The sequence below is a fragment of the Sphingobacterium olei genome (assembly GCF_005048855.1).
Taxonomy (GTDB): Bacteria; Bacteroidota; Bacteroidia; order Sphingobacteriales; family Sphingobacteriaceae; genus Sphingobacterium; species Sphingobacterium olei.
This window is the reverse complement of the sequence record NZ_SUME01000005.1, coordinates 288,358-346,028: the sequence shown is the minus strand read 5'-3', so window position 1 is coordinate 346,028 and position 57,671 is coordinate 288,358. Positions and strand designations below refer to the sequence as shown.

General features: G+C 42.1%; 44 protein-coding genes (2 of these 44 only partly in view). 6 read left to right on the top strand and 38 right to left on the bottom strand.

Going from position 1 to position 57,671, the window contains the following annotated elements; all coding sequences use genetic code 11:
• From FAZ15_RS13885 to FAZ15_RS13835, 11 genes are all read right to left on the bottom strand, one after another.
• A protein-coding gene (locus FAZ15_RS13885; RefSeq protein ID WP_136901917.1) for a sialate O-acetylesterase crosses the window boundary here: on the bottom strand, nt 1-696 show its beginning. The gene continues 1,266 nt to the left of window position 1, outside the view; the window shows 696 of its 1,962 coding nt (coding positions 1-696); its start codon is at nt 694-696; its stop codon lies off the left edge, out of view.
• 246 nt (nt 697-942) lie between these two features.
• Nucleotides 943-3,144 carry an alpha-galactosidase gene (locus tag FAZ15_RS13880; protein WP_136901916.1) on the bottom strand — a complete coding sequence of 734 codons (2,202 nt, stop codon included), beginning with the start codon at nt 3,142-3,144 and terminating at the stop codon, nt 943-945.
• 28 nt (nt 3,145-3,172) lie between these two features.
• Nucleotides 3,173-5,194 (bottom strand): alpha-amylase family protein, encoded by a 2,022-nt coding sequence (locus FAZ15_RS13875; protein ID WP_136901915.1) that lies wholly within the window; start codon nt 5,192-5,194, stop codon nt 3,173-3,175.
• On the bottom strand, nt 5,191-7,527 hold the full coding sequence (locus FAZ15_RS13870; protein ID WP_136901914.1) for a glycoside hydrolase family 95 protein: 2,337 nt from the start codon (nt 7,525-7,527) through the stop codon (nt 5,191-5,193). Before FAZ15_RS13870 ends, FAZ15_RS13875 begins: the two co-directional genes overlap by 4 nt.
• 30 nt (nt 7,528-7,557) lie before the next feature.
• A complete protein-coding gene (locus FAZ15_RS13865) occupies nt 7,558-9,720 on the bottom strand; it encodes a glycoside hydrolase family 95 protein (RefSeq protein ID WP_136901913.1) in 2,163 nt (720 codons plus the stop codon).
• Between the two features lie 29 nt (nt 9,721-9,749).
• The gene (locus tag FAZ15_RS13860) at nt 9,750-10,958 is read right to left on the bottom strand and encodes a DUF4998 domain-containing protein (RefSeq protein WP_136901912.1); all 1,209 of its coding nucleotides are present in this window, start codon (nt 10,956-10,958) and stop codon (nt 9,750-9,752) included.
• A 10-nt stretch (nt 10,959-10,968) separates the two neighbouring features.
• Nucleotides 10,969-12,165: a DUF5000 domain-containing lipoprotein gene (locus FAZ15_RS13855; protein ID WP_162304942.1), complete on the bottom strand. Its 1,197-nt coding sequence runs from the start codon at nt 12,163-12,165 to the stop codon at nt 10,969-10,971.
• Nucleotides 12,166-12,182: 17 nt separating this feature from the next.
• On the bottom strand, nt 12,183-14,096 hold the full coding sequence (locus FAZ15_RS13850) for a RagB/SusD family nutrient uptake outer membrane protein (protein WP_136901910.1): 1,914 nt from the start codon (nt 14,094-14,096) through the stop codon (nt 12,183-12,185).
• A 12-nt stretch (nt 14,097-14,108) separates the two neighbouring features.
• Nucleotides 14,109-17,297 (bottom strand): SusC/RagA family TonB-linked outer membrane protein, encoded by a 3,189-nt coding sequence (locus FAZ15_RS13845; protein WP_136901909.1) that lies wholly within the window; start codon nt 17,295-17,297, stop codon nt 14,109-14,111.
• A gap of 181 nt (nt 17,298-17,478) precedes the next feature.
• Complete coding sequence (locus tag FAZ15_RS13840; protein WP_136901908.1) at nt 17,479-19,077, bottom strand: solute:sodium symporter family transporter; 1,599 nt, start codon at nt 19,075-19,077, stop codon at nt 17,479-17,481.
• Nucleotides 19,078-19,083: 6 nt separating this feature from the next.
• Nucleotides 19,084-20,109 carry a GntR family transcriptional regulator gene (locus tag FAZ15_RS13835; protein ID WP_136901907.1) on the bottom strand — a complete coding sequence of 342 codons (1,026 nt, stop codon included), beginning with the start codon at nt 20,107-20,109 and terminating at the stop codon, nt 19,084-19,086.
• Between the two features lie 494 nt (nt 20,110-20,603).
• Between FAZ15_RS13835 and FAZ15_RS13830 the strand changes: the two genes are divergently transcribed.
• The 5 genes from FAZ15_RS13830 (at nt 20,604) to FAZ15_RS13810 (ending at nt 24,595) form a co-directional block, all read left to right on the top strand.
• Nucleotides 20,604-21,152 (top strand): hypothetical protein, encoded by a 549-nt coding sequence (locus tag FAZ15_RS13830; protein WP_136901906.1) that lies wholly within the window; start codon nt 20,604-20,606, stop codon nt 21,150-21,152.
• A gap of 252 nt (nt 21,153-21,404) precedes the next feature.
• Complete coding sequence (locus tag FAZ15_RS13825) at nt 21,405-21,725, top strand: hypothetical protein (RefSeq protein WP_136901905.1); 321 nt, start codon at nt 21,405-21,407, stop codon at nt 21,723-21,725.
• A gap of 4 nt (nt 21,726-21,729) precedes the next feature.
• On the top strand, nt 21,730-22,569 hold the full coding sequence (locus tag FAZ15_RS13820; RefSeq protein ID WP_136901904.1) for a hypothetical protein: 840 nt from the start codon (nt 21,730-21,732) through the stop codon (nt 22,567-22,569).
• A gap of 20 nt (nt 22,570-22,589) precedes the next feature.
• On the top strand, nt 22,590-23,270 hold the full coding sequence (locus FAZ15_RS13815; protein WP_136901903.1) for a response regulator transcription factor: 681 nt from the start codon (nt 22,590-22,592) through the stop codon (nt 23,268-23,270).
• Nucleotides 23,267-24,595: a sensor histidine kinase gene (locus FAZ15_RS13810; protein ID WP_136901902.1), complete on the top strand. Its 1,329-nt coding sequence runs from the start codon at nt 23,267-23,269 to the stop codon at nt 24,593-24,595. Before FAZ15_RS13815 ends, FAZ15_RS13810 begins: the two co-directional genes overlap by 4 nt.
• 28 nt (nt 24,596-24,623) lie before the next feature.
• On the opposite strand, the gene FAZ15_RS13805 is transcribed toward FAZ15_RS13810, so the two are convergent.
• The 15 genes from FAZ15_RS13805 to FAZ15_RS13735 form a co-directional block, all read right to left on the bottom strand.
• The gene (locus tag FAZ15_RS13805; protein ID WP_136901901.1) at nt 24,624-26,042 is read right to left on the bottom strand and encodes a Gfo/Idh/MocA family oxidoreductase; all 1,419 of its coding nucleotides are present in this window, start codon (nt 26,040-26,042) and stop codon (nt 24,624-24,626) included.
• 31 nt (nt 26,043-26,073) lie between these two features.
• Entirely contained in the window at nt 26,074-27,483 is a 1,410-nt protein-coding gene (locus FAZ15_RS13800; protein ID WP_136901900.1) for a 3-keto-disaccharide hydrolase, read from the bottom strand.
• 378 nt (nt 27,484-27,861) lie between these two features.
• Nucleotides 27,862-28,440 carry a DUF4202 domain-containing protein gene (locus FAZ15_RS13795; protein ID WP_136901899.1) on the bottom strand — a complete coding sequence of 193 codons (579 nt, stop codon included), beginning with the start codon at nt 28,438-28,440 and terminating at the stop codon, nt 27,862-27,864.
• 75 nt (nt 28,441-28,515) lie between these two features.
• The gene (locus FAZ15_RS13790; RefSeq protein WP_238387256.1) at nt 28,516-29,460 is read right to left on the bottom strand and encodes an endonuclease/exonuclease/phosphatase family protein; all 945 of its coding nucleotides are present in this window, start codon (nt 29,458-29,460) and stop codon (nt 28,516-28,518) included.
• Entirely contained in the window at nt 29,460-31,793 is a 2,334-nt protein-coding gene (locus tag FAZ15_RS13785) for a GH92 family glycosyl hydrolase (RefSeq protein ID WP_136901898.1), read from the bottom strand. The genes FAZ15_RS13790 and FAZ15_RS13785 overlap by 1 nt, the downstream gene beginning before the upstream one ends.
• Before the next feature lie 93 nt (nt 31,794-31,886).
• Nucleotides 31,887-33,590: a trypsin-like peptidase domain-containing protein gene (locus tag FAZ15_RS13780; protein WP_136901897.1), complete on the bottom strand. Its 1,704-nt coding sequence runs from the start codon at nt 33,588-33,590 to the stop codon at nt 31,887-31,889.
• A gap of 332 nt (nt 33,591-33,922) precedes the next feature.
• Nucleotides 33,923-34,864, bottom strand: coding sequence for a dihydrodipicolinate synthase family protein (locus FAZ15_RS13775; RefSeq protein WP_136901896.1), 942 nt, complete (start codon nt 34,862-34,864; stop codon nt 33,923-33,925).
• Nucleotides 34,865-34,886: 22 nt separating this feature from the next.
• Nucleotides 34,887-36,437, bottom strand: coding sequence for a sodium:solute symporter (locus tag FAZ15_RS13770; protein WP_136901895.1), 1,551 nt, complete (start codon nt 36,435-36,437; stop codon nt 34,887-34,889).
• A 385-nt stretch (nt 36,438-36,822) separates the two neighbouring features.
• On the bottom strand, nt 36,823-37,833 hold the full coding sequence (locus FAZ15_RS13765) for a GntR family transcriptional regulator (protein ID WP_136901894.1): 1,011 nt from the start codon (nt 37,831-37,833) through the stop codon (nt 36,823-36,825).
• 84 nt (nt 37,834-37,917) lie between these two features.
• A complete protein-coding gene (locus tag FAZ15_RS13760; RefSeq protein WP_202912399.1) occupies nt 37,918-38,955 on the bottom strand; it encodes a glycoside hydrolase family 43 protein in 1,038 nt (345 codons plus the stop codon).
• Between the two features lie 301 nt (nt 38,956-39,256).
• Nucleotides 39,257-40,255: a class 1 fructose-bisphosphatase gene (gene fbp, locus FAZ15_RS13755; RefSeq protein WP_136901892.1), complete on the bottom strand. Its 999-nt coding sequence runs from the start codon at nt 40,253-40,255 to the stop codon at nt 39,257-39,259.
• A gap of 145 nt (nt 40,256-40,400) precedes the next feature.
• On the bottom strand, nt 40,401-41,267 hold the full coding sequence (locus FAZ15_RS13750; RefSeq protein WP_136901891.1) for an aldose 1-epimerase family protein: 867 nt from the start codon (nt 41,265-41,267) through the stop codon (nt 40,401-40,403).
• A 49-nt stretch (nt 41,268-41,316) separates the two neighbouring features.
• Nucleotides 41,317-41,739: an adenylyltransferase/cytidyltransferase family protein gene (locus FAZ15_RS13745; RefSeq protein WP_136901890.1), complete on the bottom strand. Its 423-nt coding sequence runs from the start codon at nt 41,737-41,739 to the stop codon at nt 41,317-41,319.
• A 454-nt stretch (nt 41,740-42,193) separates the two neighbouring features.
• A complete protein-coding gene (locus tag FAZ15_RS13740; RefSeq protein ID WP_136901889.1) occupies nt 42,194-42,799 on the bottom strand; it encodes a Crp/Fnr family transcriptional regulator in 606 nt (201 codons plus the stop codon).
• Nucleotides 42,800-43,074: 275 nt separating this feature from the next.
• Entirely contained in the window at nt 43,075-43,746 is a 672-nt protein-coding gene (locus FAZ15_RS13735; RefSeq protein WP_238387268.1) for a family 43 glycosylhydrolase, read from the bottom strand.
• 19 nt (nt 43,747-43,765) lie between these two features.
• Between FAZ15_RS13735 and FAZ15_RS13730 the strand changes: the two genes are divergently transcribed.
• Nucleotides 43,766-44,182 carry an outer membrane beta-barrel protein gene (locus FAZ15_RS13730; protein WP_136901887.1) on the top strand — a complete coding sequence of 139 codons (417 nt, stop codon included), beginning with the start codon at nt 43,766-43,768 and terminating at the stop codon, nt 44,180-44,182.
• A gap of 257 nt (nt 44,183-44,439) precedes the next feature.
• On the opposite strand, the gene rfbA is transcribed toward FAZ15_RS13730, so the two are convergent.
• From rfbA to FAZ15_RS13675, 12 genes are all read right to left on the bottom strand, one after another.
• Nucleotides 44,440-45,300, bottom strand: a complete 861-nt coding sequence (gene rfbA, locus FAZ15_RS13725; protein ID WP_136901886.1) for a glucose-1-phosphate thymidylyltransferase RfbA — start codon at nt 45,298-45,300, stop codon at nt 44,440-44,442.
• A 108-nt stretch (nt 45,301-45,408) separates the two neighbouring features.
• Nucleotides 45,409-46,263, bottom strand: coding sequence for a dTDP-4-dehydrorhamnose reductase (rfbD, locus tag FAZ15_RS13720; RefSeq protein WP_136901885.1), 855 nt, complete (start codon nt 46,261-46,263; stop codon nt 45,409-45,411).
• Nucleotides 46,264-46,280: 17 nt separating this feature from the next.
• Nucleotides 46,281-46,838, bottom strand: coding sequence for a dTDP-4-dehydrorhamnose 3,5-epimerase (gene rfbC, locus FAZ15_RS13715; protein WP_136901884.1), 558 nt, complete (start codon nt 46,836-46,838; stop codon nt 46,281-46,283).
• A gap of 6 nt (nt 46,839-46,844) precedes the next feature.
• Complete coding sequence (gene rfbB, locus FAZ15_RS13710) at nt 46,845-47,894, bottom strand: dTDP-glucose 4,6-dehydratase (protein WP_136901883.1); 1,050 nt, start codon at nt 47,892-47,894, stop codon at nt 46,845-46,847.
• An 83-nt stretch (nt 47,895-47,977) separates the two neighbouring features.
• Nucleotides 47,978-48,112 carry a hypothetical protein gene (locus FAZ15_RS22990; protein ID WP_262709303.1) on the bottom strand — a complete coding sequence of 45 codons (135 nt, stop codon included), beginning with the start codon at nt 48,110-48,112 and terminating at the stop codon, nt 47,978-47,980.
• Nucleotides 48,102-48,395, bottom strand: a complete 294-nt coding sequence (locus FAZ15_RS13705; RefSeq protein WP_202912398.1) for a DUF202 domain-containing protein — start codon at nt 48,393-48,395, stop codon at nt 48,102-48,104. Before FAZ15_RS13705 ends, FAZ15_RS22990 begins: the two co-directional genes overlap by 11 nt.
• A 565-nt stretch (nt 48,396-48,960) precedes the next feature.
• Nucleotides 48,961-51,870: an FAD-binding and (Fe-S)-binding domain-containing protein gene (locus FAZ15_RS13700; protein WP_136901881.1), complete on the bottom strand. Its 2,910-nt coding sequence runs from the start codon at nt 51,868-51,870 to the stop codon at nt 48,961-48,963.
• Between the two features lie 20 nt (nt 51,871-51,890).
• Nucleotides 51,891-52,901, bottom strand: a complete 1,011-nt coding sequence (locus FAZ15_RS13695; RefSeq protein WP_136901880.1) for a GntR family transcriptional regulator — start codon at nt 52,899-52,901, stop codon at nt 51,891-51,893.
• Between the two features lie 20 nt (nt 52,902-52,921).
• Nucleotides 52,922-54,637 carry a GMC oxidoreductase gene (locus FAZ15_RS13690; protein WP_136901879.1) on the bottom strand — a complete coding sequence of 572 codons (1,716 nt, stop codon included), beginning with the start codon at nt 54,635-54,637 and terminating at the stop codon, nt 52,922-52,924.
• A 31-nt stretch (nt 54,638-54,668) separates the two neighbouring features.
• Complete coding sequence (locus FAZ15_RS13685) at nt 54,669-55,184, bottom strand: gluconate 2-dehydrogenase subunit 3 family protein (protein WP_136901878.1); 516 nt, start codon at nt 55,182-55,184, stop codon at nt 54,669-54,671.
• A gap of 23 nt (nt 55,185-55,207) precedes the next feature.
• Complete coding sequence (locus FAZ15_RS13680) at nt 55,208-56,629, bottom strand: apiosidase-like domain-containing protein (RefSeq protein WP_136901877.1); 1,422 nt, start codon at nt 56,627-56,629, stop codon at nt 55,208-55,210.
• A 28-nt stretch (nt 56,630-56,657) separates the two neighbouring features.
• A protein-coding gene (locus tag FAZ15_RS13675; RefSeq protein ID WP_136901876.1) for a glycoside hydrolase family 3 C-terminal domain-containing protein crosses the window boundary here: on the bottom strand, nt 56,658-57,671 show its 3' end. Its footprint extends 1,326 nt past the window's final position; 1,014 of the gene's 2,340 nt are visible here — the last part of the coding sequence; its start codon lies off the right edge, out of view — the gene reads right to left on this strand; the stop codon is at nt 56,658-56,660.

Here is a 57,671-nt window from a genome sequence, read left to right as displayed (position 1 = left end):
TGCACTAGCACTCGTTACCCGATCTAGCGCCGAGGTAAAATCAGGAATTGTTTTGAGGGTCTCTGCACTCGTCCACGCCTCTGCGACTGTACCTCCCCAGGAGGTATGTATCAATCCGATGGGAATACCTGTTTTTGTATACAGCTCCCGTGCAAAAAAATATGCTGTTGCCGAAAACCCGGCTATCGTTTCTGGAGATATGGATACCCATCCGCCATGCTGAACAGCTGCATCCTGTATGGGATGGTTACTGGTTTTTTGCTGCACCTGCAGGAAACGAATACTCGGAAAATCTGCGGCTGCAATCTCTTCCTTAAAGTTGTCTATATGCCCCCAACCTGCCAAAGGCATTTCCATATTCGATTGGCCCGAACACAGCCATACCTCGCCAATCAAAATGTTCTTCAACGTTAGCTGCTGTCCGTCATCAATCCGTATGTCATATGGGCCACCGAAGGATGGGGTAGCCACATATACAAACCAATTTCCATCGCTCTGCACCGGTGTAACATGTTTCTTTTTATCCCATGAAGTAATTATGGTGACTCCCCCCCGGTGAGAAGAAGTACCCCAAATCCTGACCTTACTTTTTTGCTGTAGGATCATATTATTGCTAAAAATAGAAGGCAAAACCACTTCAGCATGCATTGTGCTGTACACTAAAAGTGATACAATAAACGATATCCAATTTTTCATCTCGTTATTTCTCTGATTATGATGTTTTAATTTCTAATTGGTGTATACAAGTATACTAATTTTAGCACCAACCGCAATAAAGTGTAAGTACAACCTCCCCGTCATCGCGAACGGAAGGCACGAAGGTGTAGCGATCTTAATACTTAAAAAGACTACCGCGTCGCATTCCTCGTTCTGACGAAATAAGAACGTGCTCGCTACCACAAACTGTGCTGCCAATCTAAAAACTAGTCTTAATACTCAATACTAATCCACCGCCTCTATCTTCAACACAACACTGTTACGGCCTGTTTTAAGATCGGGATTGAAACCTACCTCCATTAAGAACTCTCCAGAGTAAACTTTTTCGGCATCAATAGAAGAAGACGTTTCTGGATACACATTCACTTCTCTAATTTTATAGCTACGCTTCGCATCCAACCCCTTCAAAAGTACCGGAAAGTGACTCCCCTGATCGTACCTGTTGTTTACCAAATAGTTGAAAATAACACCAGAAGACCGGCCCGCATCCATATACTGAATAGCGGCAAAGTTCCCCTCTCTGGGATCTGCCAAACGATATTGATCACCGTGCCAAATTATATCCTTCACTTGATTATAGGTGACAACCGCATCCTGACAGAATTTAAGGTCTTTTTCATCCAGATGGCTTACCACGATATCGAAACCCAATTTACCCATCATCGCCACATCTGTTCGGAACTTGATAGGTTGCTTGCCCCAGTCGGTCACGTGATTCGATGTGCTGATGGAAGGAAAGAAGTACGAATATTCGTACTGCATAAAGATGCGTTCCATCGGATCCGTATTGTCTGATGGCCAAAACTCGGTAAAATACTGTAAGGCAGCATAGTCAACACGACCTCCACCTCCGGAGCAAAGCATCATCGGTACTTTAGGATATTTAGCTCGGATCCGTTCCAATACCGTGTACAACCCCTTCATGTAGTCTATATAGAAGTGCTCCTGATTCTCCAAATGGGAAGAATAGGCATTGTAAATAACGGCGTTGCAATCCCATTTGATATAGGCGAGTTCCGGATTTTTGGTAAAGAGGTCATCGAGGACATCAAATACGAAGTTCTGAACTGCAGGATTGGAAAGATCCAATACCAATTGATTTCTAAAATAGTGCTCCTCCCGTTTAGGTTGTTTGATCACCCAATCTGGATGTTTTTCATAAAGTTCCGATTTTGGACTTACCATTTCGGGTTCCACCCAGATACCGAACTTCACGCCATTATTAGAGGCCTCTTTTACCAGCGAAGCAATCCCATTAGGCAATTTGGTTTTGTTCACCTGCCAATCACCAAGCCCGGTATGGTCATCATTACGCGCATATTTATTGGCAAACCAACCGTCATCCAACAAGAACAGGTCCACCCCCAGTTTCTTGGTATCTTTAAGCAGTTCCTTTAACTTCTGCTCATTAAAATCAAAATAAGTTGCTTCCCAGTTGTTGAGTAGTGTCAACCGCTCGCCCTGCCCATCCAATAATTTATATTTTCTAGCCCAGTTGTGCATACTGCGCGAAGCCTTCCCTTTACCGGTAGTGGAAAGGGTATAGATAAATTTGGGTGTAGTAAATTTCTCGTTAGCCTGTAAGCTATAATTTGACGCATAGTTGTTGATACCGGCTATGATACGCAGGTTATTCAGGTAGTCCAGCTCCAGATCAATTTTAAAATTACCGCTATATTCCAATGTACCAAACAATACCGTTCCATCGTCTTCTAAGGCGGGTTTATCCAGTGAAACCATAAAAGAAGAGGGTTGAAACAGGTTCGCACGTGTTCCCAGCTTACTGTCAATGGTCTTGATACCGTGTGTGATTTTGGAATCTTCTGGCTGCATTTCTTTGGCCCAATCCCCATGGTATTGCCGTAACCAATAGTTACTCGATTTCAGGCTTAGGTTTGCGGAAGCAAATTTCTGAAGGAGTACAGTTCCTTTTTCATGGTGTTCGATTGTAGACCACTGCTCGATCACATCTTCCTTAAAAAAGGATTTGTAGAATAACTTGACGGTAAGATCATACACCGGATCTTTCAACTCTACTTCCAGTACTGAAACATTATTGTCTACCTGATCGAACTTATGCCTAACATACCGGAGATCTAATGATTTATTTCCGTCTGCATGGACAACACTAATGGCAGGTTCCAAGATATTCTTCGACCCGGAGGGTGTATATACTGAATTGGATAATCCTGTATAATCTTCAGTTTGTTTATAAGAAGAGGGCACCAAGAGATATTCATTCTTATTGGATAATTTCTTACCGAAATAAGTAACGGTAAGATTATTGGAGGAATCATTGTATAGCACCAACGCGTTGGATTGGGTTTCGATGGGAATACTCAACGCTTGCGCATATAACGAGGTACTGCTTACAACAAAGAAGAGCGATGTAATTATGGTAATAATTTTCTGTAGAACGGATTGCATAGTATAATTTGATAGTTACGGATTCAGTTTAGATTTTCTGTGCTTTAAAAAGTTTTGCTTGCTTAGCGTCAAGACGAACGGGCTTATCTGGAGAAAAGTATACGATACTTTCATCCTCAAGGTTAATCAATTTATACATTGCGTCCTTTTCCAAACCGAGTTTTTCATTGGACAACACCACGCTTTGCGCCTGTTCATCGTAGTTAAATAACGCGATATATGTATGTCCGACATCATGTTTAATAAAAATCCGAGCGGCATACTGATCTGTTTCAACGGGTACAAACGATTTTCCGTCGGCGATTACGGGCCAAATATCTTGATTAGCAAACAGTTTTTGTGTCTTGTTATGCCATGTTCCAGCTTGTGAAAAGTCATCTCCCAACACGACGCTCCCCGTTATGACAGAGGAGAAGATGCGGGCGGTATTCTCTGTATCAGTGGCCCCCTTAAACACGACGTGATCCCCATCCATATAATCATACAGATGCGTTTGCCACCAGCCATAGGTGAGTGAATTGAGCGTGTATCGGGTGTCTTTTATAGAACTGAACGCATCACAGGCAATACGGCGCATATGTACATAAGGTGCTGTAGCTATATTGGGTGAAATCGCAGCATAGATCAACATCTGACCATCCAATTGCTTAACAAGGTATTCCATTCCCAGATGATAGGCTTGCATGCCCGTCTTTATTGCCGGATCGGCAAACTGTGTGGCCTCAATAGCGGCGTGCCCCAAGAAATCAATCTTGATCATTTCAAAACCGCATTCTTTGAGTTTACCGATTACCAAAGCAAGGCGCTGCTGTGTTCCCGGATGCGTAGGATCTAAGGCTCGTGTACCGTCTAGGTCGTGATACCCGTTTTGTACTTTCGTCCAGATATCACCGTAGGTGTAGTTCGTTCCTTCCACGCGACGGTTTGCCCCCCCACCAAAGCCCCAGTCCACAAATGGTGCCCAATATGCTCCAGGTTTTAAGCCTTTGGATTTTACATAGTCGGCAAACTTCCTGAGTTCGGAATAATCACCTTCTAGACCACCTTTTAATAGCTTGTCCCAATAGGAATCCAGGTCAATATAGATCGACTGACCCGACTCAAGCGGTTGGATATCATTGGCAAAAAAATCTGTTACCTTGACGAGTCTGTCGTAACTGATATCCTGTTGCATGGCGCCCCAACTGTTCCAAGCCACGGGTGTCGGTTCTTTCCATTCATGTACCACTCTTTTTTGTCGTGCTTTAGCATGTGTTGCGTAGGTATCCATTCCTCCGCGCCAGTCGGAAAATCGACCGATCATCACCTTTGCGGATTGAATGCTATGCCCCTCGAGCGAACCATGTGGCATATCGTCCCGGGTAATATCTTTTGCCGTAAAGCCGACGATGGCCTGAACTGCTACCGATTGATCCTGATTTTTCAGTGTATGGACACCTGTTTTCCAGATCCCCTGTTCAATAGACGCCACGATATAGCCGAAGCGGCTTTGTTCATTATACAAAACGCCTACTTCAGCGCTGTATACCTCATCTGTTTCTTTTAAAGATTTACTGTCATAACTGATGAACGTATCGTTGTCGAATGGTGAAAAAAGAGATCTCAATTGATCCGCCCCATCCACGACAAGTGTACCTTCCAACGGTACAAAACCGTTAGATACTAGCTTCTTCGTCTTATCATATATCTCCACTTCCAGCACCACATAGTCCTTGCCGGAGTAGGTATAAAATACCTGTTTAAAATCTGGCAGACCTTTTTGGCGAGACGTAACAATATGTTTCTTCCCGACACCATAACCATCTTTAAATGATGCTGTCGTATACTTTCTCTGGATGTATTGTTTCGCGTTCAAAACGGCATCACCATTCTTGGCCGTCGAGAATCCGGTCTTTAGCCACACTTTTCCATTGGATAATATATCAAATGTACCGGCTTTCATATCGTATATGATCTTTCCATCTTTACCGAAGGGAATATCAACTGCATAAACGGTATTGAATCCTATTATACAGATTAGGAATGCAGACCACACGTATTTTTTCATCATATTTTGCTTGTTTTTATGTTCTTTAATTCCCCATTCACCTTCACCGTTACGGTTCTGGCATCCGGAGAACGAAGTTTATAACGCACCACCTTTCCGTTCTTCCATTTCAGATCTACCGTTACATTTCCCTTGGCTTTTAATCCTTTTATATTTCCGTAAGTTTTCCAGGCATCAGGTAAAGCAGGCAGTAAATCAATAAACCCATCGTGACTTTGCAATAACATTTCGCCAATCCCTGCTGTTGCTCCAAAATTTCCGTCGATCTGAAAAGGAGGCCCTGCGGAGAACATATTGTAATATACACCACCGCCTGCACCATAATTAATATCGGTACGCAAGGTTGGTTTCAATATTTCTTTAAGGAGCTTGAACGCGCGGTTTCCATCGTGCAATCTTGCCCAGAACAACTGCTTGTATGCAATTGCCCAGCTTGGCCCATCATCTCCTCGCACTTCAAGGGTCTTTTTAGACGCTTCGGCCAATTCAGGTGTTTTATGTGGACTAACTAACGCTGCAGGATATACGCCGTATAGGTGTGAAATATGCCTATGCTCCGGATCTACCTCCTTATAATCCTCCAGCCATTCCTGCACCCTTCCGTCGGCACTCACTATTCCCGGCGGTGGCACCAAGGGTAATTTTTTCTCCAATATCTTTCTGAACTCTTCATCGATACCTAACAATTTGGAAGCTGTAATCACATTCCCGAATAATTCGCGAACAATTTGATTATCAATAGTTGGTCCCATGGAAATACTAGCCTGATTGCCGTTAGGCAGGTAAAAAGAGTTTTCGGGTGATACAGATGGGGAAGTGACCATCCATCCCGTTTTCGGATCTTTGACCAACGCGTCGTTATAAAATAATGCCGATCCTTTCAATACCGGATAGATATCTTTCAGATAGTCGATGTCTTGTGTGTATTCATAATGTTCCCACAGATTATTACACAACCAACCCGAGCCTGCATTGGATGCTCCCCAGCTGGCGCTCTCTCCCGGTTCGGTAAATCCCCATACATTGGTAATGACATGTGCAATCCAACCTTGCGCATTATAGTATGCCTTAGCCGTTTTTTCACCCGGTTCCACCAGCCCTTTTACCAGTTCGACCAGGGGCAAATTCAGCTCCGACAGATTGGCCACACCCAAAGGCCAATGATTCATTTGCACGTTCACATCCAAATGGTAATCCCCATTCCATGGGGTATTGATCTCCTTTGCCCAAAGCCCCTGTAAATTTGGCGGCAATAAACCTATGCGTGTACTGCTGATGCTCAGGTATCGTCCAAACTGAAAAAACAATGCTGGTAACGATACATCATCGGCATATCCCTGATAGTAATTATCCAATCGTTGGCGCGTAGACCATTCGACCTCCTTTCCCTTGCCCAGATCCAGCTTTACCCTTCCAAATAACTTGCTAAAGTTTTGGATATGGTTTTTCTTCTGCAGGGCATAGGGTTTAGTACAGGCGGCATCCAGTACCTGAGCGTTTTCTGTTTTAAAGTCCTTTCCTTTAAAATCGGTGCCGGCGGCAATAAAGATCAATATCTCCGAAGCATTTTTTACGACCAAAGAGGTATCTGTTGTACTTAAGTCACCACCTTTCAGCCGAACGCGTACCCTTGCGCCATATTGCATGCCTTTCCCATCGATACCATTGTCAAGCTGTCCGTACATTTCCAAATCCTGACCATCAAGTCTGACATCGAATTTCTCAGGTCTACGCAGCGCAATATGGAGATTTATTTTATTCGACTTGTCTGCCGTTAACCGGATCACATTGACATCATCATCAAAACTGGAAAAGTATTCCTTTTTATAGTTAACACCGTTTACCGTGTAGGTCGAGACCGCAACAGCCTCGCGGAGGTCTAGTTGCCGTTTATAATTCTTTACTTCCACTACCGAAGAAACATCGGGATAACTTTGATCGAGGTGAAGACTGCCCAATGTCTGAAATTTACCCCACTGTGCACCACCAGATCCTGGCCCCAAACACACAAAATTGGCATTCACCAAATCCTGCGCTTCATCATTTTTACCTTCCAGTATCAATTGCCTGATTTTTGCCAAACTTTTGTGTGCATCATAATTGTTCGCATCCTGCACAGCTCCCGACCAGAGCGTAATATCATTTAGGACAATTGTTTCGTGTGTTGCATTGCCATCGGGAGTCATTCCCAATCGTCCGTTTCCTAACGGCAATGTTTCCTCCCAATTGTTTGCTGGCTCATGATACCACAATTTTAAGTTCTGCTGGGCAGTAAGCGGTAAGGCTAGTACACAAAAAGTCGCGGATAGAAGATGTCTAAAAAAATTACAGTTCATATCTGATTGTTTCGAGTATAAAAAAGACTATTAACGCTGAACGACGACATCTTTAAAATCACCGTTTACTTTTATCTTTACGTTCTTCTTTACAGGAGAGGTCAATTTATAAGACACCACTTTTCCATCTTTCCATTTCATATCCACGTTGATATCGCCACGGGCACGAAGACCGGACACCTGCCCCTCGGCTTTCCATTGATCTGGAACTGCAGGAAGCAGATCGATAAATCCCTCCTGACTCTGAACAAGCATTTCAACAACACCGGCTACATATCCTAGGTTGCCATCTATCTGGAAAGGCGGATGCGCACAAAGCAAATTTTCATATATGCCACCTCCTTCATCATAATCAACTCCCTCACCACCGACCAACGTAATGAAATTGCGCAGGATGGTATACGCATGGTTACCATCTTGAAGCCGAGCCCAGAAGTTCATTTTCCAGGCCATAGACCAGCCCGTTGATTCATCGCCCCTTGCCGTAAGACTTACGCGGGCCGCTTCTGCCAGTTCGGGTGTATTATTAACCGAAATCTGTCTTCCGGGATGCAAGGCAAAAAGATGCGATACATGCCGGTGCTTATCTTCGGGGTCATCCCGATCTGTCTCCCACTCCTGCAATTGCCCCCATTTACCAATTTTAGGCTTTAGGAGCTGACCCTTTAATGTTGCAATATGATTGCGGTAATCGGGGTCGATCTGTAGGGAATCGCAGGCCTCTACATAATTTGTAAAGAGGTCATAGATAATTTGCTGATCATGGCTCACACCGTCTTCCGTAGGGCCGTGCTCTGGCGACCAACCGTTTGGAGCGACTACCGTACCGTCGTCACGACGTTTGAGGTGGTCGTCCCAGAATTCACAGATTTCTTTTAGGATGGGATAAGCAAAATTTTTAAGATAGTCCTTATTCTGATTGAACGCGTAATGTTCCCAAAGGGCCTGTGCATACCATGCACTGCCCGGTGTATTCCAACTGAAACTCTCGCCTCCAAAAATATTATTCTCGGTACGTACAGTCCAGCCCCTTACACCCGGAAATTGCATTTGCGTATTTTGCTTCTTCACTTCGCGCATCGAATGGATGTAATCCAGATAGGGCACGTGGCATTCGGCAAGATTGCTGACCTCGGCGGGCCAATAATTCATCTGAACATTAATATTCGAGTGGTAATCCGAACGCCATGGCGGTGTATTGCTGTTGTTCCATAATCCTTGGAGATTAGCCGGTAGTCCGCCCTTTCGGGAAGAACTAATCAGCAGGTATCGACCATACTGGACCATCAAAGCTTCCAAGCTTGGAGTTACCACCTTTTTATAATCTATAATGCGCTGTCTGGTTGTTTTCAGATCGTTTCCTCGATTCGCTTTGCCAATGGATAAGCTAAAGCGGTTAAAAAGCGATTGGTAATCGGCTATGTGTGATTTAAAAAGAGCGGCATCCGATTTCGTATCGATGTTATCGAGCACCTGTTGGTTCTTGGCAACCGGGTCACCCGCTCTCCACCTGTTGCTTCTTAACGGACTATAATCAGTAGATGCAACAATATAGAGGGTGAACGAATCCACATTTTTAAACTCCAGGCCAACGGTCTTATTTTTATCTTTTTTAAGCGTGACTGTTCCGCCAACATGTTTTATCTTTAGTGTCGCACCGTAGCGGAGATTATTTTCCAATTTCCCACCAAAGTGCAAAGCATCGGGATCGCCCGAAATTGCAGTACCGTGCGCATCGGTTAATCGGATCAGTCCGGAATACGCGCCCTTCATTTTGGAATTGTAGGTAAAAACCAACACATTATCGGGGTGATTTGCAAAACCACGGCGCTGAAAGATCCGGCCGTCCGACTTATACGTTACATTGTGGCTTGCCTCCTGAAGGTTCAAGGATCGGCTATACTCCTGTACCTTAGCAGATTGATTCTCAAAATCTATAAAAACATCACCGAAAGCCTGATAAGCCCCCGTTTCCTGCTCATCGCCTGTCCATAATGAATTTTCATTAAATTGAATATGGTCTTGAGTCACCCCACCCGACAACATCGCACCCAGCCTACCATTCCCAATGGGATAGTATTGGGTCATCCATTCTTGGGCAGGTTTGTCATCCCAAAGGGTTAACTCATTAAACGGTTGCGCAAATACAAGCGAATTCCAAAAGCAACTAAAAAGAATAATTATGTTTTTCATTTTCATGATATTGAGATACGATACGGAGACTATAAAATTTCTAATTTAAAAAATTCCATGGTCAACCATTTTTCCGCAGTCATATTCACCACATAACCTAGACTGACCGTTGATGTCTCCGTAACCTCAAACTCAAAACTAACATCTCCTCCTGTCATCTTAACACTACCTAATCTAGTGCTCGAATTTATATTATCATAATCGGAAAGCTGATTGCCTTTATTAGCGATTAGATACCCAGGGATGTCTCCATTCCAGGCTTCCTCAGTTACTCTTGTAGCGAATCTATATCTCCCTGCTGGTAGTAATATGCGCTGATGAATTTTCCCATTAATAATATTTGCGGCTCCCCATCCAGCTTCAAGTTTAGCGACACCACCTCCATCATATGCGTACCCACCGACCATAATATTACCAAAACTATGGTTCTTAGCCGCATCGTTTGTTTCCCAATCCAACAAAGTTCCCCATCGATTTCCATCAAAATCGGAAGGGTAAAAAGGTTTTTTATAGTTTTTGAGGTATACTTCCGACACATCTCCTATGACACGAAAGGCAATATATTTGTCATATACGAACGTATCAATCGAATTAGGCTCGGGGCGAAAAACCGTCGCATAATCAATTGTACTGCCCATTACATAATCCTTTAAAGCCACTGATGCATTGACATTAGTCGTAACAATGACTGTATCTACTTGCCGATCATTAACATTTCTATATTTTAATCGGACACCATGAAAGCCCATGTCTTTGGATACATCTTGAAAAGTAACATTGAATTTACCCTCGTTATCAAACGCGTAATCCAAGATCGCTCTTTGGAACATACCCTCTCTAAAACGATCGCCATAAACATTACCAACAAGATAAGTGGGTACCGAACTATGACCTTTGTCATCGTAACTTCGGATCTCAAAATTAATGGTTCCTTCTGGCAAGTTTTTGATCACATGCTTCAGTGTATCGATATTCTCGGTCAACGCTACAGGGACAACTATCGAGTCCCTTCGGTTATTCCAAAAAACGCGATAACTTGTCATCCCTCTGTTTACTCTAACTAATCCATGGACCATGACTTGATTTTTGCCCGATAGTATCTGTAAAGAATCTATTTTCGTTGGATAAACAATTTCACCATCTTCAACGTACCGCTTATATTCATCCATCTTGGAACAAGATGAGAAAATCACACTACTTAGTAGTATAATGATATATAATAGATTATTCGTTTTCATAATATATTGATTAATATACACCCCAAATTTGAATTTGCCGTATTTGCATGAAATAACTGCCCTGCCAATTACGTAAATTTCTTATCCTTAAATATTTATACTTTAATGCATCTTCGGGCATATCAAATGACCATCCAATAGTACCTGCAGCTTCATCAGCAGCTGTAGATGTTCCCACCGGTGTACCGGAGGGCTTTACAACCAAACAAGATGCTAACTTGGTCCAGCTATCCCATGATCCGTCTTGTGTGTATTCGTTGCTTGCCCAAATTTCAAATTCTCTTAGGTTCCCTTTATCATAGAAGCCATTTTCGCGGCGCGGAAACACGACAACACGACTTATTTTAGCTTCTTTACCGATTGAAAACGTCAGCGAAGTCGGTGAACTGGCGATATCCTGTGTATAAAGACTTGGCCACTTTCCGATACTCAAATTCCCATCCCAAAGCATAGGAAGATTGGTATCGAATCTGAAGTCAGCATCATTTGGAAGCCGTATTGCTTGAAACAGATTTCTATCCAACAAATTTTCTTCCAATGGTGTTACAGATGCAAACAAGGTGTCGGAAGTATTCAACCAACGATCCCTGACATAAAATGCGAATTTCATTTCCTCGGATTTTAGCCCCCGAACATTGTAGTTGATCAGCGAATCTTCTGTGTAATATGAATCCAATTGCACGTACTCTCCGGTTCCTAAGGAATCTACCATTGGAACAACAACCACGCTCCCTTTCAACGTATTTAATGACCGAATCCGAACGCCACCAAAGCTGGAGGTTACCTGAATCTGATCGAAGACAAGATTAAAAATAGGTTCTTTAGGTTGGACGGTCACATCTGTCGCGACAGAACTCACCTCACTCTTGTTTACCGCATACAATTTAATCTGATACGGATCGGTATTTGCGAAACCATCTACAGTTAATTCGTTTGAATATTGTGAAGATTTGATCACACGCATCTGGCCATTTGGCAATGGATATTCTGCCTTTACATATAACAAGTCATCATCGCCTGGCAATGTGTACCGCAAAATGGCTTTACCATGATCATTGGTAACCTGTATGTTGGTCACTGGTCCCGGCGGAACTGTGTTACCTTCTACAATACCGTTAAAATGATCGTCCTTACAGCTTCCTAGGCTTAATAAGCCAACAAGCCAATAAAAAAGGAAATATTTTTTGTTTGAAATCATTGTACTCATCTCTAAATAATTTAAATTTACCATCCTGGATTCTGAACCAGATTGGGGTTTACTAACAAATTAGACTCTTTGATTGGCCAGAAATAATCCCGGGGCGCAATAAATCGCTGTCTGAAAAACGTATTTATCGTATAAAACAATTGTGGATAATCTTTATCTTGGTTTCTATCCCATCCTGTAATATTTTTATTTAATTCTTGTGCGGCCAATTTCCAACGACGTAAATCCCAAAAACGAGAGCCCTCAAAACACATCTCTATATTACGTTCGCGCTGGATAATCTCACGCAATCCTTCTTTCGTATTTGGTTTGTTCGGATTCAACGAATAATCAGACCACGATTCCTGTACCCCTTTTAAATTGGCTCTCTTCCTCACTAAGTCCAAGTATTCATAGACCTCTGCTGATGGGCCCGCACTTTCATTCAGTGCTTCCGCATACATTAAATACAGATCTGCCAAACGTATCATTGGAAAAGGATATTCTTCGATATGACTGCTATTTCCGTCTCTAAATGCAAATTGCCAATTCACCAATTTTTTCGGATAATAGGTGGTTATCGTCACTAAGGAAGAGCTTCCCAATTGTCCTAATTTAAACATGCCTTTAAACGTATCCTCATCACTTCGGCTAGGTGTATTTTCCATAAACCAAATACCCCCATCGAATCCGACTGACGCATAAAATCTATTTTCACGATCAAAATGCAGTCGAGCCGTCGGATAATTTGGTATAAGATTATAGCGCTCATCATTTGTCCCATTTCTGAGTTGAGTTATATTCGAAAAATCCAATGTCTTGTCTTCGTATATCGGCACACCATTTTTGGTATAAAACTGTTCAATAATTTTTATGGTGGGCGCCATAGTACCGTGCACACTGTTGTTACCTGCCCTATTCGGATCTATCTGGGCCATAGCAGAATATTGCATCTGCCATGTACGTGAATTAGGATTTCCCCAAATAATTTCAGAATTCCACGCTTCTGTAACTGCATTTCGAATACTCATCTGAATTTGTGTGGTTTCGGATATCGGGAAAGTCGTTCCCGGAAATTCGTATAATTTAACACCCAAACTATGTGCTATGTCAATAGCCTCTTTGGCTGCTTCAGCTGCTTTTGTCCATTTAGTATTGTCATAAGTTGGATTAAATAATGCCACCCCTTCCTTATCTCTAAAAGTAGTATAATCCGGGTTTCCGTTAAACAAAGGACTAGCGGCATACAGCAAAACTTTAGCTTTGATGGCCATCGCGATAGGCTTTGTAATTCTCCCCAAATCAGTTACCGGTGCAGATACAGCCTGAGGCAGCTTTTCAATAGCGTTATCCAAGAGTGTTACGATAAAATCTACTACCTCGTCCACAGGAGCACGCTTAACCTGTGTTTCTTCAATAGGTGTATTTACAGGTTGACTTGCATCTGTTATAGGAATGGGACCGTAATGACGTAGCAAGATAAAATGATAGTAAGCTTTAAGAAATTCCACTTCTCCAATCCAACTCTGTCTTTCATCGATTGAAAGATCCAACACCTTATTTTCATCCGTCACATTTTCCAGGAAAATATTGCAGTCCCTTATCGCCTGAAACATGGATTTAGCACCAAAATTACCGTCCCAATAATTTACATAAGGATCCGTAACGCGTTGGTTGCCGCGTGCTATATTCCAATTCGTAGTCGTGATACTGACGGACGGAAAGTCGTACCAAAATTCGTCTCCCCCCATATAAGCCACATTTTGAGTAGGTTCTCCGTCATTCGGAAGATATGAATAACAAGTAGCCAAATACTTGAGGGCTTCGCTTCGCCGGGTGAATGCATTATCAACAGTAGGTAAGTTATCCGGCGTTACATCCAAAAAATTACAAGACGACAAACTCAAAATCGAAGCTGATAATACAATTTGTAAAATATTTTTAATTTTCATGATTTTCTATAATTAAAAACCAACATTAATTCCAACATTATAAACGGCCTGAATTGGATATCCCAATCCATTGCCTCCCATTTCTGTATCCCACAGCTTAAATTTGCTCCATGCAAAAAGATTCATACCATTTAAATACAGACGTAGGTTAGATACTCTGAATCGTTGCGATAATGCAGTCGGCATATTATATCCTAGTTCTACAGATTTCAACCGGAGAAATGCTCCGTCACGCATCCACCAGCTGGACCGCTGATTATTGTTATTGTTAAATCCATCTGTCAACCTTGGCCAGAATGCATGCAAATTTTGATTATCTTCAGACCAATAGTCATCAGCAATTACCTCCAGCAATCCATTTTGAAATCCGCCATTTAGTGCAAATGGCGTAACATTCCCTGGGTCAATGAAAAATGATGATCTTGCTGAGCCTTGGAAAAATGCACTGGCATCAAAATTTTTGTACCCTACAGAAAAACCTAAGCCATAAATAATCTCCGGATCTGTTGGATATCCAAGCGGTACCTTATCCAAATCTGTTATTCTTCCATCGCCATTGATATCCCTGTATTTAATGTCACCACCCATCGTCGGAATCAGACCTCCGAAATTCTGCTCTGGAGAATTATTAGCTTCGATATCATCCACAAATAACCGTTCCGCAATCAAACCATATTCCTGTCTCATCGGACGTCCTACTTGAGTTAGATGTTTCAAATCTGCAGGATAGTTCGGCTCTTCGTTGACCAACACTTTATTTGTAGCATACGTCATATTTGCACGAAACTGCGTCCATAGTGAGTTGCTGTATGATTTATTGTAATCAAATGAAATATCAAATCCTCTATTTTCAGCTTCGCCCAGATTTGCCTGAATACTTGACTGGAAGCCCATTGAGCTTGGAAGAGTTGAACGATATGTTAAAATTTGACTTCTTTTGGAATGATAGTAGTCAAAGATCACATTAAGCCCATTGACCAAAGTCAAATCAAATCCCGCATCAAATGTCGTTGCTTTTTCCCACGTAATTTGATCATTGGCATACCTATATATTCCATAACCGGGACGAGAAAAATCCCATCGGTTACCCCATGAAAAACCTCTTCCTCCATCATTTGGATTTACATTTGATAGGTAAAAAAATCTATCATACCATTCTCCGATTTGATCATTACCGATTACCCCGTAAGTAGCTCTTAATTTCAATCGACTGATAACTGGTAGCATAAACTCAAATGGCTTCTCCTCATGAACATTCCAACCTACACCAAATGAAGGAAAGAAGCCAAAACGATTATTTTCTGCAAAACGTTCAGACCCGTTGTAACCAAAGTTTCCTTCAAACAGATATTTATCTTTAAAAGAATAGGTTAAACGGCCTGATACCCCTAGGTTTCTAGCAGGCAGCGCGGTCTGCAAGTCGCCCCCATCGGCCGTTACATAGTTACGGATAATACCAATAGCCATGCCCGTTACTTCATGATCGGCACCAAAACGCCTATTGTAATTTAATGCTAACTCTCCATATGTTGTCGTATTTTGTCTTCTCCGGCCCGCATCATAACTTAGGTATTCGGTACCCCCATCCGGATTCAATGGGTTCAAAATGCTTTGATTAGCCGCTGGGATATAAATCAAATTGTAGTAAAACGGATTGAAGGAGCGTGCTACATCGAAATAAGAATAACGTTGTGTATAAGCCATTAATCTTCCCGATAATCCTTCCGTAATGAAATCAAACTTCTGTTTTACTTCCAATTGTACATTTACCGTGGAGGTATTATATTCTTGATAACCGGAAACCATTCTTGCATACGGGTTATTGTACAATGTATTGGTTTGCCGTACCAAGGCGTTACCAAACAACGGATGCGTTGTAAATGGAGCATAAGAACCTGGATAGACGGCTGGAAACATAACCGGGTTGGACCACATCGCTTCCTTAAATACACGTTGACCACCGTTAATCATATTACCCCACTCATCATAACCACCTATTGGCCCTCTATAATCATCAAACTGTGCATAGGTCCGAATAAATGCCTCTGTAATAGGCGTAATATTTAAAGAGATATTGGAGCGAACAGAATAATTTTTAAGTTGAATATTATTATCGAATTTATTGGTATTCTCTGATTTTAGATTTCCATTATCGATGTTCATGGTACCGGCAACATAATACTGTGCTAAATTTCCACCGCCGGTAACGTTAAAATTCAAACGTTGGTTATTTGTATAATCCTTAATCAATTGATCCATCCAGTTATTGCTGGGATATAAATAAGGATCATCCCCGTTGCGCGTATGGTCGATCTTGTTTTGATCGTAAGGTAATGCAGCTTTTGGATTACGGGTCAATACGGCCTCATTCGCCATTTGCATATACGTGATATTGTCTGCAAACTTGAAATTTCGTGTATTTGTCGACAAAGAGTTTTCAAAACGAACGTTAAATTTCGCTTTTCCTATGAGACCGTTTTTCGTCGTGACCAAGACCACACCGTTTGCTCCACGCGCACCATAAAGTGCTGAAGCGGCTGCATCCTTCAATACAGAAAACCCAGAAATATCATCTGGTTGCAAACGGGCCAAATCTGTGGCAGTAGATTCCATACCATCGATCAAGATCAGTGGATCTTTTTTTCCCGCACCAAAGCTACCTACTCCCCTAATAAAGAAGGAAGCATTATCCGCACCCGGCTCACCGCTACGTTGATAGGCTATCATACCCGATACCCTACCAGCCAACATATTTGTTAGATTCGAAGTCGGCCCTTTCAGTTCTTTTGGGTTTACAGTCGTAATAGAGGCTACCATACTGCTCTTTCTTTGGCTACCATACGCCACAACTGCTACCTCTTCAATTTCAGACTCGGCTGAAACCATCTGTACAACGAGATCGCTTCGTCCTTCAACAACAATCTCTTTCCGATGGTAACTGATCAACGAAAATTCTAACGCAGAGTTATCTTTAAAACCTCTCATAACGAATCTTCCGTTATTATCCGTACTTGTTGCTTCTCTCGTACCTTTAATCAATACGGAAACATTTGCCAACGGTTGCTGGCTGACACTATCCAATACGATTCCCTTCAGGTCAAAGGAATCTTGAGCCCACAATGAAGGCAAAAGGAGGAAAGTGCCTAGCAAGAATAACAGCACGTGCCGAATTCTCCTCGCAAAAAAATAAAAATGACACATAGATTTTTTTTTTGGTTTTTTAAAAGGTTACCGGATTTAGATAACAATGTTTATAATATGTATCGTATAAAATTAAATAATCATATACTATTCTATACTATACTATAATCAAATATAAAGCAAATACATTTACTGCGCAAATTATTTGTAAAAAAAATTATAAAAGTATAAATACCTAATATCAAGCGATTCCTAATGGAGAAAAGACAATGTACACACACACCATGAGCACGATCAATATCAGGTACCAATACCACCTATTAGCCCATGGTTTGATATCCACTTTATTATCCATTATCAATACATAACTTTGTTCCATCGGCTTAATCCGACCGATTAAAAACATCAGAAGCGTGGTAACCAGAAAGATTATAGCGAGTGCATGTAAAAAATGAATATCCAGGTCAAGTATAAATTGGCTCAACACATAACAGATTATAAAAAAGATCACGGCAATTTTGGCTGCAAGGGCGGGAATCCGTGTTTTAAAAAAGCCAATAAAAATAATGGTAAAGATGGGCACACTAAAGATTCCGCTAACTTTCTGAATATAGAAGTAAAAGCCTTTTTCAGAAAAGAGTATAAAAGGTGCGATGCACATAGCCAATAATGCCACGCAGATCTGAAAGAGCTTACCCGCTCTTAAGATCTCTTTTTCATCTACACTACCTTTTCTTTTTAGCGTGTACGGTCTGAAAATATTAAACACAAACAAGGAGCTTGCGCCATTTAACCCGGCATTGAATGTATTTAAGGCGGCACCAAATAACACCGCTGCAGTTAACCCAGCCATGACAGCTGGCAACACATCTTTTGCCAATGTCGGGAACACGGCACTTGAATTAGGCAAATCAGTATATAAGTGTACAGCAATAAGCCCCGGAATATTGATGAGAAGCGGTGACAGCAATTTCGCTCCACAAGTCAATGCGATACCTTTCTGACTGTCCTGAAGACTCTTTCCAGCCAGAATCTGTTGTACAATATATTGCTCCATTCCCCAATAATAAAGATTGACGATAATCATTCCCGTAAATAATGTAGAAAATGGAATGGCATCATCCGGGCCTCCAATCGCATTTAAATGGGCTGCCTTCTCATGCAAAAGTATATGCACCCCAGACATAAACGAACCTTCTCCCAGGTATTTTAACCCATAATAAGGAAGGACAATCATCAGCACGAAAAGTCCCGATGTAAGTATGATATCTGAAATATTGATGGCGCGCAACCCGCCGAGCACACTATATATTAATCCAATCAATCCAATAAACCATACGGTGAGCCATAAGCCTTCCCAGTGTCCGATCTGCAACCGCTCCGAAATATGAAACAAACTATTGAATGCTACAGCACCTCCATACAACACAGTGGGTAGCAGGCTGAGAATGTAACTGAACAAAAAAACAATGGAAACCAGATTTTTGGTCCCAGCATCATACCGCTTCTCCAAAAAATCAGGAATGGTACTGATGCCGGTCTTCAGGTAAATGGGAACAAAATATTCCGATACGATCAACATTGCAAAAACAGAAGTAACGCCCCATCCGATTACTGACATGTTGTTGATAAAAACGGATTCGTTTTCTCCAATAAACTGATTGGCGGAGATATTACTGAAATAAAGAGAGGCTCCCACGAGAAGAAATCCGTTTGACCTGTTCGCTAGAAAAAAGCCCGAAACCGTATTCTTGCTCCTATTTTTTACGGCTTTTACGGTAGAAAAGACAACGGCAAAAACGATCAGGCCCGCAAATGTAAAAAACGAAACATTATCCATGTGACGTTAAAGAGAATTACGCTTAAACAGTTTACTGGGCATAATATGTTGGATAGGCTTCCGATCGAGTACATACGCGGCGGCTAGTCTGCCCATTTCGGCAAAGTCAATGGAAAATGTGGTTATTCCATTAAATATAATTTCTTTGACGCTATCGTCATTATGGGACAGTATGCCTAGTTCCTTGCCCAGTTTCAGGTTTTTCACTTTGATGTCTTTTAACATCTCCCACAACTCCAAATTATGGATCGTGAAATACACTTTGTTAGGCTCGATACTATCTTTTTCATATTCGCCCCGGATAACCCCCTTTATATTATAATCAGATACAAACTGCCTGAACGAATCTAATACTTCGCTAGGTTCGGCAGAATTATATTTAAAAAAGAAAACAAATTCGTCGAATTTCTTGATCTCATCTGCCAAAGCAGAAAACGCTTCATACGAAGATTTTCTAAACTCCTGCGCAATATAAGAATAGGAGGCATCGAGTTCGACATAGCGATCCACAATCAATGTTTTTTGGCTTGGCAGCTCTTCCAAAAGTTCCCGTGTATTTGGCCCAGCTATAGGTGCTATGACATACATTCCATATTTGGACTTCACATCCTGTATTGTATTTTGAAAAACCCGATAATTGTTATGATGGAAGAAGACGTCCACTTGTATACCTGGCCCCAAGCTTTTTCTGAAACATTCATAAAATGTTTCTTGAAACGTATCAAACGCATAGAGAACAAGGCACACCTTCAATTTTTGGCGAACTTCGTCCTGTGCTATAAAATAGCCTAATCTGTTGGTAGATTCAACAATTCCTCTTTCAATTAATTCCTGGTAAGAGTTCACGATAGTCTGTCTGGCGAAACCTAAAGCCTTAATCATTTCATTTACGGAGGGCAATTTATCTCCCACTTCCAACATCCTTAATTCTATTGCACTCGTTATTCCATCTACGATCTGATCCTTTTTTGATCTGTTTGCAGTACCAATTTTTATAATCTCATTAAAGAGATCGTTCTTATCTATTCCCATTTGTAACGACTAATTCTATACTTTGCAAGGTGGCTATTTCATGCATTTTTTGCTAAATATAGAATAGAATATAATAGAAACAAAAAAAACTCGAATAAGATTTTTAAATTTTCATGGCCTTCTGACGTATAAAATATAAGAAAAAGGTCTTGAAGCGGGGAGCTTCAAGACCTTAACTAACCAATTATTAACCTAAATTATGAAGCTCAAAGATACTAACAATGCGTATTTCTTACAAGCTAAACCGTTTTGTTTAACAAATATTAACACTACAAAAGCTCTCCACATTCATTATTATTATCTTAAATTACAGCTTCAGGCATCATCCATATATTTTTTGATTTTTAAATCGTTTCATTTTATTTTCATATTCGGTATTTAGATTTGGCATAACAAAAAAATTAAATACTATGAAACCATCATCATTTATCTAAACCACAGCGTGGGATAAATAAATCTGATAGTTTCATCACCATTAAAAACAATTTATAAAGATGAAAAAGATGATAATTTTCGCTTTCTCAGTGATGACATTCACTGTAGCGACAGCACAACAAAAAGTAGAGACAGTCATCAAGACTGATGCACAAAAACACCTAAAAGCTGACGGTGGTAATATGGAAGGCAAGTATACGAGCCAAACAAATGCAAAGGTTCATCCAGGAGAAATTCAGTCGAAGGTAGAACAAAAGAAGACAGCGGTTCTTCAAAAAGTAACGGAAACGAAAAAATCACTATTACAGCAAGTTCCTACTTCTGAGGCAACGGGAGTTGTAGATCAAACCTTGCATGCCGAGGTGAATGGGCAAACGGTAACCACATCATTGCAGGCGGGCATAGCTAGCGAAACAGGAAATAACATCGGGAACAACATTGGATCCGTGCTATCTCAACCCAACACAGCAATTGATGGCATCGGTACAACCACTTCTAATGCAATAAAGGCAGTTTCGACTATACATTCAAATGTGAAGACCGATATTAAAGTAGCGCCAATCAAGGTAAATACATCGATTACATCAGGACTCGGTCTTAGACTTTAAACTAAAAACATGATTTAACTTACTTTGATATGCAATGTAGGTTTGCATATCAAAGTAAGTTACGGATAGTATTTTTTCTATTAGTTTTATGAATGCAAATCATTTTATCTAAATTTGAGTTTGCCTAAGTAGGCTGTATAGATGGATTTCAAAAATCTAAAAACGAGTCATTGCGAGAAGAAAGAATGACGATGTTATTACTTTTTCAGGAAGCCTCACGAGGTTCACTTAATGCGAGCAAGAAGCACAAAAATGAAATATTTGTTTCTGATAGGATTAGGGTTATTGGTTTCGCATCGTATTTATGCAGCTCCAATAACACGGGAGGAAAACCTGACATTCCTCCTCGAACAGGATACTACGGGTAAGTCTTCGCGTGTGCAGGAAACGGTGGTTCAGAAAAAAGAAAAATCGGGAGACGACAAGACGCAAACAGTAAGTGCAGTAATAAAAAAAGTTCCAAAAGCTAAAAATCAAGCCGTTCCCAAAACAATAGGAGTAACGTCAATTCAGATCAACACACCAAAGGTAGTACCTGTAAAAGTGAATACGCAGGTTAAAATTAAACTTTAACACCATGAAAAACTTGATAATGGGTCTGATGCTGGTATGGATATCGGTCCCGGTTCGGCCTTTGGCACAGTCCGACAGTACTGCTGTCGTGCTTAAAAAGACGACCCTCACGTTATCTTCGGTGGTAAGCTCCAACGCAAATTACTACGGACAGACCGCCCAGGAAGCCTTGCCTTTTGGTTACCTCGACTTCCGGCTCCGTATGCCCTCAGGATGGTATGCGTCTTCCGGAGGCTATCAATTACTCACAGAAGACAATTTCCCTTCAGAATTACATCTTGGTACAGGTTTCGAATTTGATATCACACCGAATATAGCGCTTGACTTGAATTATACGAGGTCTTTTTACGCCAAAGATTCTCCCATATTACAGGCATCAAATCCCAACAGTGCCAGTGCTTCAATTGAATTTACGCATTACTTTAAAACCGGACTGACCGGTGATTTTAATTTTGGTAAATCCGAAGACATATTCCTATCCTTAACAAATTCAAAAGACATCCAACTCGCCCAATGGGGTTCCAATCTGCTTCATCTTAATCCCGGTATAAATATTGTCGCAGGAACGCAAAGATTCTATGTTACCTATATGGAGGAAACCTCCCGTCGTTTATTAGGAGGTCTACTGCCTATCCCGTTACCCGGCAACGGTGAAACAGTTGAAACAACCACCGTATCCGAAGATTTTAATCTATTATCCTACAATTTTAATCTCCCTCTTGTATTTTACCGCGGGAAAAGCGCTTTAATGCTCTCCTACCAGCTTTCGCTATTGAGTAAAAAGACGGGACAGGAAAGAAGCCAGAATTCATTTCTTTCATTAGGATATTTTTATCAATTTTAAAGGATAGATAGCATACGCCCATGAAAATCCTGTTGATCGATGATGAAAATGAGTTATGTGATGAGATAGTGCTCTTTTTGGAACGTTACCAATACGAATGCCACAACGTGGGCACCAAACAGGAAGCACTTTCTATTCTGATGAATAAGCACTATGATTTTGTATTGTTGGATCTTGGTCTCCCGGATGGAAATGGCCTGGATATATTGAAGAATATTAAAGAAAACCTTCCGGACACCCTTGTCGTTATACTCTCCGCAAAAGGAGATATCGAACACCGTATAAACGGTCTGGAGCAAGGAGCCGACGACTATCTTCCTAAGCCATTTTCATTGGCCGAACTCCATGCCCGCATACAGGCTATTATACGTAGAAAATATGGCACACAGGGGCAAAACATCAAGGTCGGAGATTTTGAAGTAAACTTACAAAACCGCACTGTAGATTACAGGGGCATCCAGATCACACTCTATAAAAAAGAATTTGACATCTTATCGTATCTACTACTCAACAAGAACAGACCATTAAGCCGAACACAGCTTTATGAATATGTATGGGGCGACCTCAGCCTTTCTGAGGGTGACTCCAACTATATAGATGTACACATCAAAAATATCCGCAAGAAACTATCCGCTTATGCGAAAGTGGATTGGCTAGAATCGGTAAGGGGAATTGGATACAAAGTAAATGTCATAAAGTGAAGTTAAACCATAAACTAACCCTGTATTTTACATTGTCCAAACTGATTATTTTTGGCGTATTTGTCAGTTCACTCCCTTCGTTGTTTGACTGGTATTCCGTCTATACAATCGATAAATTTTTGCAGATCCAGCGGGAGAAGGTTTTTCAGGATATCAAAGAAAATGGGTTGGATTTCTATCTCGAAGGGCAGGATAGTTACGGAAGTTACACTATGCTTAAAGAAGATTACGTGTCGATCCAAAAAGTACCGCCCGAAGCCTGGATCGATTCAAGTGAAATAGATGACCAGATACGCATCATTGGTAGTGATACGATTCCGTACCGGATTCTTAAAAACGTATTTACCTCGAAAGAGGATTATTACCTATTAGAAATCGGGAGATCCCAACAAACCATAAACCTCTATAGTGATCTCCTGCAGCAAGTGAGTTTATTTTTTCTAATCGTCCTTACGCTTATAACGTTGCTGTTGGATTTCTTTTATCTGAGGAAACTATTAAAACCATTCAGGTCTATTGTAGCGAAAAGACTGATCAATCAAAAGTTTCCCTTTAACATCAATTTCGTCCCCATTAAAACTACCACCAGGGACTTTCGATTTCTGGACGATTCGCTACAGGAACTCATGGTCAACGTTAATAGCGCCTTTAAGCGAGAGCGTGAATTTACAGCAAATGCATCACACGAACTGCTTACTCCTGTCAGCATTCTTAAAAATAAGATCGAAAACATGACTATGGACGACAATCTTCTACCAGAACAGTTGGATAGACTCATGGATATGTCGAGAACATTAGATCGACTGGGAAAGATAATCAAGGCATTATTATTTTTGGCCCGGATAGATGGGGGGCAATATAAAAAAGAGGATGAGTTCCATCCAAAAGCTATATTATATAACGTATTTGAAGAGCTTACGCCGATGTTGGAGGAAATGGATATACGATACACCATTCGGGTGAACGTGGATATTGTTTTCAAACATATGAACAAGGAGCTCTTCTTTCATATGTTGTATAACATAGTGTCAAATGCAATACGCTATAACGTGCAGCATGGTCAAATCATAATCCACGATGAATACAAAGATGGATATTACTGTCTGCATATCAAGGATACAGGCATAGGAATTACGCCAGCCCGACTACCCTCTTTATTCAACAGGTTTTCGAGTAAAGGTGGTACCGGACGCTACGGCTTAGGTTTATCCATTGTTAAAAGTATTGCCGATGCCTTTGACATTGAGATCACTGTCGATTCTACACCCGGAACCGGCACAACCTATAGCCTTACTTTTAACAAGAAAACGTTTTTAATGCCTTAATATAGGCATTAAAAACGTTATTACTATACTATACCTTATAATATTGTTCCCATCCTTTTGCAGGAGGAGGTCCTATTAACAGCGCATTCGCAAATTTATCGTTTACAATCTCTTTTTTAATCGGATCAAACACAATTTTTGTGTTGAGTTTTTGGGTGATCACACCAAGACAGAAAACCTGACTTAACGGACCAGCTATATCAAATGGAGATCTCGTTTTTTCCTCCCCTTTGCTGGCTTTCAAGAAATTGGCGAAATGGTTAGAAGGTGAAGCAGGTACGGTCGGCAACTTAGCTGCGATCTCTTGTGCTTTCCCTTCCGGAATAATCTGCAACGTACTTCCGTGCGATCCACCTTTAAACGTCAGATTTTTTGAATAGATGATCTTACCCGGATTCAATTTAGCGGGTTCCAATTTACCTGTGCTCGGTGGTGGAATGTTCGGGTCCAGACCTGAGACGCCATACCCCTCCGGTATTGGCGGAAGATTATCGAGTCCATCATACCAATTAATATCGACAGCACCTCTATTCTTCTTCTTCGGGAAATGAAATTTAAGTGTGGAAGACATCGGAAAAAAGAAGGAATTATGCCCTTCTAACATCACGGCATCTACCTCCGTGGGGAGTCCCAAATCTAAGAATTCGTGCGCCGTATCCAATAGATGGGCACCCCAATCTCCTAGTGCCCCCATTCCAAAGTCAAACCAGCATCGCCATTGTCCGTTGACAAAATCTTTATTGTAGTCATGACCCAAAGTCTGCATTTGCCATAATTCCCAATCCAGTGTCTGTGGAATGGTCTGTGCTTTAGGGAAACTTTTTATGGTAGGATCCCAACCATGCCATCTCCGTGGCATATTCATATGGGCATCGATACGGTGAACATCTTTGATAATCCCCGCGTCCTTCCAGGCCTTGAACTGGAAATAATTTGCTTCGGAATGCCCCTGATTTCCCATCTGGGTTACTACCTTCGGAAATTTTTTGGCCTTTTCCATCATCAACTCTACCTCCCAAAACGTGCGCGCCATTGGCTTTTCTACATACACATGTTTGCCCATATCTATAGCCATCATGGTAGCCGCGAAGTGTGCAAAATCTGGTGTACCTATAGAAACCGCGTCGATCTGCGTATCCATCTGTTCCAACATCTTTCGGAAGTCCGTGAAACGGGGCGCATCCGGAAACATCTTCATGATCTCGGCAGTATGTGGCGCTCCTAAATCCACATCACACAAGGCCACGATATTACACAACCCTGTTTTGTATAGATCCTTAATGATTTCTGCGGCTCTATTTCCGATTCCAATGCAGGCCAAATTGACCCGCTCATTGGGTTTGGCAAGGACTACATTTCCAAGCACACTGTTAGATAAAAGTACTGCACCTCCAGCAATAGTGGTTTTTTTAAGAAAACTTCTTCTTGAGAAATAATGATTTGTCATATCAATTACGTTTAGTTGTTCGGTTTAAAAATTAATACGATTTGATTTTTATATTCCGAAAGGAAACCGAATCTCCATGATCCTGAAGTAAAATATGTCCTTGTTTTGCTTCTCCAAAGTTTTCCCAATCTTTATACTTACTCGTCGCAACAATATCTTTGAATGATTGTGACCCTCTTTCATAGGTTAGCATTTTTATACCGTTAAGATAGTGTGTTACCTGATTGTCTGGCGTAACCACCACACGACCGCGATTCCATTGGCCTATTGGTCTACGTGCGCGGCCATCTTTATTCGACGTAATCAGATCATATAGCGACGCCAATGTGCGGTTACCATTCTTACCCATCTTTGCATCGGGGTGCAAGGCATCATCCAACACCTGGAATTCTAAACCAATTGCTGATCCATGTGTTTTTTCCTTTAACGTAACAAAATACTTAACACCGCTATTTGCTCCTGGAGTAAGCTTAAATTCAAACGAAAGATCAAAAGCTGCATATTGATCTTGGGTAATGATGTCACCACCATTTGTAGATTCGCCACCATCGGATTTCAACACATTAACTTGACCATTTTTGACCTCCCAACCTTTACCAGGCAATTCTCCCGTACGTGCACTTTTCCAGCCTTTAAAATCCTGTCCATTAAACAACAGTTTATACCCAGCCTTTTGTTCCGCCGCAGAAAGATTGTTGGGTGCCAAATTTACAATATGTACATCTGTAGGGAAATCTTTCGATTTCAGATTGGTCGTCTGAATTTTGATGTTCTTAAAATACACTTTCTTTCCATCCAATTCATTTGGGATGCTATGTACTTGTAAACCGATGAAACCGGTAGGATCTAATGTATCGATTACATACGCAGTAGGTACACCATTTATCCAGGTCTTGAGTTCATTACCTATTGCTTCTATGCGCACGTGATTGTATTCCTCTTGCTTATAAGCTGTTTTTGCTTTCTCATTCAAATCCATTGGATACAACCATAGTCTGCGGGCTTCATCATAGATACCACCCGACCAAGCACGTGCAGTCGGATCTATTTCCATCTGTCTGCCGTATACCCTACCTTTACCGTTGTTGCCCGACGGATCAAAATGGCTACGGGTTTGGACACCAGAATTGGTACTATTGCCTTCCAGCTTTATATCCAGCTCAAGGATAAAATCTCCATATTCTTGCTCAGTAACGAGGAATGAATTGGGCGTTCCTTTCGTCATCGTTCCGACAATCACGCCGTCTACGACTTCATAAGGGGCATCTCCACCTAATTTTTTCCAACCTTTTAAACTCTTACCGTCAAATAGACTTTTCCAATTTTCTTTCTGATTTTCGTTGGCCTTTATCGTGCTACAAGACCAATAGGTAAGGCAGGCAGCAGACAATAGCGCCACTGCGGCAATTTTAGTAAACAGGTTTTTTTTCGCTTTTATCATAATATTTATTTTATACATCTTAATTAGTTTATTATATATGTCACACCGATCAAGGCCACAATCGGCTTACTTCACAATCCATTTATCTCTTCGTTTATCGTTTTTTAACGTTAGTTTATAGGCTTTAACCTCCTTTTGGCATGCTTAGCTAAAAAAGCAAGTGCAAGACCTTGGTTAGTGGCGCAATAAAACAGTTTATAGACCTAGACAATATTATCAATTATTTACGAAAACCTACGCTATATCAAGGTTATTTTTACGAAAACGTTTTAGCCAATTTTGGAAAGTTTGTTATTAAACAAATGTTATGGAGGGGTGTTGAAAAATGGTCCCAAAAAGTATCTTCATTGAACAGGTCACATATTTCCGAAGAGATTATTAGCTGGATGCAATTTTCAATAAACGCTGTCCTTCGGTGCTATAGCCTAACGTGAGCGCCGTTTGTATACCCTGCTCGCTCATTTTGGATAGCGTCTTTTGCAAAATAGCAATCATTTTTTCCTCGGATTGTTTAGCGATCAGTTCATCATACTGGTATTGGAGAAATAACAAACACAATGCATCTTCCATGGTCTGGACTTCAGCGTCTTTTTTTATCGCCTTTTTCTGTACGATTTCTTTTACACGCTTAATCGTCGTTTCATCATAGCCTATTGAAAGCAATATTTCTTCCGCCTTTTGTGCATGAAATTTGGCAAGGTCGCTACGCCAGGTGAGGTATCCGACACGCCCCTCCGGATAGCTATCCCGCGGAATCTCCCAACGACCGATATGCTGACAGCGCGAAGCCAACAGCAATGCTTCAGTCGCATCGGGGCGTAGTTCTTTAATCCATTCATGGAGCTTGATGGCGTAAAAATATTCAATCGGATAATCTTGTCCCGAATTACTGATATGAATGGGCGATTGACGATTGTACGCATCGAATAATGCGAAAGCCTGATCTATTTTTGTCATAAGTAAAGATAGTAATAAGAATGAATAACTAATTCTCCACTGAAACTTAGCAAAAAAAATCGAAAACGGGAAATTCTATTCAAACACCACTTCTACTACTACCGGGAAGTGATCGGAAGGCATCCGTGATTCATACTGTCTGAAGGAAAGTTCTTTCGGAAAGTCTCCCTTTTTGATTTGCTCCGTTTGCGTTGTAGGACTTCTATAGGAGTCGGTCAATACACCGTACTTATTTACAGACACTGCAGACGTAACGAAAATGTGGTCGATACGGCTATCGGTCATCAGATCACTATCAAACGCATTGAAGGTACCATTTAGCGTATAACTTTCTTTTGTGTGTTCGTAACTGTCTTTTACAAATTTTGAGTCCGCAAGTATACGGTAGATCGCGTTGTTCTGATCCACATTAAAATCTCCTGTCAGAAAAGCTGGCTCACTACCGACCATTGCTTTCATCTTTTGGATTACAAGGCGTGCGCTTTCTTTACGGGCAACAATTCCCACATGATCCATGTGGAGATTGAAGAACCATGATTTCCGTCCCGTAGCAACCTCTACTAGTTGTGCCCAGGTACATATACGAGGCAATGAAGCATCCCATCCTTTCGACGGAACGTCTGGTGTTTCTGAGAGCCAAAAGGTACCCGAATTAATCAATTTAAATTTGTCTTTTTTATAGAAGATAGGCGCAAACTCCCCCTTATCCACACCATCATCACGCCCTATCCCTACCGATGCATACTCCTCGAGACCTTGATTCAGGTCTGCATATTGTCCTTTTAGTACTTCCTGCGCTCCAAATACATCAAATCCATGAAATTTAATGAGAGACAAAATAACGGGCAACCGCTTATCCCATCCATTTCCTTTCTCTCGGTCCCCATTATTGTCATATCGCACGTTGAATGTTGCTATTTTCCAAACCTGTTGTTCTTGTCCAAAACAAGGGCCAAGGACGACCACCAATAACAAGAAAAGTATAGTGGATACTCTCGTATATTTTTGTGTCATCATCATTATTTTTTAGATTTTTCTTGTTGTAATTCTGTGGTAAATGAATAGGGCATATCCTGTGGCTGCGTGCCTCTTGTTAGATTAGGACTTGTCGACATCTTAAAGACCAGCTCTCCTCCGTTCATCAAATCGGCATATTTTAGGTAGTTGTATGTATAAGGCTTTCCATTCACCGTCATTTCATCTACATAGATATGTTGGTCATCAGATGCCTGAGCAGAAATTATCACTGTTTTGCCATTCTCTAATTTAAGGGTGACTTTTTTAAATTGTGGCGAACCAATGGCATATTCTCCCGATCCTGGAGCCACGGGATAAAATCCCAACGAAGAGAAGACATACCACGCAGATGTCTGTCCGTTGTCCTCATCACCACAATAGCCATCGGGGGCGGCAGAATACAGTTTATCCATGATCTGTCTTACCCAATATTGCGTTTTCCATGGCTGTCCTCCATAATTGTAGAGATAAGGCATATGCTGGATCGGCTGGTTACCATGCGCATACTGCCCCATATTCATGACCTGCATTTCTCGCATTTCATGGATCATACGCCGACTTTTCATCCCCTCATGACTTGGGACGGTAAACACGGTATCCAGCATGGACGTAAACCGGTCGTTGCCGCCCATTAAGTCGATCAGCCCCTGTGGATCGTGAAAAACACAAAAGCTCCAATGCCAGGCATTACCTTCCGTGTACGCTTTGGTCCAATCGCTGGGATAAAAAGGAGAAACGAACTTCCCGTCCCTATTCCGGGCACGCATGAGCCGCGTTTCTTTATCGTAGATATTTTTATAATTAAGGGCTCTTTTTGCATAAATATCAATCTCCGATGCTGGTTTTTTCAAAGCTTTCCCCAGTTGGTAAATACACCAGTCCGCATATGCATATTCGAGTGTACGCGCGACATGCTGACTGAGTTCCTGATCAGCCGGAATATACCCATACGCATTGTACAGGTCAAATCCAGCCCTACCCGTAGATGAGTTGGTCGGATGCACGTGATTAGCACCATGCTTTACCGCTTCCCAAAGGGTCTCCGCATCATAGCCTTTGAGCCCACTTAAATAAGCATCGGCCACTACAGAGGCTGAATTGTTTCCAATCATGGATGCGCGGTGCCCAGGACTCGCCCACTCCGGTAAAAAGCCACTTTCGCGATAGGCATTGACAAGTCCTTCCTGCATTTTTTGGTTCATTGATGGATAAACGAGATTCAACAACGGAAACAAGCTACGGAAGGTGTCCCAAAATCCGGTATCGGTAAAGAGATAACCCGGCAAAACCTTGCCATTGTACGGACTGTAGTGCACCCTGTTGCCCTGTGCATCAATCTCCGAGAAATCTCTCGGGTATAACGTTGAGCGGTACAGACAGGAATAGAAGGTCCTGACTTTGTCGATATCATCGTCTTCGATTATTATTTTTCCAAGAACATCGTTCCACTTTTTGCGGCCGTCCTGTTTAATCTGGTCAAATGATTTTCTATCCACCTCCCGAAGGTTCAGTTCAGCTTGTGCATGACTAATGAAAGAAGACGCTATCCGCGCTGTGACCTGCTCACCTCTCTTCGTACGGAAACCTATTAAACCTCCAGCATGCTGATCCGTTGTTTCGCGTTCTCCTTTTTGGATTACTCCGCTCTTCACAGCTGCATGTGAGGTAAATGATTTGTCGAAAACGATCACAAAATAATTTTTAAAATTATCCGGAACCCCTCCACTGTTTTTAGTGGTATATCCAATGATCTTGTTTTCTTCTGGAATTATCTTTACATACGAACCCTTATCAAAAGCATCAATCACGACATATGCGCTATCACTCTCCGGAAATGTAAACCGAAACAATGCCGCTCTTTCTGTCGGTGTGATTTCGGTTGTCACATCATAATCCGCCAGGTATACACTATAATAGTATGGCTTTGCGATTTCAGCTTTGTGCGAAAACCAACTTGCACGATTCTCCTCATCGACATGCGGCTGTCCCGTAATCGGCATAATTGCAAACTGCCCGTAGTCGTTGTTCCAAGGGCTGGGCTGATGCGTTTGTTTAAATCCCCTGATTTTATCCGCAGTATACGTGTAAATCCAGCCGTTTCCCATTTTCCCCGTTTGCGGTGTCCAAAAGTTCATTCCCCAAGGCAGGGCAATTGCAGGATATGTATTCCCGGTGGAGAGTTCGTATTTAGAAAGTGTACCAACTAATGTACTGACATAATCGACTGGTTCCTTAGACTGTGCAAAAGTAGCAGATGTAAAAAATAGGTTACAAAAAAGAAAAGCAAGCACGATATGCCCCACATAGCGCCGAATAGTCTGGTATTGGATTTTCATTTCTTTAATCATAGATGACAATAATTACAGTTTATAGGTATACATAGGCGTTTTTAGTATTTAAAATCGTTTTAGCAACCGCAATATACTAAATTATTCCAACTCTTCATTTTGCAAAAAGGCCAAAAGCACCTGTGCAGGAATTGCTAAAGACGCCGTATGACTATATCGCGCAATATTTAAGCCTACGCATTTACCATACGCATTAAAAATAGGACTTCCACATTCGTAACTATGAATCCGTGAGTCGTGAAGAAATACACTCGGGAAGCCGTCTCTTCGGATGGATTTACCTCCTTGTATGTTATTCGCCGGATGATTATTTTCTCGAAGCAACTTGTTCGTGAGTACCAAATCAGACGCCAAACTATCTTCTCCTCTTATCCAAGAAACCCTCACGGTATCGCCAGGAAAATAATTCATAAATTCCTTGTTAATTTTTTCTGCACTTGCGACATCATTGCCATTCAATAGCACAATTTTATCGTCCTTCTGCAATCCCGCTATATACGCCGGCCCGAGGCTATCCACATGCAGTATGGTCGGCAATCCGTTGATCTCTTGTAACTGTGCGCTAATGCTACCAGAGCTCTGCCATGCCGGCATATTCAGCGGAGCCATTCCAACCACCCCATTTTTTATCTCCGCAGGAGAAATAGCAGTCCAAATACGTCTTCCAACATCATCCGTGGTAAGTACATCGTCAGCGATCGATGTCCAGCGGATTGTTTCACGTAATTTCACAGGAGCCTGTAGCGCGATTAAATCATTGGTCTTATCTCTAGCTAACACCTTTAATGCATATTCCTTTTTCCCATATTTTAAAACCGGATATTGTCCGACCAGGGTACTCTTGGTTACGATAACCTGTTTATTTTTAGGAAGAGAAAATCCAGTACCTAAAATCTGTACCGAATCTGCGTTAATTGTACTCGTGATCGTAAAGACCGGAAGAGACTTTCTTCGTGATTTTTCAATCCGGTTTGCCATTGGTTGTGCATGAAGTTCTTTGATCAACGGATCCAATCCGATGGGATCTTCCGTTGTGGGATATTGGTCAATACCCTCGTTTTTCTGTAAAGCGGACCAATATCTTCGGTAAATATTTATTGGCACTTCATAATTTCGACCTTCAGGACCGTCGATACGGCTGTGCAAAGCCACCACACGTCCTAAGGCATCGAACAACGGACCTCCGGAGTCACCGGGCTCCATAATGCATGAGCTTTGTACAAAACCATACGCATCCAATGGATTTAGGATACGTCCAATACGCAAAAAAGGTTGATTCAAGAGTAACGTTTCGGGGTAAGACCAACCGAAGCACAACTGGTTTTCTGCTAACGAGGAAGACCAGCCCATCTCCGCATAAGGCCAAGATCTCTCTCCTTCCATCTTCATCATGGCGACATCCGGCAAATTCGTGGAGCTATCGGTCACCAGTCTTCCCAATGCCCTCGCCATTCCCTCTTTACCATCGGGGAACAACACCCTATACAAGTTACCCGGTTTAGTGGCATGCGCAACAGTAAGGATGTGCCCCTCTGAACTCACCACCACGGCACTAAAAGGGGCTGCATTTTGTCGTTTTGTCAGGGAATCTATACCATACAGTTTGATACAAGCCGGATAGACCTTTTTTAGGATTGCATCTGCAATCTGCCTATCAGGAGTATGATTGAGGGAGACCGCATAAACCTTGCTCCCGAGGCTTAAAGAAAAAACAAAAAGGAATAGCGCCATCCATCGAGCGGTATCTCGAAGGGTTATCCGACTGAAGAAATCAATACGTTGCATAAGGTTAAAAAAAACTAAATCGGCACAGTATAGAAAACTGCGCCGATAATTATATTTACAATAATACAAAAAAATAACCTTTATACGGTTTTTTTACTGACTCGACTAATTCGATCATTTCCAATTTTGTATAATCCATATTACCATTCGATCCAATCAGTGCATACCTGATTTTACCTGCCTGATCGATAGTAAATTTCGCCGGTAGCTCTGCCTCTTTTTACGTTATGATCGGGTTTTGAGTCCTCGTTACACGAAATTGCAGTGAATAAGCCTCTCCAGTATCATCTCGTATGATTGACATGTTTGCTATGACCGGGATACGCATTTAGTCACCCACAAAGAAAGCCACCGATTTCTACTTTCAAACGATCGTACTTTTCCATCAACATCTCTAAATTCTGCTGTGCTTGTTCATCTAACGCCTCAATGTCTTTACGTCTACTCCGTACGGGAATAGTATACCCCAATTTATGCAACACATATTTAGCGGATGTCGGGTACGCATAATGCATCACCTCCATATGGTCGATCAAAAAACTTTGCACCTGAGCAACCGCATGTTGCTTATCCACCCGGTTGTAGTTATCGCAAAGCCAGACGATCATTTCCGGAAAATAATTACCTTGAATACAGGAAAGTCCTGCCGATCCCGCTTTCAGGGAATCCACAGCATGCGCCATGTACGCATCATACAAACCAAAATCCACACAACCCGCGGTCTCCCTTATTTTAGCTTCGATACTCCTCATATCCAAGGAAGTGTCTTTATGGTATTTAATTCGACCTGTCTTTGCAAGTTGGCCCAAAAATTCCGGTTGAATAATTCTCTTATACGGTGCCGGACATTCATAAAAGCCCAAAGGCACATCCGCTGTCCATTCTAGCAAATTTTCTACATTCCTACGGAACGTTTCTTCACTATCGTCTTCTTTTGCGAGCAATCCGGTAATTGCAATGACTGCATCTACGCCCGTCGCATAGATTTCCCGCACAAACTGCGCCTGATTTTCTAAGCTATCCTCAAACGTTCCCGTCGCCACGATAGGGACACGCCCGTTGACTTTTTCCACAATAAAAGAAACGGACTTTAGCATTTCTTCTTTCGACAGATTAAACATTTCACTCGACAGGCAGTTGGCAAATAACCCGCCCGCTCCTGCGTCTAAATAATATTCAACAAGCTCCGCCAGTGCGGTATAATCAATTGCTCCATCCTCCTGAAAAGGCATAAGCATCACTGGGATAAATTTTTTATCGTTTCGAACTATCATAGTTAACACGCATATATATCGTTTACATTCTTCTTAATTTTCGACTTAGGTTTCCTACTAAAAAAATAGACAAGGTACCTACCACAATGATCATATTGGCATGGAGTGGGTTTTTTAAGAAAGCATATTGTTCAGGAATGAGATAGGAAAATGTCATCCATAGAATCACGCAGATCCCCACAATCGTTCCGATCAACGCGTCATTATTGTTTACTTTTTTACTGATCAGCCCCAGCAAGAACAGCCCCAACATACCTCCGGCAAAAATTCCGGATAATGTCCACCACGCGTCCAACAAACTCTTTATACCAATCATGGCAATACCACACAACATACCGATCAAACCCACCACGACGGTTGCACAATAGAGTACCTTCAAACTATTCTTATCCGACGACTTGTTGTTGATATACCGTTTATAGATATCCTCCGTAAATACAGTAGCCGAAGCGTTCATCCCGGAGCTAACGGTACTCATGGCTGCCGATAGAATAGCGGAAACAATCAGTCCCAATAATCCCGTTGGGATCATATAAACCATAAAATGAGGCATAATTTTGTCACCATAGTCTGCTGGCTTCATCGATGCGGCCAGCTCGCTCACTTCCAAACGATGAAGTGCAAGTCCTAATTGCTCTGATGCTGCTTGCAACTTGATCGTTTCCAGAAGATTGGGATGCTGTTGGTAGTAGGTATAGAGGCATGTACCAATTACAAAAAACAAAAAGGACACTGGAACATAGATCCAAACACAAAGCCAAACAGATTTATTCGCTTCCTTTGGACTTGTTGCTGTATGATAGCGCTGCACATAGTTTTGATCCATCCCGAAGTTATTCAGATTGATAAAAAAACCATACAACAGCACGACCCAAAATGACGAACTGACAAAATCAAATTCCATTGTTCCCAGACTGAATTTATCGTTGGCGAGTCCTTCTTTGAAGATATCCTGAAAACCACCCGGCACCTCCCTTACGACCAGATATATGATAACTATAGCACCTAACGTTTTCAAGACGCCCTGCACCACTTCGGTCCAGATCACGGCTTCTATTCCACCCAGCACCGTGTATATCACGATGCAAATTCCGGTAACCACCATAATCGTGACCATGCTGTACCCTGTCAACGCTTGCAGGGTGAGGGAAATACCAAAGAAGATCGAACCGATACGTGCCAGTTGGGTCAACAGAAAACAAACGACCGCGTATGTACGAGCCCAGGTACCAAATCTCTTTTCCAAATTGGTATAGGCAGAAACCTCTCCCGTGCTTCTATAAAACGGAACAAAGTACTTGGTTGCAAGCCATGCTGCCAGGGGCATGGAAAGACTGAATACAAAGGCATTCCAGTTACCTCCATAAGCCTTTCCCGGTACGCCTAGAAAGGTATTTGAACTTAAAAAAGTAGCATATATCGAGATGCCGATTGCCCAGCCGGGAATTCTTCCGGCCGCTCGCGTAAATTCTTCTGTCGAGCGATTACGTCGGGAGAAATAGACGCCGACCAATACCATTCCGATCAGGTAAACAAGGATGATTACTAAATCAAATACAGGTAAGTTTTTCATACCCAACTGATATTTGCCGAGAGGTGCAAATCCCTACGGCACACTAGAAATACTTGATGCTCCTGTATTGTCATACGATCTATATTTGGTATAACAAATATGGGGAGCATACACGTTCAAATACTAAAGGAAATTATCCAAAATATCCAACATATTATCATTAAGAACTGAAAGAATAGAGGTAATAAGAAGGCTATCCAAAAAGTAACAGTGAAATAACAGGTTAATAATAAAAAGTTAACGCGAGCCAGCTACTTTTGATAAAAGAAATCATCATTCACTTCAAAGGTAACCGCCATCAAAAATGTCTCCTCTTTTTCATCTCTCCCCGGCATGAAACCAGGAACTTGTAAAAGCCTCATGAATACCACGAGGCTTTTTTGTGCTATACAGAACCCCGACGAATAATAGAGAATGGATTATTTATGTGTTCTGCCTTTCTCTCCCGAATCAAACGCACAACTGTTCTTCCCATCTTTTCAAAATCAGTGGTAATAACGGTAATATTTAGCAGCTCTTTCAGCACTGTTTCATTGAAAGATAGTATTCCCATATCCTTACCAGGTTTCAATCGAAGGGTTTTGGTTTTCTTAATTAAGGTCGCCAAATCAGCTTCAGTCAATACTATATATAACGTTCTTTTTTCTAATACTTCTTTATCCGCATCGGAAATAACGGCAAACTCTTTGCCTGTTTGCGCACAGAATTTCAGCACACCTTCATTGAGTTCTATCGGGTGATTGCTGTATTTAGGGAACACAACGACGATCTTATTATATTTTTTCATCAGATCGTTTGCCGACATGAAGGCATTAAATATATCGTGCTTAAAATCCTGATATACTGCTATTCCCGAATGGACCAACTGCGGGAGATCTTTGTCCAACAGAACCAGCTGATCTGCGGGGATCTTTAAGAACGTTTTCATATAAGTGGCCTCTTCCGCTCCATGCATAAAATGTGGCATGATCACATAATAGTGATAATTTCCAAAATTTTCGTCAATAATTTCAGCGAGCAGCTGTGGATTGTAATGGTGAATTTGGAGGTCGACTTTCGCTCCGTTGCCAAATTCCGAAATGATAGCATCGTAGATGATTTTTTTGTAGGAACTCAATTTATTAAAGATCAACAGAACTCTTAATCGAACATCTTGTACCCCAAGGATGAAGTTACCCTTCCCGCGAAATGCCTTGACATATCCTTCCCGTATCAATTTCTTAAAAGCTTTTTCAACCGTATCGCGCGACACGCCATATGTTTTGCTAAAAACAGTAATCGAAGGGAGCTGCTCGTCTTTCTTTAGCCTGCCCTTTTCAATTTCCAGTATGATGGAATTCGCGATCTGTTCGAATTTAAGTAACGCATTGTTGTTCTTTATGTTTAGTGGCTTCATGCTATACCGTTTTTCCTTGAATTAAAGATACAATAAAAGTCCGAGCTACAAATTCTAACTCGCGCTGGTAACAGTTATTAGGAATTAGCGTTCACCTTTTGAGAATTCCTCATCACCATATTCCTGACCGAAATCGGGCATGCCATCTTGTGTCCATTTTAACACCCGTACACGGGTATGACGATTAGGATCATACAACGGTTCACCGTCGATCTCTTTGTAGTCACGGGCGTGATATACCATGATGTCCGTAGTTCCATCTTCCGATGTGGTAAAACTGTTATGCCCAGGACCGAAGCGCTGTAATTTTTCATTCGTAAAAAATACAGGTTCACTAAGCTTATGCCACGATTTAGCATCCAAAAGATCCGATGTTTCATCCGCCCACAGAAGACCTATGCAATAGGAAGCATCTGTTGCGCTGGCTGAAAAAGTTAAAAATACCTTGCCATGACGAACCAGAACGGCCGGACCTTCGTTAACTTTATGCCCTTTCATTTCCCAGTCGTATTCCGGTTGGCTAATAACCACCTGTTGATCATCCAGTTTTATTGGATCGACCATCTTCGCAATATACAACCCGGTATTAGTTACCTCGTCCGAAGCCCGATCCACCCAAATCATATACCGTTGCCCCTTTAAGGTGAAAGTCGTTGCATCCAACGAAAACTCGTTGCGATGGCTTTTCATCTCACCTTCCTCTTTCCAACCGCCTTCCGTCGGATTGTCTGCGGTATTTGACAACACATATTTGCGTATCTTCCATTTATCCTTAGCCGAGCCGGCTGCAAAATAGACATACCACGTGCCATCTATCTGATGGAGCTCCGGGGCCCATATATGATTCCCCATTATACCTTCGCTATGTTTACGCCATACAACAGTTGCTTCGGCATCTTTCAGGCCATCCAGCGTCTTTGATTGACGAATCTCAATGCGGTCGTATTCCGGAACTGTAGCAATAAAATAATAGGTTCCGTCAGTTCCTCTCGTGATAAACGGATCCGCACGTTGTCGGATAAAAGGGGCTACATCAGGTTGCTGCTCGGCTTGTTGAGCAGTCGTACAACCGACCGATAGCATACAAACGAATAGGATCCAAATTTTTAAAAGTGCTTTCATTATTTTTTTATAGGGTTGATTTATTGCTAACCAAAACATACGGTTTACATTATTCGGTTTATAACATGCATAACAAATATACTAAAATACAATTAAACGTCGACACTACATTTAATTACTGTACAAAAAAAATATCCTGAAGCGGGGAGCTTCAGGATATTTTAATTAACCAATTATTAACCTAAATTATGAGTTATTATAACGGGACCTTTATTGCGTTTAGTACATCTCTCGTGTCAAATTAATGTCATTTCAAAATTCAGCATTCAACATCTTGTTAACGACTCTTTTTATGGTGGTTTTAACCCTGTAGATAAGTTTCGATTCTTTCGACCATATCTGTGCTGCCGCAGTACAACGCTGTACGCTGGTGTAGCTCCGTAGGTTCTAAATCAAGGATGCGCCGCACACCATCCGACGCTTTCCCCCCTGCCTGCTCCACGATAAAAGCCACCGGATTTGCCTCATACATTAAGCGCAGTTTGCCGTTGGCATGTGAAGAGCTATTGGGGTATAGAAATACGCCTCCCAACAAAAGGTTACGGTGGATATCCGCGACCAACGATCCGATATATCGTGCCGTATAAGGGCGTCCCGTATCCATATCCTCTTCTTCGCAATACTTAATGTATTTTTTTACTCCATCCGGAAACTTCCGGTAGTTGCCCTCATTAACGGAATAGATCCGTCCTTTAGCCGGGATTGTAATATCCGGATGTGACAGACAGAATTCGCCAATACTGGGATCCAATGTAAAACCATTCACACCTCTTCCTGTGGTATACACCAACATCGTCGACGAACCATAGATAATGTACCCCGCGGCTACTTGTAAAGCGCCTTTTTGCAGGATATCCGCCAATGTGGCTTCCCCTCCGGCAGATGTACGCCTGTAGATGGAAAATACAGTTCCTACTGATACATTGACATCGATATTACTCGATCCATCCAGTGGGTCAATGCAGACCACGTATTTCGCATTTTTCGAAACTTCAGATTGGATACAGATGGGATCTTCATGTTCTTCCGAAGCAACTACACAACATTCCCCGCCACTCCGCAGTGCTGCGATAAACTGTTCATCGGCATATACATCCAATTTCTGTTGTCCTTCGCCCTGTATATTTACCTTACCTGCCGAGCCCAGGATATCCGCCAAACCCGCTTTGTTCACTTCGCGGTTTACGATCTTTGCCGCGATACCGATATCGCGTAATAAACGGGAAAATTCGCCCTTCGCATACGGGAAATCCGCTTGCTTTTCAATAATAAACTGTCCTAATGTTTTAAATGCTGTCATGGTATTTAAGTTGGTGGCATGTAGGTTTCATAAAGGTAGTGAATAGTAGCCAAAAAGCCTACCAATCCGCTGCTTTTCAGTGCAAATTCTACGCAATCGTTATCAAATTTAGCAGTTATTTGCCTTAGCTTAAATTTTCACAATATTACTTCAGTATGGATAACGACCAGGTCTGCTGCCACCGTTCTGCTAGCGGAAGGAAAACAATACCTTCCTTCTCTGCCAGTACACCATTATGCTGTGCGGTGTCGTTAACACCACACCAAGGTTCCAAGCAGATAAAAGATGCCCCCGGAGCAGACCACAACCCGAGATAGGGAAACCCTTCAAAGGCAAATTCTACACTGTAATCTTCCTGTCGATTACCCAATCGTATTTTTTTGGATTGCAGGTTCTTCAATACCCAGGCATCGTCTCTGAACATATTTGCGCTTAATTGCAGCCGTTGGTCTTCTAACGGATAAAACTCGGGCTGTGTATGCAGTAGATCATTCCGTAGGTAATATCGGGTCAATGCGCTGTCGGCGGCAAATTCCAAAAAGTAATCTGCCCAACCTCTTCGTTGTGAAAAGTCTAACTGCAGCGCAGGATGTCCTCCAACGGAAAACAACATCTCTTCTTCGCTATTATTCCACACCTCGTAGGTGCAATACAACGTATCGCCTTCAAGGATGTAATGCACAAAGAAATCAAAGTCAAAAGGGTATAGGTCTTTCGTCTGTTTGTTTGCCCGTAAGACGAAGCTAAGCTCCGTTTCCGTTTGAACAACCAAATCAAAGATACGGTCGCGTGCAAAACCATGTTTAGGCAGTTGATACTTCTGATCATGATGCCGATAGGTACCATTTTTTAGATACCCAACAATCGGAAACAGCACGGGTGCACTTTTTGTCCAAAACTTTGGATTCCGTTGCCAAATGTATTCGCGTTCACCCTTCTTGTCGTATGCACTCCGTAGCTCAGCTCCTTCCTGTACCACTTCTACTCGGAGTACATCGTTTTCAAGTATCATTTTAATTTAGATTTTAGATCTGAGATGTTAGACTTTAGAGGGGGTCTGATTACTTATTAGACGCTTCTTTCTCTGCTACAACCCGGCGTAATCCATGGCTCGAAAAGCGATGACTCCGTTTATTGAAATAGATGTCGATCTTTTCTTCGATGCAGTATTTACGCCCGGTAAAGTCCTGATCGCGGTATTCTTCTCCGATAAAACGGACATTTATCGGCAACGCCTTAATCATATCGGCTAAATCCTGCTCCGTCTCATAGGGGATAATTTCATCCACATAACGGCAACCTTCCAACTGTATATAACGCTCAACAACAGATTGTGTCGGTTTATTCTTCTCCGGAGAGACCTCTGAAGGATCCGTATTCAATCCGACGATTAAATAATCACAATTTCGTTTTGCTTCTTCAAGCATCATAATATGGCCAGCATGTAGCAGATCAAATACGCCAAAAGTTATTCCTATTTTCATCTATTTAATTCTATTTTTAGTTGTGATGAAGTTATCATGATTTATTCATTATTATTTTGCTTTCAAAGGTATTCATGAAATCGCTACGCTAAGTTATTCATTCAAATGTATGATTAAATAAATCATGATGGTTTCATATTTTAAAAGTCAAAAATCAGTGATCATAAAGTATACATGCCGTTAGCACGTCTAAAGTATCTTCGATGAGCCAATCCAGTTGATTATCAAACAAACCTGTATAGGCTCACTTATTTTATCCATTCATGTCCTAGAAACCAAATTTTCCAAGTTCACGCAGGTAGAGTTACTTTGGGATAAATATACTAACTTTTGAAATTTTCTCTATTAAAAAAACATTAATTATTCCACAGCACACTCGATTTTGCATTTTTTAGGCAGTCACTTATTGGCATCCATCCACAACTTATTTTATGTCGAATGCTACTGTTCGTGGCTAAAGAGCTTTAAATTTTTTGCGGATGCGGCACAATGTTTCCTTTTTCATGCCCAGATAAGAAGCCAAGTATTTAAGTCTTACACGGTCAATCAATCCTTTACGTGTTTGAGCAAGTCGTTTGTAACGCTTTTCGGCGGAAGGAAGTCTGCACAGGTAGGCTCTTTCCTCCGCCTCGCGGTAATACATTTCCAATGTTTTTCTGCCTATTATATTTGTTTCGGGGTAGCGGTCATATAATTCATCCAGGCAGGTTCTACTAATGGCAATCAGTAGCGTATCTTCCAGCGCCTGTATATACTCCTCCGTATCTACGTCCAAACCAAGATTACGGATACTTCCTACAACATTGTTTTCTTCATTTATCCAAGTGGTAATCTCTACGCCCTCATCCCGTATAAAGCCTCTCATCAGCCCCTTTACGATAAAGTAAATAGTTTCGGTGTTATCAAGCGGACTTCGGATAAATTTTCCTTTCGTCACCTTGATATAGCGGGTATTTTCCAAGACATAGACCATAACTGGTTTAGAGAGCGGAAACAAGCTGTGAAAGAAATGCAACATTTCCTTCCCCCCATTCGGGTATAAATTGACAAGTTCGTACATAGGTAACAATAACGGATGCTCTATATTAAAAGCGGATAAAAGTAACTTATCTCACTTACAAAAAATATAACCTTGATCACATTTTTAAAAAAAATGCGTAGTTAGGAAATCAAGGATGGGAAAAGTATTCCTGAATGTAATGCAGATACATAACAATAAAATTGTTTACTGGAATAAGCAAAAATTGGCATTATTGCTTATTCCAGTAAACACACGTCATATATACCTCAGGGGTAACGTAGACAACACAAGGCTATACGTCAATCGGGTTGACATCATTTTTCTACTATCACGGGTACAATAACGTCATTTTCTTTTACTGAAAACGCATAAATACCAGTTTGCGTATTCCATTTTTTTGTTACCGGCACGATACGAGTTCTTCTTGGGCTGACCTTATTTTGGTCGTAGTGGATGTGGTAGGTATAATACAATTGTCCGTCTAACCCTTCGAACAAATCACCGTGTCCTGCACCATTTTCACCAACGATAGCACGGTGGATGATGGGACTATTTTTTTGTTTTTCCCACGGGCCATAAGGCGAATCAGCTACCGCATAGCCCACGGAATAGTCGATGTTCATGAAATGGTTGGCCGAATAGAACAGGTAATATTTATTTTTGAGCTTGATCACGGTAGGGCCCTCAATAATCGGATCCGACTTATAATTTGGCGTCGCTTCCCAGGCTTCCGTTTGTCCAAAACATTTCTTGAATGTTTCCGGTTTAATTTTCCCCGTTTTTAGATCAAATTCTGCTACCCACAGGTAGTTACCGCTATCAAACCGCACACAATAGAGGTAGTACTTACCATCATCGTCTTTAAAAATGTAAGAGTCAATGTTCTTTTCCGCTGCATAAATAGGCACAACATCCTGTTGTCGGTATGGCCCCAGTAAAGAGGTCGACTGCGCCAATACAGTTTGTTCATCGGCCGTATAAGTCAGGTAATAGCTTCCGTTATCTTTGAAGAGCTGCGGAGCCCAAGCAGGGATCTTCGCCCGTACTTCTGAAAAGCTCTATGTGCAAGGGGAATTAACATTCTCCACGTTTAAATCGACGTACACCTTTCAACAAGAAAACTATAATCCCACATTTTATCAATTGAATGTACCTGTGCACGTAGGCTATAAAATAGTGCAAACCGATCAAATGCTTTTAAGAACATCATTAGGATCTCAATTAAACTACAATCTGAAAAAGCAGAATGCAACGCCTAATACCAAGTTCAATACGCTTACCTGCGATGGTTTTATCAATATCGGAACGGATATCAACCGTTTTGCGGTAGACCTGAGATACAACCACTCCATCAATAGAACAAGCAAGGATCTGGACAGCCGAAGCCGGATAATAGGTTTATCCGTAGGGTATAATTTTTAATCTAAACTCTTTTCATATTGAAAAACCTGGCTTATAGCTAGGTTTTTCAACCTACTAAACACATTATGAAGAACAAATTAAAACTTCATAAAGTTCTGAAGACGTATGTAGAAGTGTTTAGTGGATTCCGAAAGCAATGCATTTTTTCTTAAATCAGATTAAGTCTTTCCGATTTTTGATATCTCTGATCTTTGTTTTCGCATTTTTTACTTTTTTAAAGCCGAAATATACTGCTCTTGAAGTCATATTTTTACTTCTTATTCTATTAATTGTAGAAGATATTTTCCGTATCCACTTTTCACTAAAGGTTCAGCAACTTTTATCAGTTCTTCCTTACTAATATATCCCATACGGTAGGCCACCTCTTCGATTGCGCCAATCTTCATACCTTGGCGCTCTTCAATGACCTGCACAAATTGACCTGCTTGCATCAATGATTGAACTGTCCCTGTATCTAACCACGCTGTTCCCCTATCGAATACGCCGACCTTCAATTTACCCTGTTTTAGATATACGTTGTTAACGTCTGTAATCTCTAGCTCTCCCCTTGCAGAGGGCTTTATGTTTTTCGCAATTTCAACAACATCGTTATCGTAAAAATATAAGCCGGGAACGGCATAATTTGACTTTGGTGTTGTCGGTTTTTCTTCAATGGAAACCACCTTGTTATCCTGATCAAACTCGACGACACCGTAGCGCTGGGGATCGTGTACCTGATAGGCAAAGACTACACCTCCTTCCGGATCAGCACATGATTGCAATAGCTTGGACATACCCGATCCATGGAATATATTATCGCCTAAGATCAAGGCGACTTTGTCGTCCCCAATAAATTCTTCACCCAATATGAACGCCTGAGCAAGACCATCTGGAGAAGGTTGTTCTTTATACGAAAAGCTACAGCCAATCTGCGATCCATCACCGAGCAATTTCTCGAAGTTTGGTAAATCCTGTGGTGTGGAAATGATCAGAATTTCATTGATCCCTGCCAACATCAGTGTCGAAAGCGGATAATAAATCATTGGCTTATCGTATACAGGCATCAGTTGCTTCGATACGGCTAACGTCAACGGGTGTAATCGTGTGCCGGATCCTCCGGCAAGGATAATTCCTTTCATATCAAATAGATATTAGTATTGAGACATGAGTATTGAGACTAACACTCACCCTTTATTTTTACAAGTTATTCAACATTTCCTTTGAGCTTCTTTCCAGCCATCTAACTCTTAACCTTCCAACCTATTCAACATTACTTCCAAACTATCCTTCCAGTCGGGCACTTCTACCCCAAATATACTTTTTATCTTGCCTTTGTCCAATAGCGAATACCGGGGACGCGCTGCCGGTGTCGGATAGGCTGTTGTTGGAATAGGATTAATTTTACAATTCAGATTTTTTATTTCCCTAATCGCAACCGCAAAATCGTACCAGCTAATTCTACCCTCATTCGAAAAATGACAAATTCCTTTTTGCCAGTTTTCAGAATGGATAATATCGAGAATTGCCTTTGCCAGATCACGGGCGTATGTCGGTGATCCAACCTGATCGTTAATGACTGATATCTCATCACGCTCAGTCATCAGCCGAATCATTGTTTTTACGAAGTTAGCTCCAAAGCTGGAATACACCCATGCTGTGCGGATGATTATAGCGTCAGCTCCCGACTTCAGGATTGCTTCTTCACCTTTCAGTTTCGTAAGGCCATATACGTTGAGCGGGTCGGTTGGTTCATCTTCTTTTAACGGCATATCTCTGTTACCTTGGAACACATAATCCGTAGAGATCTGAATCAATTTCTTTCGGTTTTTCACTGCCCACGTCGCCATGGTCTCGACCGCTTGGTGATTAATGATATCTACCAGCTCCGGTTCAGATTCAGCCTTATCAACGGCAGTATAAGCTCCTCCATTCACAATGACATCAGGTCCAATTTCTTCCAACACATCAAACACCCTGGATACGTCGTCCAAAGGCATTTCCTCCCGATCCACAAATACAAATGTATCGCTTAGATAGATTAGACTTAGTTCTTTTATTTCAGATCCAAGTTGCCCGTAAGCTCCGGTAACTAGTATTTTCATATTGTAAAGTTAAGAAGTTAGCCCGTTATCCTTCCAACCACTTCTTCAAAACTCGGCAATACTTGATCCTTATCCGAAACAAGCATCTCGTTTGCTGGTATTACCCAATCTATGTCCAAGGCCGGATCATCGAATTTTACGCCACACTCCGATTCCTTGTTATAGAAATTATCGCATTTGTAGAAGAATGTTGCAGTTTCACTCAATACCACGAAACCGTGCAGGAAACCACGGGGGACAAATAACTGCAGGTTGTTTTCTTCCGACAGTTCCACGGCAACATGTTGTCCAAAGGTATCCGAGCCTGAACGTGCATCTACTGCAACATCTATTACTTTACCCTGCAATACGCGCACGAGCTTAGCTTGTGCATACTCGCCTGCTTGCGCATGCAGTCCACGCAATACGCCTTTGGTAGAGAAAGATTGATTATCCTGTACAAAGTGTGCGTCCGTACCTATCAAATTATTAAACGTTATTTCATTAAAGCTCTCAAAGAAATACCCTCTACTGTCTCCCAATTTGACTGGTTCCAGAATAAAGCAGCCTTTTAATTTTGTTTCTGTTGCTTTCATCCTATTTTAGCTATACTGCTTATCGTAATATTTCTGATAGTCTCCACTGGTTACATTATCCAACCAAGCTTGATTGCTCAGGAACCAATCGATAGTTTTACTCAAACCTTCTTCAAAGGTAACAGATGGCTTATACCCGAGTTCTTTGTTGATCTTACTCGCATCTATTGCATAGCGCAGATCGTGCCCAGGCCTGTCCTTTACAAAGGTGATCAGCTTAGCTGAGGTTCCTTTCGGGCGACCCAACTTTTCATCCACTTGCTTACATAACTCTTTAACGAGATCGATATTTTGCCATTCGTTAAAACCGCCTACATTGTAGGAGTCACCATTCTTGCCCTTATGGAAAACCAGATTGATCGCTTTAGCATGGTCAATCACAAACAGCCAATCTCTTGTATATTTTCCATCGCCATAGATCGGAAGCGATTTATTATTTAATATATTATGAATACAGAGTGGAATCAATTTCTCTGGAAAGTGGTTTGGCCCATAGTTATTAGAGCAATTTGTCAGTACAATAGGTAGACCGTAGGTATCGTGATATGCTCGCACAAAATGATCGGAAGATGCTTTAGAAGCCGAATAAGGTGAATGCGGATCGTATTTGGTATCTTCTGTAAAAAGACCTGTATCCCCCAAAGCACCATATACCTCATCGGTGGAGACATGATGAAATCGCTTGCCTTGGTAGTTATCTTTCCAAATTTCTTTTGCTGCGTTTAACAAGTTGACTGTACCGATCACATTAGTCGTTACAAATGCGGAAGGATCAGTAATCGAGCGGTCCACATGGGATTCGGCTGCCAGGTGAATTACGCCATCCGGTTTGTATTCATTAAAAAGTGCGAAGATATGTGCTGCATCCGTAATATCCCCTTTGACGAAAGTATAATTCGAGCGGTTTTCAATATCCTTTAAATTCTCGAGATTACCCGCATAAGTCAAAGCATCGAGATTGATAATTTGATATGCCGGATATTTGGTTACGAATTCCCGTACCACATGCGAACCGATAAAGCCGGCACCACCGGTTATTAAAATACTCTTCTTCATTTCTGATGGATTTGCCATGTACTAAATGCAAACTTATATAAAATGCGCTGTATTCACGAGGAGCATAACAGAAAAACACCTTTTCACTTTTCCTTATCGGCTATCACTTTCCTCCTCTTCCGTTTCTCCGTTCTCAGCGTTTCAACATCTTCTGCCTGTTCATAATGCCCTACGTCAATATCGAATGTACACCATATCCTTACCCTTTTAGGATTCATCCATATACGCTGTTTTGAAATCACCGATATGACGCTCACTGCTCAAGATCTTTGCGCGGTTTTTCCAAAAATTAAATATACCGTAAGTGATCAGTACAATGGAAACGGTGAAGAATAACCACATCGTAAAATGCGATTCGCTAAAGGAAAAGAAACTATCGATGGATAGTCCGGCCACGAAGAAATACATTGCCGTGCGCAAAAACGCCAAGCAAGTGGTCTGATTGGCCAAATGCGTACGTTGTATGGCTAACCTTTCCCGTAAAATTAGATCTTTATTCATCGGCGTCATTGTTATGTAATTCTAGATACAGCTTAGCTGTGAAATAGTTTTAGATTTCTCACCTTTTCAAGCTAACTCTCCTGTTTACACTTCGAGGCCTATACTACGAATACTGCCAATCATATTATGTTCCTCGTTTATCCAGGTTGTTATATCTACATCATCTTCCATCAAAAAGCTGCGCAGTAACCCTCTAACCACAAAGTAAACCATCTCCTCTCCGGCCTTCGGCTCTCTGATGTATTGTACTTTTTGACGTTGACATAAGAAGTATGCGCCATCACAAACTCCTCAGCATGCTGTGAAATAGGATAGATCTTCTCAAAAAAGAAGATCATTTCCTTTAAGGAAGGCGTTTTACATATCAAAGTTGACAATATAACAAAGATAAAAATGTTCGTTGTCACGTTTTTAGCGAAAAACTTAATTTAAAAATAAAATTCCGTATCCATTGACTTTTACATACTGTTCTATTCTAATGGACTTCATAATGCGAGGGATGAATTTAACCGGGAAAAAAAACGAACTATCGCGTTCAAAATATTGGCTAACGCTATGCAACTAACTATTTCAACGCATTGAACAGAACCTCAATCGGGTGGTAAGATCGTCGACCAACACCATCCTTTATCTGATGACGACAAGAGGTTCCCGGAGCCACGATAAGCGTTTCCACTTCTGTTTCGCGTATACAAGGTAAAAGCACTAGCTCAGCGACTTTCATCGACACATCATAATGTTCCTTCTCGTAACCGAATGACCCCGCCATACCGCAACATCCCGATGGGATGATTTCCACTTCATGATTTTTGGGCAACGAAAGTATGTTATAGGTATGACCGACAAGATGAAACGCCTTTTGGTAGCAGTGACCATGTAACTTTATATTTCGTGGTTCGGAGGTGAACATATCTTCCCGTATCCTACCCGCCACGCGCTCCCGATCCAAAAATTCGTCGATAAGTAAGCTATTGCGACTTAACGCTATGGCTTCGTTTTTCCATTCGGGATCAGCCAAATCTATATATTCATCTCGAAATGTCAAAATCGCCGACGGCTCGATTCCTACTAGCGGGATGTCCGCACTCACCACGCCGTGCAGCAGAAGAACATTTTTCTTGGCCAGCTGCTTCGCTTTTTTAACAAAACCCTTGGACAGGTAAGTGCGGCCGCTGTCCACGTGTTCGGGTATAATAATTTCATAGCCCAATGCTTCCAGAAGCTTTATTGCCGTAATACCGATATCAGTATCATTGTAATTTGTGAACTCGTCACAAAATAGATACACCTTCCGATCAGAAGTACGCTTGATCCGCCTTTTGTGCCAGTCTTTCAACGTGTGGGCTGCGACTTTGGGAAGTGAGCGGTTCGTCGCAAATCCCAGTAACGCTTTGATCAAGGACGAAAGCTTTTCTGAGCTAACCACTCCGTTGTATATAGGAGCAATAAACGAAGCTAACTGTTGTGATTTGCTGAAGTTAGCGATCACCTTTGCCCGAAAAGAGCTTCCGTTCTTATCATAATAGTGCTGGAGAAATTCCGCTTTCATTTTGGTAACATCTACACTGGACGGACACTCACTTTTACACCCCTTACAACTCAGGCATAGATCCATTACCTCCTTAATCTCTTTATGGTCAAAGCGATTCTTTTTTGTAGAGTTTGTTAGAAACTGCCGGAGTATATTGGCTCTCGCTCTCGTCGTATCTTTTTCGTCACGAGTGGCCATAAAAGAAGGACACATGGTTCCTCCGGCAATTTCGCTCTTGCGACAATCACCCGACCCCGAGCATTTTTCAGCTAGTCGAAGAATACCCTCGTCGTTCGTAAAATCAAAGTAGGTTCTTATAACGCTGTCCTTAATCCCATGTTCATACCTCAAAGATGTGTCCATGGGCGGCGTATGTACAATCTTGTTGGCATTGAATACGCTATGCGGGTCAAAAATCGCTTTAACCTGTAGCAAGAGCTGATAAATATTTTCACCTAGCACCTTACCAATGAATTCACCCCGAAGTCGACCGTCCCCATGCTCGCCACTCAGCGACCCCCTGTACTTTAGCACCAGGTCAGTCGCTTTCTCCAATATATTTCGAAATTGTTGTTTACCTGTAGCCGTTTTCAAGTTGATAAAGGGCTCTATATGAAGCTCTCCTGCTCCTGCGTGTGCATAGTAGGACGCATGTACGCCTTCTGCAGCTAAGAGACGTTGCACATCAGCTACGTACGCCGGAAGATCTTCCGGCGCAACGGCACAGTCTTCGATCAGATTTACAGGCTGACTCTCCCCCGGCAGGTTTCGGATCAATCCCAACCCCGCCTTACGCACCTCCCACACTGCATTGCATCTTGGGCCAGTCACTAGCGGATACGCATATCCCAGTTGCATATCCTGTAGTTCCTCTTTTAGGGCATTTGCCTTACGCACGAGTTCCTCATAGGTGTCTGCACGAAACTCAACGATTAAAAGAGACTCGGGATCTCCTTCAATAAAGAAACGGTTGCGTTGGTAGGTAGGATGCCCGATCGTGAAATCCATGATGTACTTATCCACCAGTTCAGACGCTGCCGGACCGTGTCTTAACGCTATCACGTTTCCACGCATGGATTCGATTAGATCCGCAAAATGTACGCACAGCAGACCGACTTCTTTAGGTGGCAAAGGCATAACCTTCAACCGAGCTTCCGTCAATATACCGAGTGTACCCTCTGATCCAGCCAGCAGCTGGCAAAGGTTAAAGGGCTGCACACTTTCCACCAACATATCTATTGCATATCCTGTATTTCTCCTACGTACGTTCTTCTTTGGATATCCAGATCGAATCATACTTAGATTATCCTTATCAGTTATAATAGCATGTATATTACGATAAATATCGCCTTCCCTGTTACTCAGAGACAGCTTTTGAACGAGCTGTTGCTCGTTCACCGCTTCAAAACAAACCAACGATCCATCATCAAGCAGCATATCAGCAGAAAGGAGGTTCTGGCGGGCGTCTCCCCAGACGATGGAATGGAGACCTGATGAATTATTACCGATCATCCCCCCTATCATAGCGCGGTTAGCCGTAGAAGTTTCGGGGCCATACATTAAACCATATGGTTTCAAATAGGCATTAAGGTCGTCGCGGATCACACCCGGCTGCACCCTTACCCAGCGTTCCGCAACATTCAATTCCAAGATGGCATTAAAGGCGCGAGATACATCAACAACTATTCCAGCTCCTACCACTTGACCGGCTAAGGATGTCCCAGCCGTTCGTGGAATCAATGTAACCCTATGGCTCCGCGCAAAGACAATAAGTTTTCTTAAATCCTCCACATCCGCCGGAATTGCAACCGCCAAGGGTTTTTCTTGGTAAACTGATGCATCTGTAGCGTAAGCCAATCGCATGGTCTCGTGCTTAACATCCTTTTCATCATAATATAGAAAACCCTTTAAGGATGCTGCGAGCAGGTCTAAAACTCTTTTCATATCAAAATTTGCATATATAACTATACCGAACCGCGTTTGATAATAAAAAAAGGATTATTTACCTGTTCAGCCCGTCCTTCGCGGATCAGGGTTGCAACTGTCCGACCCATCCTCTCAAAATCAGTCGTGATAACGGTAATATTTAGGAGTTCTTTCAGTACGGTTTCATTGAAGGATAATATGCCCAAGTCTTTGCCCAGTGTTAGCATACTTGTCTTGCTTTTTTTGATTAAGGTGGCTAAATCCGACTCTGTCAACACAATATACAATACGGCTTTCTCCAGCACTTCTTTACCTACATCGGCAATGACAGCGAAAGCCTTCCCGGTTTGCGTGCAGAATTTCAGAACGCCTTCGTTGAGTTCGGCCGGATGGTTGCTATGACTAGGGAACACCACAACGATCTTCTTATATTTTTCCATCAGATCATTTGCAGCAACAAATGCATGGTAGATGTCGTGTTTAAAATCCTGATATACGGATATTCCTGCATGATCCAGCTGCGGAAGATCCTTATCCAACAACACAAGTTGGTTGCGAGGAATCTTCTGCAAGATCTTCATATAAACGCCTTCTTCCACATCGTGTGCAAAATGAGGCATCACGACATAGTAGTGATAGTAACCAAGGTTCTCGTCAATAATTTCGGTAAGCAACTGTGGACTATAATGATGAATCTGTAGGTCGACCTTTGCCGACTCACCCAATGTTGAAATAATGGCGTCGTAGACAATCTTCTTGTACGAGCTCAATTTATTAAAAATCAACAAAACTCTCAAACGAACATCCTGTACACCGATTACGAAGTTTCCTTTACCACGATATGCTCTCACGTATCCTTCACGAATTAGCTTTTTAAAGGCTTTCTCAACGGTGTCACGAGATACTCCATGCGTTTTGCTAAACACGGTAATGGAGGGCAGTTGCTCATTTTTCTTCAAATCCCCATTCTTAATATCTATTGCAATGGAAGCGGCAATCTGCTCGTATTTAAGCAATGCCCCGCCGTTTCTTTTATCTATTGCTTTCATCTTATACCGCTTATCCTCAATTAAAGATCCCCCCTTTTCATCTGATCCAAAGCATGGTCGACTGCTCGTGCTGTCAAGGCCATATAGGTCAAAGATGGATTCTGTGTAGCGGTAGACGTCATACACGCTCCGTCGGTTACAAACACATTCTGACAAGCGTGGAGCTGGTTCCACTTGTTAAGTAAGGAAGTTTTTGGATCCAGCCCCATACGTACTCCCCCCATCTCGTGTATATCGTTTCCAGGCCGACGATCATCCTTTCTCGTTTTAATGTTTTTGAATCCGGCAGTATCAAACATTTCGGTCATTTGCTCGAAGTAATCCGCTTGTATTTTCCAATCGTTATCATCATAGGCCACGTCAATATGTAGCAAAGGAACACCCCAATCATCTGTTCGGTCGCCATCAAGCCATATACGATTGCTTTCCTTTGGAATAGTCTCGCCCATCATGTGCGAATGCACCCGCCAGTTGCCTAAAGTTGGATTAAGTAACTGTTCTTTTAATGATGCGCCCACACCACTCGTATTGCTGGCGGGATTCCGAGTGGCGCTAAATGTCGCCGCCCAGCCCCGTAAAAAATCTGTCTCCTGTTTATAAATATTACGAAACCGGGGTATGTATCCTCCTCCCGCCGGATTTCGCCCATCCGTCCGGTATTCCAGTTCGCCGCCGTATTCGGCAGACATCACCGCCGTGTAGCTGTGGAATGCAATGTACTTGCCGAGCAGGCCGTTATCGTTACCCAGCCCGTTGGGAAACCGGTTTGATACCGAATTAAGCAGTATAAGATTGGTATTTAATGCCGCAGCATTGACAAAAATTATACGGCTATAAAATTCCGTCTCTTCCTTCGTATTGGTATCGATCACGCGTACGCCTATCGCCTGTCCCTTCTGTTCGTCAAAAATAATCGACGCGACAACAGAAAAAGGCCTAAGGGTCATATTACCCGTCTTTGCTGCCCATGGAAGAGTCGAAGCATTGCTGCTAAAATATCCACCAAACGGACAGCCTCTTTGACAAAGAACGCGATTTTGACATTGGACCCTCCCCTGCTCAATATGGACCGGTTGAGGCTGTGAAAGGTGTGCACATCGGGCGCTAATGACATGTCGATTCGTATATCGCGAAGCAAGGACACGTTTAAAATAATCCTCGACTGCATTTAGGGGGTATGCGGGTAAAAACTGTCCATCGGGCAGTTCATTCACGCCATCCCGGTTGCCTGCCACACCGATAAAGCGTTCCACGTGGTCATACCATGGCGCAAGATCGCTATACCGTATCGGCCAGTCGACAGCAAACCCGTCCCGGCCCGGCCCTTCAAAATCAAAGTCGCTCCATCGCTGTACCTGTCGTGCCCATAATAACGATTTCCCGCCAACCTGATATCCACGTATCCAATCGAAATCATTTTCCTGGATGTACGGATGCTCATTATCCTTTACAAAAAAATGAGCGGAATCCTCCCGATAGGCATAGCAACGGTTTGCAATTGGGTTCTCCTGCTTATCCGCATAGGTCATTTCGCCCCGATGTTCGAATTCATAGGGATACATGTTGGTTGTCGGATAGTCCTTAACATGCTTAATGTCGCGTCCGCGCTCTAAAACCAGCGTTTTTAAACCCTTTTCACACAACTCCTTGGCTGCCCACCCTCCGCTGATGCCCGATCCAATAACAATTGCATCAAATGTGCGTTCCTTTATACTATCTAAATTTATATTTGCCATAACGTTAAATTAATTTTTCATCAGCAATCGCTTACGCATCGGCGTAGCCATTGTACCTTCCCGGAACAAGTTCATAGATCACTTCGTTTTTCATAACATACTCCGAATTCACATAGCCTTGTATCACTCTCCTTTTGGTTATTGCAAAAAAGCCAGACAACGGGTGTGCCTTGTCCTGATCGATAGTCACTAAATATGAATGGCGCTGAGGCGGGTCGGCAAGGACGAATGTGCTGCCAGAAAAATTCTTCATTTCTCGATTCCAAGCCCTTAGGCCTCGCATAAAAACGTGTTGATCCTCTTCACTATGGCAATCGTCAACCATTTTTAGGACAAATAGATGTAAATTCAGTCCTTTCCCTCCCACGCTATCAGATTCGGGAATAATAGATCCGACTATTTCGGCGAGTAAATTCTCCTCTTCCGAATTTATATGCAGATTCGATAGCGCAATGCTAGACTTTCGCTGATCGCGCCAGCAAGAGGGAAACATCACCATCCCCCCTGCTATGAATAATAAATGTTTAAGAGCCCTTCTGCGTTGCATAATTTATGTTTTTCAAAAAAAAGTTATTTTTTTAATTCAAGGATGAGCAGGCAGTCGTCTGTCTCTTCTGGCGGCGTAAATTCCACCTGCTCCATCAAGGCGACGTCCTCTTGAACATACGTACGTCCATTACGCGGATCGAACCAGCTCACCTTATACACCTCTTGCGCGTGCGCAGGAGAATTCAACACGATCACTTGGTTGACAGGTGTATATACAAAAACAACAGATCTATCCGTATTCGTAGCTGCCCGGATATGGGATGTCCCAGGTCTATTGATTCCATAGATGATAGACTGGTCGGGTACGAAAGTCGAAAAATCCCACTTTTCCATGAAAAGCCTAAGGTGTTTTATTTGTTCCGCCCCCGGCCGACGTAGCGCTTCCCGCCAAGTATGTAGGCTTGGTAACACACTATTTTTGCCCACCTCTACAAATTGCCACACCGCATTGTTTCCGTAACTGAACCCCATAGCCCCCGATAGGAGCCCCCAATATGCCTGATTACGCACATCGCGGTCCGAAAAGAATCCACCGCGGAAGTATGTGCTATCTCTAATTATTCCTGAGCGATCGATTACCCCGCTATCTAGCTCCTTCAAGGGCTTTTGTGCTATATATTCCCAGAATTTTATGGGGATATCCTCATAAGCAGGTTCCCCGTCGAGAAACGGCTTTGGTGGGTCCAGTAAACGGTGCGCCTCGGCATATTGATAGCCTGGCATTGCCTTCCGCGCATGGCCGGTTTGGTACATATTGAAGGCCAGCCACGGTGACTTATGGAACCAATAGGCCGAAGTGCTCTCCCCTGCCGGATGATAACTCATTAGCTGTGTATTTCCGTTGCCCATTTGAATTCCCGTCGCCATGCTATCCCATACCCTGTTTGCCTCCGTATTATCCACGTTACGGTCCCCTCCTAAAACCCAGACAATGGGTTTATTGCGGTAACGGCTGCCAAGAAAGCTCCCATAATCGTACGCGTTTTGGGGCGTAAAAATGTAAGATCGATCCCCATCTCTTTTGTTTGGGACATAGCTACCCCAGGTTGGTAGCACCGCCAGATAGAGGCCTAAACTTTGTGCTTTATTTACTACATAATCAATATGTTCAAAATATCGCAGGTTTGGCGTAGCCGGATCAAGGTGCCGGAGCGGAAGCTCGCCATAGGCATTCGGCGACGACAGCCCATTGTGTTCCGCCAATACCACAGCATAAATCACAGTGAACCCCTGCTCCATCCTAGTCGTTAAGTACTCATCGACTCCCGTACTATCCAATTTATGAAATAGCTCCCATGCCGTATCGCCGATCCAAACAAAAGGTTTTCCATCCTCTTTCTGCAGATAATGGCTTGAAGTTGCCACCTTTAATGACTGCGCTTGCACCATCTTCAGCTGAAGCAAGATCAGTATGCCCATAGCAATACAACGTGATCGAATCATTGTTTTATCATCTAAATCGTATAATTATTTAACGCTTTCGCTTCGCGGGTTGCAGCGCTTTTATTTCCACCTGTGGCGCCAGCGATTTAGACACCTTTTCCGTCACGATCCTTTTCTTCAACCGAAATTTCCCATTTTCAACGACGGAAGCTGCAGAAGTCCCAACCATCAAATCATAACTACCTTTCTCGGCAACCCATGCAGAAGCATCTGTGTCAAATGAAGAAAGCATACGTGGTGTTATCTCAAACCGGAGTGTTTGGGATTCCCCAGGTTGGAGTAATCGCGTTTTACCGAAAGCTTTCAATTCCTTTTCAGGATGGTCCAGCTTACCTATTGGTGCTTTGGCATATACCTGTATGATCTCCTTGCCAGCAAACTGACCGACATTCTTCACCGTAATTTCTATATGGGCACGGCCCTCGCTAGCCTTTTTAACTTTAAAGTCTGTGTAGTCAAAAGCGGTATAAGAAAGTCCAAATCCAAAGGGAAATGAAGTCTTCACATCAAATGTTTCATAGTATCGGTAACCAACGTAAATATCCTCTTCGTAAACCACCTCTGTCGGATTTCTGGCAGGAGTGCCGGGGAAGTTTTTAGCCGACGGAACATCAGTGTACCTGACGGGAAATGTCGTTGGAAGTTTACCCGCTGGGGTAAACCTGCCACTTACCAAATCAGCAACCGCATGACCACCTTCCTGACCCGACTGCCAAGTCAGCAGTATACCGTCGACTTTATCTTTCCAGGATGCAGTCTCCACCACACCACCGACATTCAATAAGACAACCACTTTTTTATGTTCCGCATGATAAGCATTCGACACCCTATCGATTAATGTGTATTCTTCGTTAGTTAGGTTGAAATGGTCGATCTTTCGGTCACCACCTTCGCCAAATATGCGCATTATGGAGATAAACGCTACATCTGATTCCTTCGCGCTTGTTTCTATGTCGAGATTGCTGAATTGCAATTCGCCCAATATACTATCTCGTTGAGGCATAGCTGTAATCAGACTATCGGCTTTCTCTACAATCAGCTT

Excerpts from the sequence above, each read along its gene's own strand:
- FAZ15_RS13880 (WP_136901916.1), bottom strand. The coding sequence starts at position 3,144 with ATGCAATCCGTTCTACAGAAAATTATTACCATAATTACATCGCTCTTC.
- FAZ15_RS13875 (WP_136901915.1), bottom strand. The coding sequence starts at position 5,194 with ATGATGAAAAAATACGTGTGGTCTGCATTCCTAATCTGTATAATAGGA.
- FAZ15_RS13870 (WP_136901914.1), bottom strand. The coding sequence starts at position 7,527 with ATGAACTGTAATTTTTTTAGACATCTTCTATCCGCGACTTTTTGTGTA.
- FAZ15_RS13865 (WP_136901913.1), bottom strand. The coding sequence starts at position 9,720 with ATGAAAAACATAATTATTCTTTTTAGTTGCTTTTGGAATTCGCTTGTA.
- FAZ15_RS13860 (WP_136901912.1), bottom strand. The coding sequence starts at position 10,958 with ATGAAAACGAATAATCTATTATATATCATTATACTACTAAGTAGTGTG.
- FAZ15_RS13855 (WP_162304942.1), bottom strand. The coding sequence starts at position 12,165 with ATGAGTACAATGATTTCAAACAAAAAATATTTCCTTTTTTATTGGCTT.
- FAZ15_RS13850 (WP_136901910.1), bottom strand. The coding sequence starts at position 14,096 with ATGAAAATTAAAAATATTTTACAAATTGTATTATCAGCTTCGATTTTG.
- FAZ15_RS13845 (WP_136901909.1), bottom strand. The coding sequence starts at position 17,297 with ATGTGTCATTTTTATTTTTTTGCGAGGAGAATTCGGCACGTGCTGTTA.
- FAZ15_RS13840 (WP_136901908.1), bottom strand. The coding sequence starts at position 19,077 with ATGGATAATGTTTCGTTTTTTACATTTGCGGGCCTGATCGTTTTTGCC.
- FAZ15_RS13835 (WP_136901907.1), bottom strand. The coding sequence starts at position 20,109 with ATGGGAATAGATAAGAACGATCTCTTTAATGAGATTATAAAAATTGGT.
- FAZ15_RS13830 (WP_136901906.1), top strand. The coding sequence starts at position 20,604 with ATGAAAAAGATGATAATTTTCGCTTTCTCAGTGATGACATTCACTGTA.
- FAZ15_RS13825 (WP_136901905.1), top strand. The coding sequence starts at position 21,405 with ATGAAATATTTGTTTCTGATAGGATTAGGGTTATTGGTTTCGCATCGT.
- FAZ15_RS13820 (WP_136901904.1), top strand. The coding sequence starts at position 21,730 with ATGAAAAACTTGATAATGGGTCTGATGCTGGTATGGATATCGGTCCCG.
- FAZ15_RS13815 (WP_136901903.1), top strand. The coding sequence starts at position 22,590 with ATGAAAATCCTGTTGATCGATGATGAAAATGAGTTATGTGATGAGATA.
- FAZ15_RS13805 (WP_136901901.1), bottom strand. The coding sequence starts at position 26,042 with ATGACAAATCATTATTTCTCAAGAAGAAGTTTTCTTAAAAAAACCACT.
- FAZ15_RS13800 (WP_136901900.1), bottom strand. The coding sequence starts at position 27,483 with ATGATAAAAGCGAAAAAAAACCTGTTTACTAAAATTGCCGCAGTGGCG.
- FAZ15_RS13795 (WP_136901899.1), bottom strand. The coding sequence starts at position 28,440 with ATGACAAAAATAGATCAGGCTTTCGCATTATTCGATGCGTACAATCGT.
- FAZ15_RS13790 (WP_238387256.1), bottom strand. The coding sequence starts at position 29,460 with ATGATGATGACACAAAAATATACGAGAGTATCCACTATACTTTTCTTG.
- FAZ15_RS13785 (WP_136901898.1), bottom strand. The coding sequence starts at position 31,793 with ATGAAAATCCAATACCAGACTATTCGGCGCTATGTGGGGCATATCGTG.
- FAZ15_RS13780 (WP_136901897.1), bottom strand. The coding sequence starts at position 33,590 with ATGCAACGTATTGATTTCTTCAGTCGGATAACCCTTCGAGATACCGCT.
- FAZ15_RS13775 (WP_136901896.1), bottom strand. The coding sequence starts at position 34,864 with ATGATAGTTCGAAACGATAAAAAATTTATCCCAGTGATGCTTATGCCT.
- FAZ15_RS13770 (WP_136901895.1), bottom strand. The coding sequence starts at position 36,437 with ATGAAAAACTTACCTGTATTTGATTTAGTAATCATCCTTGTTTACCTG.
- FAZ15_RS13765 (WP_136901894.1), bottom strand. The coding sequence starts at position 37,833 with ATGAAGCCACTAAACATAAAGAACAACAATGCGTTACTTAAATTCGAA.
- FAZ15_RS13760 (WP_202912399.1), bottom strand. The coding sequence starts at position 38,955 with ATGAAAGCACTTTTAAAAATTTGGATCCTATTCGTTTGTATGCTATCG.
- fbp (WP_136901892.1), bottom strand. The coding sequence starts at position 40,255 with ATGACAGCATTTAAAACATTAGGACAGTTTATTATTGAAAAGCAAGCG.
- FAZ15_RS13750 (WP_136901891.1), bottom strand. The coding sequence starts at position 41,267 with ATGATACTTGAAAACGATGTACTCCGAGTAGAAGTGGTACAGGAAGGA.
- FAZ15_RS13745 (WP_136901890.1), bottom strand. The coding sequence starts at position 41,739 with ATGAAAATAGGAATAACTTTTGGCGTATTTGATCTGCTACATGCTGGC.
- FAZ15_RS13740 (WP_136901889.1), bottom strand. The coding sequence starts at position 42,799 with ATGTACGAACTTGTCAATTTATACCCGAATGGGGGGAAGGAAATGTTG.
- rfbA (WP_136901886.1), bottom strand. The coding sequence starts at position 45,300 with ATGAAAGGAATTATCCTTGCCGGAGGATCCGGCACACGATTACACCCG.
- rfbD (WP_136901885.1), bottom strand. The coding sequence starts at position 46,263 with ATGAAAATACTAGTTACCGGAGCTTACGGGCAACTTGGATCTGAAATA.
- rfbC (WP_136901884.1), bottom strand. The coding sequence starts at position 46,838 with ATGAAAGCAACAGAAACAAAATTAAAAGGCTGCTTTATTCTGGAACCA.
- rfbB (WP_136901883.1), bottom strand. The coding sequence starts at position 47,894 with ATGAAGAAGAGTATTTTAATAACCGGTGGTGCCGGCTTTATCGGTTCG.
- FAZ15_RS22990 (WP_262709303.1), bottom strand. The coding sequence starts at position 48,112 with ATGAATCCTAAAAGGGTAAGGATATGGTGTACATTCGATATTGACGTA.
- FAZ15_RS13705 (WP_202912398.1), bottom strand. The coding sequence starts at position 48,395 with ATGAATAAAGATCTAATTTTACGGGAAAGGTTAGCCATACAACGTACG.
- FAZ15_RS13700 (WP_136901881.1), bottom strand. The coding sequence starts at position 51,870 with ATGAAAAGAGTTTTAGACCTGCTCGCAGCATCCTTAAAGGGTTTTCTA.
- FAZ15_RS13695 (WP_136901880.1), bottom strand. The coding sequence starts at position 52,901 with ATGAAAGCAATAGATAAAAGAAACGGCGGGGCATTGCTTAAATACGAG.
- FAZ15_RS13690 (WP_136901879.1), bottom strand. The coding sequence starts at position 54,637 with ATGGCAAATATAAATTTAGATAGTATAAAGGAACGCACATTTGATGCA.
- FAZ15_RS13685 (WP_136901878.1), bottom strand. The coding sequence starts at position 55,184 with ATGCAACGCAGAAGGGCTCTTAAACATTTATTATTCATAGCAGGGGGG.
- FAZ15_RS13680 (WP_136901877.1), bottom strand. The coding sequence starts at position 56,629 with ATGATTCGATCACGTTGTATTGCTATGGGCATACTGATCTTGCTTCAG.